This is a genomic window from Streptomyces sp. NPDC020490 (assembly GCF_044335305.1).
In the GTDB taxonomy this organism is placed as follows: domain Bacteria; phylum Actinomycetota; class Actinomycetes; order Streptomycetales; family Streptomycetaceae; genus Streptomyces.
The window spans coordinates 57,672-113,926 of record NZ_JBIRUY010000018.1 but is presented as its reverse complement, the minus strand read 5'-3'; the positions used below and the strand labels follow the sequence as shown (position 1 = coordinate 113,926).

Here is a 56,255-nt window from a genome sequence, read left to right as displayed (position 1 = left end):
CGGCACGGGGGCAGACGGCGACTTCGACGCAGTTGCCGCCGCCGCCGTCGCTGTACGACGACTTGTGCCAGTCGTAGGCGACCTCGACGCAGTTGCCGCCGCCGTCGTCGCTGTAGCTGGACTTGAACCACCGAAGCGTCCCTGTGCCGGTCATCGTTCCTCTCCCGCCAACCGCTCGATGAGGCTCAGTGAGTCGTCCGGACTCAGGGCCTGTGCGCGGATCCTCGCATAGCGGTGGGCGAGCCGGGAGACCTCCGTGGGGTCGCTGACCAGAATGCCCTGGTCCTCGATCTCCAGGTAGACGACGTGTTGGTGGTCTGCCGTCTCCACGAGTTTCATCGGGCCGCGGTCGCCGGCGTACGTTCCGCGCAGTCCGCGATCCAGCGGAAGGATCTGCACACAGACGTTGTCGCGTCGTGCGTCCTCGGCGAGTGACCGCAACTGCCCCCGAAGGACATCCCAGTTGCCGAACGGCCGCCGCAGCACGGCCTCTTCGAGGATCAGCTCGATGAACGGCGCCGGATCCCGGTCGAAGAGCGCTCTGCGGGCCAGTCGAGCCTCGACCAGTTCCTCACGCTTGCCCTCGGAGACCGGCGGGTGACTGCCACCGATCAACGCCGCTGCGTAGTCCTCCGTCTGGAACAGGCCGTCGACGACGAGCGTCTCGTACGAGGAGAGTGTCAGCGCCCCCGCCTCCATCTCCGAGAAGCCCCGGAAGCGCGCCGGGTACTTCTCCAGCAGCATCCACTTGCGTGCCGTCTGGAACACCCCCAACCCGCCCCCGATCGTCTCCTCCAGCTTCGCCAGCATCTGGTCGCTCGCGGGCTGCGCGCACGTCTCCATCGCGCTGACCGCCGATGCCGTGTAGCCGATCATCCGGCCCAACTGCTCCTGCGAAAGATCCTGTTGCTCGCGCAACGCCTTCGCCAGGGCGGCGACGAGATGTGCCGTGCCGCCCGCCTCCGTCTTGTTCTCGGCCCGCGCCATCGCGGTCACCCCCTGACTCAACCGAACCCAACCGGTCATGACTCGCCGCCGTCGATATCCGACCGTGGTTGACCGGCGACTCAGAGTCATGAAGAAACTAGCCGCGCCTGCCGAAACTCTCCCTATGAACACGGAAAGTGCCTGGATCCCGGCGAGGGGCATCCAACTCCGCAAGGCCGGAGTTCAGTTCGACGCGGTACGGGTCGACGGCGACGAAGGCCGCGCCCTGGCGGACCGGCTCGCGCTGATGACCGGCGGTGACCCCGGTCCCGTGGTGGAGGAGGCGAACGGGCGCCGGGCGGTCTACTTCCTCGTGCCGGTCGGCAGTACCTCCCACCGCGCCTGGCCGGACGGCGTCACGCGGCTGACCGCGGGCCCGCACCACGTCTCGTACATCCCGGTCCCCGCGCTGGATGGGGAAACCTGGCCGCTGAGTTGGCGTTATCGGCCCTCCGGGTGCGACCGGCTCGTCCACACCCTGCTCCTGCGGACCGCGCTTCACTCGGCGGAGTGAAAGACGGGAAGTTCCGCCTGGTAAAAGCCCGTTCCGGCTTGCGCTCGTCGCTCTGCGTGCCCATAGAGTCACGGCAGCAAAGAAACGCCCCCGCGGTGCGCCAACACCCGGGGGCTCGACACCAGGAGCAGAACCTCCCGATGCGCATTCATCGTACGACGCCCACGCGCGCCTTTTCCGTCTTCTCCAACGCTCTCCTGCGTGATCGCAGCATCTCCTGGTGCGCGGTCGGCGTACTGACGTACCTATTGAGCCTCCCGAACGAGGCCCGGGTCACCATCCGCACGCTCGCCGAGCAGCGCAAGGAAGGCCGGGCGCGGATCGCCGCCGCGCTGCATGAACTGGAGGAATCCAGGTATCTGCGGCGGGTGGTGCGGAAGAGCCGGGAGAGTGGCCAACTCTTCACCGTCTACGAGGTGTTCGACACCCCGTACGAGGATGAGCCACCCGCGGGTGAAGAGGAAGAAGTCCAAAACCTGGCCTCCGGCGTGGCGGACGGCGAGTCCTCGGGCCCGCTCCCTTCGGGAGAAAAGACCGGGGAACAAGAACCTCCCTCCCCGCCCCCGCCGCCCGCGGCCGAGGCGGCCGAGCAGGGCGAGGTCGGCGAACGCACCGCGCTCGCCGCGAAGTTGCTCGGCTCGCTCGGGCGGGGCGAGCCCCGGCTGACGCTCGGCGCCGCCGATGCGCTGCGGCTCGCGCCGCTGGTGGAGGAGTGGTGGGACGCGGGGGCGAGCAGCGCGCAGGTGCGGGCCGCGCTGACGGACGGTCTGCCGTCCCGGGTGTACTCCGCCGCCGCGATCGTGGAGAACCGGCTGCGCCGCAAGTGCCCGGCCGGGCCGGCCGCGTCGGCGGCGGTGCCGGTCACGGCGGTCGAGGTCGTGGCGGGCGAGGTCCGCAGGCCCGGCCCCTCCGCCTACCGGGAGGCCGCACGGCGCGGCGGCGCACTGGCCCGCGCCCTGCTGCGGGGGCAGCCGGCGCCCGCGTAGGCGCACAAGCTCCCGGCCGGCGTTCCGCCGGTCGGGCCCTTCGGAAGAACCGACAGAAAAGGAGTGCTGATGACCGTCACACTCGTACGCCCGGAGAAGGTATACCGCCGGTATACTGTGCTCATGGCTGACACCACGATCAAGGTCGACCCCGCCGTCCGGGACCGTCTCCAGGAGCTGGCGCGGGAACGCGGAATGAGCATGCGGGACCTGGTGGCGGAGCTGGCCGGGGCGACGCCCACCAAGGAAGAGCTGCGCAGGCGGTACGAGGAGACCAAGGCGTACGTCGAGGAGCACTTCCTCGGCAGGCCCTACACCGAGGAGGACGAGAAGGCCGGCGAGCAGCTGTGGGCCGACCTGGAGGCCGGGCGCATCGGGGAGGTCCAGTGACGGAGCAGGAGCGGTACCCGCTGCCGCGTGCCGTCATCTTCGACGACACGGCCGCCCTGGCACTCGGTGCGGGCAACAGCATGGCCTCCCGGCTCGTCGTCGAGGCTGAGAAGGACCCCGCGCTGCGCGTCTACATCCCGGCGCTGAGCCTGGCCGCCGCCGAGCGCGAGCGGGCAGGCGTCGCGGAGCACCTCGGCGCGCTGCCGTCCGTCAACATCGAGGGTCTCGACTTCGCGCCGGCGACCGCCGTGGGCAAGCGCCTGCGGACGGCGTCCGCCGGGGACGAGGAACAGGCGGGCAAGGACGAGGCGGACTGGAGCGGTGCTCATGTGCTGCACCTGGCCCTGCCCACCGTCGAGTGGCCGCGCGGGCGTCCCGTCCTGACCAGGACACCCACCCGCTACCGCGGCACGGGCATCCGCACCATCCGCATCGTCGAGCAGTACTGAGTCGAGCAGTACTGAGCAGGCCGCCCGGGGAGGGGGCCGACCCGGCACTCTCCCCCGGCGGGCGTCGGCTCAGCTGAAGACGATCATCGAGCCCTGGGCCAGGGATCGGGTCGCCGCCGCGTGCAGGCCCAGCCAGACGTGGCGTTCGCGGGCGAAGGGGCTGGGGTCGTACGGGGCGGGGACGGCGGGTTCCTCCAGGTCCGTGGGGGCCGCCGGGGGCGCCGGGGCGGCCGGCGGGTTGGCCGGGTCGATGCCGATCGCCGGGGCCACGAACTCCAGCTCCCGCAGCAGCGCCTGGGAGGAGCCCAGCGGGCCGCCGTTCGCCAGCAGGTCGTCGTTGGACAGCGGGGCGGGGAAGTCGACGGGGACGTAGGCGCCCGCGTGGTCGTAGTGCCAGACCAGGTGCGACTGCTGCGCCGTCGACTCGAACATCTCCAGCAGTTGCTCGTAGTCACCGCCCAGGGCGTCGACCGGCGTCAGCGGGAGCCCGCACACCTGGAGGAGGTAGACGCGGCGCAGGAAGTGCAGCGCGTCGTAGTCGAAGCCGGCCACCGGGGCGACCTCGCCGGACAGTCCCGGCATGTACTGGTAGACCGGCACCGGCGGCAGCCCGGCCTCGGCGAGCGCCTTGTTGTATTGCGCGAGTTCCTCGGCGAACGGGTTGTCGGGCGTGTGGCACAACACGTCGACGAGCGGTACCAGCCACAGGTCACAGGCCAAAGAGGGCTCCTCAGACAACAAGCTCTGGCAACAAGCTCAGAAACAGGCTCGGGCAACAAGCTCAGACAGCAAGCTCGGACAGCAGCAGGGTGGTCATCGCAGGGTAGTCGGTGCGGCCCGGGGTGAGCCGCTTCGTTCGCGTCAGCTCGCCTCGCGCGGACGCGTCTCGTGCAGGTCCCATACCCACACGCCGTCGACCCACATACCCTCCCGGCCCACGAGTTCGGTGACGGCCTCGCGCAGGGCGTCGTCGTGCGGCTGCGGGGCGACCACCAGCACGCCCGCCTTCCAGAAGGCGAAGTCCCGGCGGGCCTGCGCCCGCCAGTTCTTGCCGATGGCGGGGACCACGCCCGTGTAGCGGACCTCGCGCAGCATGTTGGACGTGTAGCGCGGCACCGCCCCGTAGATGCCGATGCGGTCGTCGCCGTAGGGGCCGTTGAAGTAGCCGCCGGGGAGCCGGAAACCGAGGCCGGCCTCGGTCTGCCAGTGCAGCGCCTCCGCGTTGCCGGGGTCGGGAAGCGGCACGGTGACCAGCGACTCTCCGTCGCCGACGTAACTCTTCCACGCCCCGTCGGTGAAGAAGGCCGGCGTCCCGGCCCGGTCGACCGCCTTGAGCGGGGCCGGGATCAGCGGCAGCAGGGCGAGGCAGACGCCGAGCAGGCCGACGTACTGGGTGCCGGGACTGCGGGTGGCCGCCAGCCTGTCCACCGCGAGCGCGAGCAGCATGCCGAGCACCGGCGCGCAGATCATCGCGACCCGGCCCTCGATGACCGACTCGAAGAGCGGCTTGTGGGTGAGCAGCGCCCAGGGGCCGGGGTAGACCTGGTCCGTCATCGGGATGCGGAACTTCGGCCCCAGGGAGAGCACCGCGGCGGCCACCGCCGTGAACGCCAGCGCCTTGACCAGCGCGCGCTCCCACAGCCGTACGACGATCGCGAAGGCGACGGCGACCAGCGGCCAGCCGTAGAAGGCGTTCTGCTCGGTCGGGTTGAGCGAGAGGGCGTTCGCGCGTACCGCGTCGCCCCAGATCAGGGAGCGTTCCGCGAACGACAGCAGGGCGAGCGGGCTGTTGCCCGCGTTGTCGCCGTGCAGCACGCTCTTGTAGCTCTGCGGGCCGGCGAACTGCCAGGCCAGGGGGAGGGCGACCAGCGGCAGGCAGACCGCCGCGCCGACCGCCAGGCCCTTCAGCAGCGGCCGCCGGGCCGCCCTGGCGACGTCCCGCCGTACGACCCCGTAGGCGCCCGCGAACAGCACCATGCCGATCGACGCGAGCAGCAGCGGCTCCTCGCCGAGGAAGACCTGATAGGCCGCCATCAGCCCGAGCACGATCCCGTCCCGCACGACCCGGGTGCCCGCGCACAGGCGCAGGGCGCGGTCGACGATCAGCGGGATCATGAACAGGATCACGAAGTTGGGGTGCGCGTTGGCGTGGCTGACCATGGGCGGCGCGAACGCGGCGAGGGCCGCGCCGGTGAAGGCCGCGGCGCGGCGCCGTACGAGCCGTTTCACGATCAGCCCGTACCAGGCGGCGGCCGTGGCGGCCAGGCCCAGCGCCATGGCGACGCTCAGCGAGACCGCCGGCCCCGCGAGCAGGGTCAGCGGGGCGAACGGCACGGACAGGCCCAGCATGACGGTGTTGGCCATGAGGTTCACGCCGTCGGGGAAGCCCTGGAGGTCGGTGAAGAGCGGGTTGCGCAGATGGGCGACGTTGTCGGCGGTGACCGCGAAGAACCACTCCCACTGGTTCTGGTCCTGGAGGGAGTCGGGGAGGTAGCGGTGGCCCGGGTCGGACAGCCGGCCCGAGTACAGGGCCGCCGACATCAGCAGGAACAGGGTCACGGCCAGTACGTCGGCCGGGCGCACGGCGCGGGCGCGCAGCAGGGTCAGTTCGGCGAGGACGCGGAGGTAGTCGAGGGAGCGCACCTTCGAGCCGGGCTGGTGGGACCAGCGGACGGGGACCTCGGCGATCTGCCGGCCGGCGCGGTGGAAGTGGCGCAGCACTTCGACGTCGATGCCCCAGCCGTTGAGCCGGGAGGCGGCGAACGCCTCGCGGGCCCGGTCGCCCTCGAACAGCTTGAAGCCGCACTGGGTGTCCCGTATGCCGGGCACGGCTGTCCGGCGTATCAGTACGTTGCCGGCGCGGCCGAGCAGTTCGCGCAGCCGGTGCTGGCGGTCCTCGATGGTCGCGCCGGGCACCGAACGGGAGCCGATCGCCGCCGCGTTGCCCTCGCACAGCGCCTTGTCGAGCTTCTCCAGCTCCTCGATCGGTGCCGCCAGGTCGGCGTCCGTGACCAGCACCCGCCGGCCGCGGGAGGCGGCGACGCCCAGGCGCAGGGCGCTGCCCTTGCCGCGGTTGCGGGGGCCGGCGACCAGCCGGACGCGGGGGTCCTCGCGCTCGGTGACCAGGTCCCCGGTCCCGTCGTTGGAGCCGTCGTCGGCGACGACGACCTCCCAGGCGCCCCAGCGGTCCTCGTTCTCGCCCAGGTAGCGGGTGACGGCGTCGAGCGTCGGCCCGAGCCGCCGCTCCTCGTTGTAGGCGGGGATGACCACGGAGAGGTCGACGACCTCGGCCGGCCCGTTCACCGGGCGGCCAGCCGCTCGATGAGGGCCACCGCGTGGGCGTCGCATGCCTGGACGATGCCGCGGGCGGCCGCGGTGTCGCGCTGCGCCAGGGAGTCGACCAGGTCGGTGTGCCGGCACCACAGCACACCGCGCAGGTCGGCCAGCCGGCGCAGGTGCTGCACCGCGCACACCCAGGACTGCACGCGCAGCCGGTGCAGGAAGTCGGAGAGGTACGGGTTGCCGAAGAGGGCGCCCAGCTCGCGCCAGAAGCGCAGGTCGTAGCCGATCAGTACGGTCAGGTCACCGGCGAGTGCGGCCCGCCGGGCCTCCTCGGCGCGGCGCCGCACGCCCGCGAGGGCGGCCGCGGCACGCGGGGCGTCGGTGCGCCGGAACCGTTCGTGGCCGCGCTCGATCGCGTCGAACATGCCGTCGGTGACCAGGGCGCGGGCCTCGACGATGCCGAGGTAGTCCGTCACGGAGTACTCGTGGACGTGGAATCCGCGGTGCTGGTCGGCGTCGAGGAGTCCCTGCGCGGCCAGGTCGACCAGGGCCTCGCGGACGGGAGTCGCGGAGACCCCGTACTGCTCGGCGATCTCCTTCACCGTGAACTCCTGCCCCGGCTGGAGTCGTCCCGCCAGCACCTCGTCGCGGAGCGCGTCGGCTATCTGCTGCCGCAGGGTGCTCCGGGTGACGGCGCCGCCGCCGCTGCTGGGGGGCATGGGTCGGGCGTCTCCTCGTCGCGGTCGGGTGGCGTGCTCGCGCACGTGCTCGTATACCTTTACGAGCACGCCACCTTACGCGTTCGGATTCCCCGGGTTGCGGCGGACGCCCGGCTGTGGGCGGCCGGCGGCGGGAAAGCCCGGGCAGCGCTTCTAAGCCGTGTACTCGTCCGCCACGGACAGCGCGGCGTCCAGTGCCGCCAGCCCCTCCTTCAGTTCGGCCTCGCCCGTGTTCAGCGGCGGCACGACATGGGTGCGGTTCATGTTCACGAAGGGCCAGATGCCGTGCTTCTTCGCGGCGGCGGCGAAGGCGGCCATCGGGGCGTTCGCCTCGCCGGCCGCGTTGTACGGCACCAGCGGCTCGCGTGTCTCCCGGTTCTTCACCAGCTCGACCGCCCAGAACATGCCGGTGCCGCGGACCTCGCCGACGCTGGGGTGCCGGTCGGCCAGCTCGCGCAGGGCGGGGCCGACGACGGACGCGCCCAGGTCGCGGGCGTTCTCCACGACGCCCTCCTCCGCCATGGCGTTGATCGTCGCGACGGCGGCCGCGCAGGCCAGCGGGTGACCGGAGTAGGTCAGGCCGCCCGGGTAGGCCCGCTTGCCGAAGGTCTCCGCTATCGCGCCGGAGATGGCGACGCCGCCCAGCGGCACGTATCCGCTGTTGACGCCCTTGGCGAAGGTCATCAGGTCCGGTACGACACCGAAGAGGTCGGCCGCGAACCACTCGCCGGTCCGCCCGAAGCCGGCCATGACCTCGTCCAGGACGAACACGATCCCGTACTTGTCGCACAGCTCGCGCACCCCGGCCAGGTAGCCGGGCGGCGGCACCATGATCCCGGCCGTGCCGGGGATGGTCTCGAGGATGATCGCGGCGATGGTGCCGGGCCCCTCGAAGCCGATGGTCGTCTCCAGGTGCTCGAGCGCCCGCGCGCACTCCTGCTCCTCGGTCTCCGCGTAGAAGCGGGAGCGGTACAGGTAGGGCGCCCAGAAGTGCACGACCCCGGCGGTGGCGCTGTCGGAGGCCCAGCGCCGGGGGTCGCCGGTGATGTTGACGGCCTGCTGGGTGCCGCCGTGGTACGAGCGGTACGCCGACAGCACCTTGGCGCGCCCCGTGTGCAGCCGTGCCATGCGCACCGCGTGCTCCACGGCGTCGGCGCCGCCGTTGGTGAAGAAGATCTTGTCCAGGTCCCCCGGCGTCCGCTCGGCGATCAGCCGGGCGGCCTCGGAGCGGGACTCCACGGCGAAGGCGGGCGCGAACGTGGTCATCCGCGCGGCCTGCTCCTGGATCGCGGCGACGACCTTCGGGTGCTGGTAGCCGATGTTCGTGTAGACGAGCCCGCTGGTGAAGTCCAGGTAGCGCTTGCCGTCGTAGTCCCAGAAATACGAGCCCTCGGCGCCGGCGACGGCGAGCGGGTCGATGAGTTCCTGCGCGGACCAGGAGTGGAACACGTGCGCACGGTCCGCGGCCTTCACGGCCGCGCCGGCCTCGGGGTTTGGCTGAGGGGTCATGCCGGGGAGCGTAGGCGCCCGGGAGGGGGAGGCGACATCGGCGTTCTGTCCCCGGGTCGGCGGGACGGCGCGACAGTCTGTCGACGGGGGCCGCGTTCTGATTTTGACAGCATGCTGCGTAAATGACAGTCTGCTGTCAGGATTGGCCGTGTCATCGTGCGCCGTCGTGCGCCGTCGTGCCGCCGTCGTGCCGAGGAGGACCCGTGAACCGTCACCCCGTACAGCTCGCCGTCTACGACACCCTCGCCGACTGGGAGACCGGGTACGCGACCGCTTCACTCGCCCGTGCCGGGTACGAGGTGCGGACGGTCGGCGCCTCGGCGGACACCGTGCGCAGCATCGGGGGGCTGGCCGTCCGCCCCGACCTGGTCCTGGACGACGTACGGCCGTCCGGCAGCTCGCTGCTGATCCTGCCGGGCGCCGACCTGTGGGACGCGGGCGACCGGCTCGCGCCCTTCGCGCGCAAGGCGCGGGAGTTCCTCGACGCCGGGGTGCCCGTCGCCGCGATCTGCGGGGCCACCGCCGGGCTCGCCCGTGAGGGGCTGCTCGACGAGCGCGGGCACACCAGCGCGGTGTCCTTCTACCTCGCCGCCACCGGCTACCGCGGCGGCGGACGGTACGCCGACGCCGACGCCGTCACCGACGGCGGCCTGGTCACCGCCGGGCCCACCGAGCCGGTCGCCTTCGCCCGGGAGATCCTGCGGCTGCTCGGGGTGTACGAGGGCGAGGTCCTGGACGCCTGGTACCGGCTGTACCACGACTCCGACGCGGAGGCGTACGCCGTGCTGCAGCGGGCCGGTGCCCGGTGAGCCGGGAGCGCCAGGAACTGCTCAGCCGCGGCGCCCTCGGGGTGTTCCGGCTCAACGGCCAGTTCCTCGCCGTCGCCGAGGAACTGGCGCGGCCGGCCGGGCTGACCGCCGCCTGGTGGCAGGTGCTCGGCGCGGTCCTCGCCGAGCCGCTGCCCGTCTCCGCGGTCGCCCGCGCGATGGGCATCACCCGGCAGAGCGTCCAGCGCGTCGCCGACCTGCTCGTCGAGCGGGGACTCGCCGAGTACCGGCCCAACCCCGCCCACCGCCGCGCCAAGCTCCTCGCGCCCACCGAGGCGGGGCGGGCCGCGGTCGGGCGGATCGGCCCCGGCCACGCCGCCTTCGCCGACCGGCTGGCGGAGGCCTTCGGGCAGGCCGGCCTCGCCGACGCCGTACGGGCGCTGGAACGGCTGTCCGAGGTGCTCGACCGGCTCGGCACTCCTGTTACGGAACCGTAGAGACGGCCCCGCCCCGCCGCCCGGGACGGCCGCACTATCGTGGGGGCCGTTGCACAGGGGCGGCACGGGGGAGGGCCTGCGATGGAGAAGCTGCAGGCGGGGGATCCGCAGCGGATAGGCGCGTACCGGCTGCTGGCGCGGCTCGGCGCCGGCGGCATGGGGTACGTGTATCTGGCGCGGTCGGACCGCGGGCGTACCGTCGCCGTGAAGCTGGTGCGCGAGGAACTGGCCGCGCAGGAGGAGTTCCGGGCCCGGTTCCGGCAGGAGGTGCAGGCCGCGCGGCAGGTCGGCGGCCACTGGACGGCGCCGGTGCTGGACGCCGACACCGAGGCGCCCGTGCCGTGGGTCGCCACCGGGTACGTCGCCGGGCCGAGCCTCCAGCAGGTCGTCGGGCACGACCACGGGGCGCTGCCCGAGCGGTCGGTGCGCATCCTCGCCGCCGGGCTCGCGCACGCGCTGCGGGACATCCACGCCGCCGGGATCGTGCACCGCGACCTGAAGCCGTCCAACGTGCTGGTGACCATCGACGGGCCCCGGGTCATCGACTTCGGCATCGCGCGGGCCATGGAGACCGTGACCGACGGCGGGCTCACCCGCACCGGCGCGCTCGTCGGCTCGCCCGGCTTCATGGCGCCCGAGCAGGTGCGCGGCGACCGGATCACCCCGGCCTGCGACGTCTTCTGCCTCGGGTCCGTGCTGGCCTACGCCGCCACCGGCCGCCTCCCCTTCGGCGCCGCCAACAGCGGGGTGCACGCCCTGATGTTCCGCATCGCCGAGGAGGAGCCGGACCTTGAGGGCGTGCCCGAGGGGATCGCCGACCTGGTGCGGGACTGCCTGAAGAAGGACCCCGCGGCCCGTCCGACGCTGGACCGGATCCTCAGCCGCACCGGGGCCGACGACACCGTCTCGGACGGGCGGTCGCGGGACCCGTGGCTGCCGGGCGCGCTGGTCGCCCAACTCGGACGGCACGCGGTGCAGTTGCTGGACTCGGAGGACCCGCAGCGGACGGCGGAGATCTCGCTCCGCAAGCCCGGGACCACCGACCCGGACCCCGGGCCCGGGCCCGCTCCCCTCACCGCCGCCGGCGAAGACGCCGCAGCCGCCGCCGCAGCCGCCGCTGCCGCCTCCGTCGGCGCCGACGGCGCCCACGGCGGCCCGGCGCCGGTGCCGCAGCCACAGTCGACGTCGCAGCCACAGTCGACGTCGCAGCCGGGGCCGTTCGCGGTCCCGCCCCCGCCGGGACGGCCGGGCGACGGGGCGCCGCTGAACCACCTCCCGACGATGGCCGCCGGCCGGACGACCCCGTCCGCGCCCGCGCACCCCGCCTACGGCGCTCCCCAGCAGCACCCCCAGTCCCAGGGCTACGGCTACCCCCAGCAGCCCGGCGCCTACGGCCATCCCCAGCAGCAGCCCGGCGCCTACGGCTACCCGCAGCAGTCCCCGGCCGCCTACGGCGCGCTCGGCTCCACCCCGCCGAACGGGCCCACCCCGCCGTACGGGCCCACCCCGCCGTACGGGCCCACCCCGCCGTACGGGCCCACCCCGCCGTACGGCCCGTCGTCGGGCTCCGGCGCGGGCGCCCCGCCGGAGCCCCCGCGCCGGAACGGCCGCTCCACCGCGGCCCTGGTCGCGATCGCCCTGGTGGTCGCGCTCGGCGCCGGCGGCACGGTCTACGCCCTCCTGAACGGCGGCGACGACCAGGCCGACGACAAGCCTTCACCGCCGCCCACCAGCAGCGCGTCCCCCACGCCCGGTCCGACCACGCCCACGCCGACGCCGACGACCGCGTCGCCGTCCCCCTCCGCATCCGACTCCGTCTCGCCGGACGGCACGATCCCGGCCGGCTACCTGGGCACCTGGACCGCCACGATCACCAACGCCGACGGCGAGCACACCCGGCGCCTGACCATCCAGCAGGGCGAGGTGGGCGACACGGTGCTGTCCCTGACCGCCGACGGGCCCACCAGCAGCGGCGACTACCACTGCGTGTTCCAGGCCGCGCTCAGCGAGCAGCCGGCCGACGGCGGACCGCTGGAGATCGGCCCGTCCACCGTGACCTCCGGCGGCGACTCCGGCTCCTGCTCACCCGGCGGCGCCACCGAGATCACGCTGCGGCCGGACGGCACGCTGGACCGCGTGAACACGAGCAACGGCGAGTCGCTGACGTACACCAAGCAGTGACCGGCTCCCCCTGACCGGCTCGCCCTGACTGGCTCCCCCTCGACCAGCCCACCGGCGGCCGGCCCGTCCAGAGCCGGCTCATCCAGAGCCGGCCCACCCGCGGCCGGCCTGCCAGCCCCGTGTCAGCGGGGCTCGGGCGGGCGCTGGCGGGGCATGTTGGGGCGGGCGCTCGCCGCTCCGGGCGGCAGCGGGAAACGCGCCTGGCCGTTCACCGGCTCCGGCCGCCCGCCGGGCGTGGCCGCCGACTGGATGCTCATGGGCGCCGGGCCGGTGCGGAACTCCACCATCCAGCCCGCTGTCTCAATGCGCACCAGCTCCGCCACGTCCTCCGAGAACCGGCGCAGCACCCCCAGGCACCGCTCGGCGGCCTCGCTCGCCGTGCCCTCCGCCGGACCGAGCACCTCCCGCACGTTCTCCGACGCCCAGTCGAACTGGAGCACCTGCAGCCGCCGCTGCACGGCCTGCGCGGTCGCCACGTCCCGCATCCAGCCCGAGGTGAACCCGAAGACCCGGTCCAGGGCCACGCACGCCACCGCCAGCAGCAACGCCGGATACCCCCACACGGCCGCCCCGTCGGCCCACCCGGTCAGGTCCAGCAGCGGCAGCGCGGCCCCGGTGACCGCGCCCGCCGCGGCGCCCGCCCGCAGCGCCCGCGCCGCCCGCCGCTTGCCGACCCGGTCGGCGAGGTACCAGGCCGCCGTCTCCAGCGCGCCGCGCTCCGCCCAGCGGTACAGCTCGTGCAGCCGCTCCGCGGGCTCCCCCCAGTCCCCGACGGGAAAGGGCCGCCCGGTCTGGTCGCCCGGCCGCAGCCCGGCGGGCCCTTCGCCCCGCTCGTCCTGAGACGGACCCTCGGGCTGCATCTCCGGCTGACCCACCCGGCACTCCCTACTGATCCGAACCCGCCGGTCCCGGACCCTGCCGGTCCCGGACCCGCCGGTCCCGAGCGAACGTCGCCTGACACCGTGACGCGTGTTGCTGACGCGCCGGACCCTTCCTACCGCCCAATGGGTGGCGAAGAGGCGTCTTTCTCCTCCTTTCCGCCCGTAAGAGGGTCTTGATCAGGTATAGGACTCGGAATCCACTCACCCGAAAGAGTGCCGGGGCGGTGCGTGCGCGGACCGCGTAGGCTCGGGGCGGACGGCAAGACCCTGTGCGGACAAGGAGCTGATCGTGATCCCCGGTGGTGGCCAGCCGAACATGCAGCAACTGCTGCAGCAGGCCCAGAAGATGCAGCAGGACCTGCAGAGCGCGCAGGAGGAACTGGCGCGGACCGAGGTCGACGGCCAGGCCGGCGGCGGTCTGGTGAAGGCCACGGTCACCGGCGCCGGAGAACTCCGCGCCCTGAAGATCGACCCGAAGGCGGTGGACCCGGAGGACACCGAGACCCTCGCCGACCTGATCGTCGCGGCGGTCCACGCGGCCAACGAGAACGCGCAGACGCTGCAGCAGCAGAAGCTCGGCCCGCTCGCCCAGGGCCTGGGCGGCGGCAGCGGTATCCCCGGGCTGCCCTTCTAACCGGGGCCGCGGCCAACTACCGTACGTACCGTAAGGCACCCCAGGAAGGACGGCAGTCCGTTGTACGAAGGCGTGGTCCAGGACCTCATCGACGAGCTGGGGCGGCTGCCCGGCGTGGGTCCCAAGAGCGCCCAGCGGATCGCCTTCCACATCCTGCAGGCGGAACCGACGGACGTACGGCGGCTGGCGCAGGCCCTCCTGGAGGTCAAGGCGAAGGTCCGCTTCTGCGCGGCCTGCGGCAACGTGGCGCAGGAGGAGCTGTGCAACATCTGCCGTGACGCCCGCCGCGACCCGTCGGTGATCTGCGTGGTCGAGGAGCCCAAGGACGTCGTGGCGATCGAGCGCACCCGCGAGTTCCGCGGCCGGTACCACGTCCTCGGCGGGGCGATCAGCCCCATCGAAGGTGTGGGCCCGGACGACCTGCGGATCCGGGAACTCCTCGCGCGGCTGGCCGACGGGACGGTCACGGAGCTGATCCTGGCCACGGACCCGAACCTGGAGGGCGAGGCGACCGCCACCTACCTCGCCCGCATGATCAAGCCCATGGGCCTGAAGGTCACCCGCCTGGCCAGCGGCCTCCCGGTGGGTGGCGACCTGGAATACGCGGACGAGGTGACCCTCGGACGCGCCTTCGAGGGGAGACGACTCCTAGATGTCTGAGATGACTGACGCCACGCTGTCCGGAGCCACGCTGTCCGAGGCCACGCTGCACTCCACGGCGCACGAACCGGACGACTTCGCGGTCCAGATCGCCGACCAGGTCGAGAGCTTCCTGGTGGCCGTCACCGAGGTGGCGAAGGGCGACGAGCCGGGCTCGGCGGTCCCCTTCCTCCTGCTGGAGGTCTCCCAGCTGCTGCTGGCCGGCGGCCGGCTCGGCGCGCACGAGGACATCGTGCCGGAGGAGCGCTACGAGCCCGACCTCGGCCCGGAACCGGACGTGGACGAGCTCCGCGAGAACCTCGCCCGGCTGCTGGACCCGGTCGACGTCTACTCGGAGGTCTTCGACCCCTACGAGCCCCGCAAGGCCCCGGTGCCGGCCCGCATCTCCGACGACCTGGCCGACGTCATCACCGACCTGCGCCACGGCATGGCCCACTACCGCGCGGGCCGCGTCACCGAGGCGCTGTGGTGGTGGCAGTTCTCCTACTTCTCCAACTGGGGCGCCACGGCCTCCGGGACCCTGCGTGCCCTGCACTCCGTCCTCGCCCACGTCCGCCTGGACCAGCCCCTGGCGGAGCTGGACGGCCTGGACACCGACCAGGGCGTGGGCGACGAGACCCTGGAGTTCGAGGCCGGCCGGGTGATGGCGGAGGAGATCGGCGGTCCCCTGGGCGTGCGCCCGCTGAAGTAGCCCTCCGCGCCCGGCACCGCCTGCGACACGCCTGCCACCGCCCGCGACACGCCTGCCACCGCGCGCGACACGCCCGGCACCACCCGCGACACGCCTGGCGACACGCCCCGGGACGCGTCCTGCGACACCTCTTGTGACGCGTCCCACTTCTCCGCGTGGCTCCCCTCCCTCCTGGGCATGTGCCCGTCCGGGACGGGCGGCCCGATGTCTCACGATGCGATATCGCGGCAGGGAATTTCGGACGCTCGTTAGACTGAGCCGACAGAGGAAGACCTAGCGAGGAGCGCACGTGGGCCTTGTCGTGCAGAAGTACGGAGGCTCCTCCGTAGCCGATGCCGAGGGCATCAAGCGCGTCGCCAAGCGGATCGTGGAAGCGAAGAAGAACGGCCACCAGGTGGTCGTGGTCGTTTCCGCGATGGGCGACACGACGGACGAGCTGATCGATCTCGCGGAGCAGGTGTCGCCGATGCCTGCCGGGCGCGAGTTCGACATGCTGCTGACCGCGGGAGAGCGCATCTCCATGGCACTGCTGGCCATGGCGATCAAAAACCTGGGGCACGAGGCCCAGTCGTTCACCGGCAGCCAGGCGGGCGTCATCACCGACTCGGTCCACAACAAAGCCCGGATCATCGACGTCACGCCCGGCCGCATCCGCACGGCCCTCGACGAGGGCAACATCGCCATCGTCGCCGGCTTCCAGGGCGTGAGCGCGGACAAGAAGGACATCACCACGCTCGGCCGTGGCGGTTCCGACACCACCGCCGTCGCGCTCGCGGCCGCCCTCGACGCCGAGGTGTGCGAGATCTACACCGACGTCGACGGCGTGTTCACCGCCGACCCGCGCGTGGTGAAGAAGGCGAAGAAGATCGACTGGATCTCCTTCGAGGACATGCTGGAGCTCGCCAGCTCCGGGTCCAAGGTGCTGCTCCACCGCTGTGTGGAGTACGCCCGCCGCTACAACATCCCGATCCACGTCCGCTCCTCCTTCAGCGGGCTCCAGGGCACGTGGGTCAGCAGCGAGCCGATCGAGCAAGGGGACAAGAAGGTGGAGCAGGCCATCATCTCCGGTGTCGCGCACGACACCTCCGAGGCCAAGATCACGGTCGTCGGTGTGCCGGACAAGCCGGGCGAGGCCGCCTCGATCTTCCGCGCGATCGCCGACGCCGAGATCAACATCGACATGGTCGTGCAGAACGTGTCCGCCGCCTCCACCGGCCTGACGGACATCTCCTTCACGCTGCCCAAGACCGAGGGCCGCAAGGCCATCGACGCGCTGAAGAAGGCGAAGACCGCGATCGGCTTCGACTCGCTGCGCTACGACGACCAGATCGGCAAGATCTCCCTGGTCGGCGCGGGAATGAAGACCAACCCGGGCGTCACCGCCTCCTTCTTCGAGGCGCTGTCCGACGCGGGCGTGAACATCGAGCTGATCTCGACATCCGAGATCCGTATCTCGGTGGTGACCCGCAAGGACGACGTGCCCGACGCCGTCCGCGCCGTGCACACCGCCTTCGGGCTCGACTCCGACACCGACGAGGCCGTCGTCTACGGAGGCACGGGCCGCTGATGGCGCCGACCGGCAAGCCGACGCTCGCGGTCGTGGGGGCGACCGGGGCCGTCGGCACGGTCATGCTCGAGATCTTGTCCCAGCATGCGGACATCTGGGGCGAGATCCGTCTGATCGCCTCGCCCCGCTCGGCCGGCCGCAAGCTGGCCGTGCGCGGCGAGCAGGTCGAGGTGACCGCGCTCACCGAGGAGGTCTTCGACGGCGTCGACGTCGCCATGTTCGACGTGCCGGACGAGGTCGCCGCGCGGTGGGCGCCGCTCGCCGCCGCCCGGGGCGCGGTGGTGGTCGACAACTCCGGCGCCTTCCGGATGGACGCCGACGTGCCGCTGGTCGTGCCCGAGGTCAATCCGCACGCGGTGCGCAGGCGCCCGCGCGGGATCATCGCCAACCCCAACTGCACGACCCTGTCGATGATCGTCGCCCTGGGGGCGCTGCATGCCGAGTTCGGGCTGCGCGAGCTGGTCGTCTCCTCGTACCAGGCGGTCAGCGGGGCCGGGCGGGCCGGGGTGGAGACGCTGCGCCGGCAGCTCGCGCTGGTCGCCGGCACGGAGCTGGGCACCAGCCCCGGGGACGTGCGGCGGGCCGTCGGCGACGACACCGGGCCCTTCCCGGAGCCGGTCGCGCTGAACGTCGTGCCGTGGGCCGGTTCGGTGCGCGCGGACGGCTGGTCGTCGGAGGAGATGAAGGTGCGGGACGAGACCCGCAAGATCCTCGGCCTGCCCGCCCTGCCGGTGGCGGTGACCTGTGTGCGGGTGCCGGTGATCACCACGCACTCGCTGACGGTGCACGCCCGTTTCGAGGTCGAGGTCACCGTCGACAAGGCGCGGGAGATCCTCGCCACCGCCCCCGGGGTCGTCCTCTGCGACGATCCGGCCGCCGGGGAGTTCCCCACGCCGGCCGACGTCGTGGGCACCGACCCGACCTGGGTGGGCCGGGTCCGCCGGGCCCTCGACGACCCCACCGCGCTCGAACTCTTCGTTTGCGGCGACAATCTCCGCAAGGGGTCGGCGCTCAACACCGCGCAGATCGCGGAACTGGTGGCGGCCGAGCTGACGTGACGTCCGCCGGGCGGCACAACCGCGGTCCGCGCGGGTGCGGACGGGAAAAGTCCTGGCCATTCCGGAATCGGTTTGTAGGATCTGTGAGTTCGATGTGAGCCGGGCAGTGGTCCGGACCACTTGAAGTGGGAGCTCCCGGCGTCCGAAGATTTCCCTCCCCGCCCTTCGCAACCGCGCGAAGGGCGGGGAGCGTCTTTGCGAACGCCCTTCGGGGGTGCGGGATGCGTGGCCGGGCGTGGGGACGCCCGGGCCATTCAGGCTATAGGGGAAGAGCGGGTAGGCATGAGGGCGTTTGACGCACGGTCAGCCGTGCTGCCTGAAAACGGGCGGCCGATGGAGCCGCCCGAAGCGAAAGTGACGCTCGGCACGTACAACCCTCACGGGGGTGAACGTGTCCAACAGGCGTGGCAGAGGTACTCGACATCCCCGCGGCGACGCACACCGCGGCCCTACGGCCGCCGCGGCGCCCCCTGCGGCCCCGGCCGGCCGGTGCGCCCGGCGGCATGCCGGTGATCGCCCGCATGCCCGCAGCGCGGCCCGCCCGCATCCCGAGTCAGCGTGACGGCGCCGACGACACCGTGGCGGCAGGTACCACCGTCGACCACCTCACCGAGACCTACCGGGCGCACTACCGCTCGCTGCTCGGTCTCGCGGCGCTCCTGCTCGACGACACCGCCTCCTGCGAGGACGTCGTGCAGGAGGCCTTCATCCGGGTGCACTCGGCGCGCAAGCGCGTCCGCGACCCGGAGAAGACGCTCGCCTACCTGCGGCAGACGGTCGTCAACCTGTCCCGCTCGGCCCTGCGCCGCCGCATCCTCGGCCTCAAGCTGCTGTCGAAGCCGATGCCGGACATGGCGAGCGCCGAGGAGGGCGCGTACGACCAGCTGGAGCGCGACTCCCTGATCAAGGCGATGAAGGGCCTGCAGCGCCGCCAGCGCGAGGTCCTGGTGCTGCGCTACTTCGCGGACATGACCGAGGCCCAGGTCGCCGAGACGCTCGGGATATCGCTCGGCTCGGTCAAGGCGTACGGCTCCCGTGGCATCGCCGCCCTCCGCATCGCGATGGAGGCGCCGGCATGAACCGCGCAGGCCGGGGAGGCGGCTCCCACGAGCGCCACGAGCCCTACGCATGGCACGAGCCCACGGGGAAGCACCCGCACAACGACACGCAATCGCACGCTGGGAACGGAACTGTGAACGACGGCCCCGACGAACAGAGCCTGGACGGGCTCGACTCGGACGAGCTGGATCTGCGCAGCATGCTGCACCAGGCTGTGCAGTCGGTGGAGCCCCGCGACGGCACACTGGAGCACCTGCGGCGGGCGGTGCCCGCACGCCGGGCACGCAAGCGGCAGGCCGCCGTCGGCATGGCCGCCGCGGCCCTGTTCATCGGCACGGCCGTCCCGGCCCTGGTGCACGTCTCCAACTCCACCGGGTCCGACGTCAACCCGTCCGTCGCCGGCCAGGCCTCGCAGGCACAGGGCGGCGCCGGACAGGGCAAGAACACCGACGACGGACACAGCTCGGCCGGCGACGACTCCGGCAAGACCCCGGACAAGGACAAGAACGGCGACGCGGGCGACGGCAAGACCAAGGGCACCGGCCCCGGCAGCGGCAGCAGCGCCGGCGCCGACCCGGCGGCCACCGGCCTCGCGGACGCCCCGGTGTGCACGTCCGACCAGCTCGGCACCACCACCGACGCGGCCACCGCCCCCGACTCCACGGGCACGGTCTACGGCGGCTTCCGTGTGGCCAACGTCTCCGCCACCGCCTGCACCGTCGACGGCCCCGGCTCGGTGGGCGCGAGCGCGCTGGGCGCCGCCGACCCCGCCCGGATCGGCACCGCCCGGCACGCGGCCGGGGACGCGGCGACGGGCCTGCCCGACCCGTCCACCGAGACCGCCACGCTGGTGCTCCAGCCCGGCGCCGCCTACGCGGTGAAGTTCGCCTGGGTGCCCTCGGAGACCTGCCCCTCCAACGGCTCCACCGACGGCGGCACCGGCGCCCCCTCGCCCGACCCGAGCCCCAGCCAGGACGTCGGCACCACCTCCGGCGCCACGACCACCGGCACGGACAGCGGCGTGACGACCCAGCTGCTCACGGAGGACGGCACGGCGGACGGCAGCGTCGTGGTGACCCACACGGCGCAGGCCGGAGCGCCCTCGGTCTCGGAGACGGTGTCCGGCGCCTGCGCGGGGACGGTGTACTACACGGGGCTGCTGGCAGGCTCGTGACGCGGGACCCCGCGGCGCGGGGATTGGTCTTGATGCCGGTGAGGGAAGCGGGCGTGGGTCACACCGTCACGCCCGCTTCCTCGTCCTCCGGGGCCAGCCCCATCGCCGCGTCCCGCGCGAACTCCAGCTCGCGCCGCAGCAGCCGGAACCACATGAACACCACGAACCCGGCGAAGACGAACCACTCGCCGGTGTAACCGAGGTTCTGGAACGCCTTCAGGTCCAGCCCCGTGCCGGACGGCGCCGTCGCCGGCACGGCCTTCATCCCGGAGTCCGCGGTGCGCAGGGTGACCCAGGCGTCGTACACGCCGTACGGCACCAGGTTCACCAGCGAGGCCGAGCTGATCGCCGCGGTCTGCCCGGCCGGCAGGCCGCCCTGCGCGCTGACCCCGTTGTCGCCGGGCGTCTCGGACGCCTGCAGCGCGCCGGTGACGGTGACCTGGCCCTTCGGCGGGCGGGGCGCCTTGGCGGCGTCCGCGGTGCCGGGCAGCCAGCCCCGCACCACGGGCAGCGCCTTGCCGCCGTCGGTGCGCAGCATGGTCAGTACGTAGAAGCCCTGCCTGCCGTCCAGCTCGCGGCCCGGCACGAGCAGCTGCTCGTCGTACCGCCCGGTCGCGGTGGCCTGCTTGCCGGAGGTCGCCTTGGTCACCGGCAGCAGCTCGGCCAGCGGGCGGGGCGCCTCCCGCTCGGCCCGGGCGGCCTGCGTGGTCGCGTCCCGGTGGTCCTGGACCCGGTCCTCGAACCGGCTCAGCTGCCACGACCCCATGAAGACGCAGAAGGGGATGGCGAGCAGCACGAAGACGTTGATCCCCCACCAGCGGGGCGTCAGCAGAAACCGGTACACGCCTCCAACGGTACGGCTCCGCCGCGCGCGGCCGGACCGCGGGGGTTCGCTGCCGGCCGGTCCGGGTCGGCCGGGACCGGTTCGGGTAAGCGATCGGTGCAAGTTGTCCACAGGCTGAGGATCGGGCCAGCGGATTTCCGGGCCGGGCGGGCAGTATGGGGCCATGACTGAGAGCAACGGGTCGGCCGCGCCGGATCAGCGGGACCAGCAGGACCAGCAGGAACCGATCGAGCAGATGCCGGACTGGGAGAGGCGCTTCCGCGCGCCGCGGGTGTCGCTCCCGCACTGGGCGGAGGACGCGCCCGACCGGTCCCTGTTCGTGTCGAACGCGACGGGGACGTACGAGCTGTACGCCTGGGACCGCTCCACGGGCGAGCAGCGCCAGGTCACCGACCGGCCGAACGGCACGACGGACGGCGTGCTCTCCCCGGACGGCGCCTGGATCTGGTGGTTCGACGACAAGGACGGCGACGAGTTCGGCGTCTGGCGCAGGCAGCCGTTCACCGGCGGCGCCGACGAGCCCGCGACACCGGGCCTGGACGCCTCCTATCCCGCGGGCCTGGCCCTGGGCAGGGACGGCCGCACCGCGGTGGTCGGCCGCTCCACCGACGAGGACGGCACCACGATCCACCTGGCGCGCACGGGCGAGCCGCCGGTGCAGATCTACCGGCACCGCGAGTCGGCGGGCGTCGGCGACCTCTCCCACGACGGCACCCTGATCGCCGTCGAGCACACCGAGCACGGCGACGCGATGCACTCCGCGCTGCGCGTCCTGCGCCCCGACGGCACGCCGGTCGCCGAGCTCGACGACACCAAGGGCGGCACCGAGGAGCTGGGCCTGGAGGTCCTGGGCTTCGCGCCGGTCGCGGGCGACACCCGCCTGCTCGTCGGCCACCAGCGCCGGGGCCGCTGGGAGCCCCTGGTGTGGGACGTGGCCACCGGCGAGGAGACCGACCTGGTCCTGGAGCTGCCCGGTGACGTGAGCGCCGAGTGGTACCCGGACGGCACCGGGCTGCTCGTCGTCCACAGCTTCGAGGCCCGCAGCGAGCTGTTCCGCTACGACCTGGCGAGCCGCGTGCTGGAGAAGGTCCCGACCCCGCCCGGTTCGGTGTCCGGGGCGACGGCCCGCCCCGACGGCAGCGTGGAGTACCTGTGGTCGTCGGCCGCCGAGCCGCCGGCGGTCCGCTCGACGACGGGCCGGGTCGTCCTCGACCCGCCCGGCATGAAGTCGCCGGGCTCGGTGCCGGTGGAGGACGTGTGGGTGGAGGGCCCCGGCGGCCGCATCCACGCCCTGGTGCAGAAGCCGGCCGGCGCGACGGGCCCGCTGCCCACGGTCTTCGACATCCACGGCGGGCCGACCTGGCACGACAGCGACGCCTTCGCGGCCGCCCCGGCGGCCTGGGTCGACCACGGCTACGCGGTGGTCCGCGTCAACTACCGCGGTTCCACGGGCTACGGCCGCGCCTGGACCGACGCCCTGAAGCACCGCGTCGGCCTGATCGAGCTGGAGGACATCGCGGCGGTGCGGGAGTGGGCGGTGGACTCCGGCCTCGCCGACCCCTCCCGGCTGATCCTCACCGGCGGTTCCTGGGGCGGCTACCTCACCCTCCTCGGCCTCGGCGTCCAGCCCGACGCCTGGGCGCTGGGCATCGCGGCGGTGCCGGTCGCCGACTACGTCACGGCGTACCACGACGAGATGGAAGCGCTGAAGGCGATGGACCGCACCCTGCTGGGCGGCACCCCGGAAGAGGTGCCCGAGCGCTTCGAGGCGTCCTCCCCGCTCACCTACGTCGACCGGGTCGAGGCCCCGGTCTACATCTCGGCCGGCGTCAACGACCCGCGCTGCCCGATCCGCCAGATCGAGAACTACGTCAAGCGCCTGGAGGCCCGCGGCGCGGTCCACGAGGTGTACCGCTACGACGCCGGTCACGGCTCACTGGTGGTGGACGAACGCATCAAGCAGGTACGCCTGGAACTGGAGTTTGCGGAACGCCACCTGAAGTGACCCGACCCCGGGGACGCGGGCCGGCACGCCGGCCGGCGCCGACGACCCGCGGTCCGGCAGCCGCCACCCGCCGACAGCGGCGACTGCCGGCCCCCCGGCCGGGGTGAGGCCACGCGTTCGGGCGCTTCGAGGAGCGCCCGAACGCTGTGTTGCCCACGGCCGCACAGGGCGGCCATGGGTGAGATGCGGGCGGGCCGGCCGTCGCCACCCGCCTCCGACGGCCTGCCTCTCGGGCGGGCGAAGCCACGCGTTCGGGTGCTCAGGGGCGGCCCGGAGCGGCGCGGGGCGCCAGGGGAGCGCGGCCGAGTGAGCGACCGGGGGCGCCGGTCCGCGCGCGGCGTCCGTTCGAGGCCGGGGGCGGCGGTGCGTCGGCCGGGGGCGTGACCCGCGCGGGTCGGCCCGTCGCCGGGCGGTGGCGACTGCCGGACCTGCGGGCGGGTGAGGCTGCGTGTGTTCGGGGGCGCGGGCGGGGCCCGGCCGTCGGGCCGCGCAGGGCGGCCGGGGTGCGCAGGGCGGCCGGGGCGCGGGCCGGGGCCGGTGCGGGGGTCCGGTTACGGGCGGGGCCGGGGTGTGGTGGTTGCCGGGGGTGTGCGGTCCGGTGGGCGGCGGCCCAGTAGTTCCGCCAGTCCGCGGCGGGTGGCGGCCAGGACCACCCGGTCCGTGCCGTGCAGGACGTAGGTGTCGGGCAGGTCCCACACCAGCCCCGACACCCCCGGCCCGCGCACGTCCTCGTACGCCTCCTCGGCCGCGGGCTCCTCCCGGCGGCCGCCGGAGACGGCCGTGTCCAGCGCCAGCACCCGCCAGGCCCCGGCCCGGAACGCCTGCGCGACCGTCTTCCCCTCCAACTGCGGGTGCCCGGCCACGTCCACGGCCGCGAACAGCAGCACCCGCCGTTCGACCGGGATGGCCCCGAGGATCTGCCGTCCCATCATCGCGGCGGCGAAAGCGGGCGCCGCCAGGTGGGACACGCTGCGGCTGCGGGTGGACGCCCGCGGATGGGCGGCCCGCAGGGTGCGGTACACGGCGGTCGCGAAGTCGTCGTCGTACAGCCGGAGCACGACGCGCAGGTCGGGCCGCACGGACCGCGCGTACAGCGCGGCCTCCAGGTTCGTCGTGTCGGAACTGGTCACCGAGAGCAGCGCGTGCGCCCGGTGGATCTTGGCGGCCTCCAGGACGCCCTCCTGCGTGACGTCCCCCAGCACCACCGGCACCCGCAGCCGCCGCGCCGTCGCCAGGCCCCGCGCCTCCGGGTCGGCCTCGACGCACACCACCGGGATCTGCAGCTCCCGCAGCCGGGTCAGCACCCGCGTGCCGATCTTCCCCAGCCCGAGCAGCACCACGTGCCCGCTCAGCCCGCGCGGCGGCCTGCGCAGCGCGGACGCGGTCCGGAAGGTGCCCAGCGCCTCGAGCACCGCGGCCAGCAGCACCGGCAGCAGCAGCAACCCGACCAGCCCGGACAGCAGTTGCAGGATCTTCCGCCCGACGGACTGCCCGATCGCCGGGTCGTCGATGGCGAACAGGTCGAGCAGCGTCAGGTAGCCCGCGGTCAGCGGATGCATCCCGGTCACCACCGACAGCGCCACCGCGAGCGCGACCACGCACCCCACGAGTCCCGCCAGCGACCACCGCAGCCGCCGTGAGAACAGCGACGCGAACGGCACCGCGCCGCGCGCGGGCGGCAGCGACGGCCCGGCGTACGCCACCTGTTGCAGCACGACGGTCCCGCGTCCGGTCGCGTTCCGCACCTCCGCCGCGTCGGGCAGCAGCCGCGGCCCCTGCTCCTCCCCGCTCTCGCCGCCTTCCGCGGACAGCAGCGCCAGCGTGGCCAGCCCCGGATCGGCCACCTGCCCGGGCCCCGGCGGCTGCCGTTCCACGGCCCGCAGCAGCAGCCCGTCGGTCTGTACGACCTTGCTGGTGCCGGCGACGGCGGTGGCGACCAGCGCGGGCGCCGCCGTGTCGGCGTCGGACAGCACGGTGGTCGACGCGTCGCCGTGCGCGTCACGGGTGGCCAACGCGGCCGCCTGGTCGAGGAGTTCCTCGATGTGCTGCCCCAACCGCCGGTTGTAGAGCCGCAGTACGAGCCGCAGCCTGGGGTTGAGGCGCCGGGCGGTGAGGGCGGCACGGATGTTGGTCTCGTCGTCGTCGTACACCAGCGCCAGCGCGGCGGCCCGTGCCACGCCCGCCTCGCCCAGCGCGGCCTCGGTCGGCTCGGCGGCCTCCACGACGCGCTCGCCGTCGGCGGGTTCGCCGTTGCCGCCGGCCCGGTTCACGGCCGCGCTCACCCGGTCCAGCAGCGCGGCCGTCGTCGCCCGCGCCCGCCCGACCGCCCGCTGCCGCGCACCGCGTTCGGAGGGCGGCACGACCAGCGTCACCTGCTCGCCGTAGACACCTCTGAGTTCGGCGGCCAGCCGGTGCGCCAGCCCGTCGTCCCCGCACACCACCATGTGCGCGCCGGCGTCCGCGCTCGGTCCACCCTGATTCGGAACGCTCCCCACGAACAGACAGACTGCCTTACCGGCAGGGCAGGTTCCACCGGCGCCGGTCCGGTCCGCTGAACGGCCGCCACCGCCCGGCCGTAAGCGAGGAGAGGGAAACCGCGCCCTTCCGCAGCACCGGAGGTACCCCGCCCATGGCCATCACCAAAGCAGCACCGCCGGACACGGACGCGGACGCGGAGGCGGACGCCGGACGCCCGGAGGGGCGGCGGTCCGAATCGCGGTCGCCGCTGCTGCTGACCATGGTTCTGCTCCTGCTGGTGCTGGGGCAGGGACCCGTCCGCGGGGCGCTGTCGGCGCCGGTGATGCAGAGCTGGATGACGGTGTTCGTCGCCGTGCTGGTGCAGGCGCTGCCCTTCCTGGTGCTCGGCGTGCTGCTGTCGGCGGCGATCGCCGTGTTCGTGCCGCCGTCGTTCTTCGCCCGCGCGCTGCCCGCCCGCCCCGCGCTCGCGGTCCCGGTGGCCGGGCTGGCGGGCGCGGTGCTGCCCGGCTGCGAGTGCGCGTCCGTGCCGGTCGCCGGCGCGCTGGTCCGACGGGGCGTCACCCCGGCCGCCGCGCTGGCCTTCCTGCTGTCCGCCCCGGCGATCAACCCGATCGTGCTGACGGCGACGGCGGTCGCCTTCCCGCGCAACCCCGAAATGGTCCTGGCCCGTTTCGCCGCCGGCCTGCTCGTGGCCTGCGTGATGGGCTGGCTGTGGCAGCGCCTGGGCCGCACGGACTGGCTGCGCCCGCCGGGGCGACCGCACCACGACGGCCAGAGCAGGGGCGAGGCGTTCTGGGGCTCGGTCCGGCACGACGTGATGCACGCGGGCGGCTTCCTGGTCGTCGGCGCGATGGCCGCGGCGACGCTGAAGGCGGTGACCCCGGCGAGCCGGCTGCGCTCGGCGGCGGACAACCCGCTGGTCGCGGTCCTGGCGCTGGCGGTGCTGGCCGTGCTGCTGTCGATCTGCTCGGAGGCGGACGCGTTCGTGGCGGCGTCGCTGACCCAGTTCTCGCTCACCGCCAAACTGGCGTTCCTCGTGGTCGGACCGATGATCGACCTGAAGCTGTTCGCGATGCAGGCGGGCACGTTCGGCCGCGGCTTCGCCCTGCGCTTCGCCCCCGCCACCTTCGCCCTCGCGATCGCCGGAGCGGTCCTGACCGGGGCGGTGCTGCTGTGAACCGGCAGGCGCAGGCGGCGGTCCTGTTCCTCACCGGCGCGGCCCTGCTGCACGCCGGCCTCACCGACCTGTACCTGCGCTACGTCAAGGCGGGCCTGCAACCGCTGCTGCTGCTGTCGGGCGGGGTGCTGATCGCGGCGGCGACGGCGACGGCGTGGTACGAGTGGCGGCGGGGGAGAGGGAACGCGCCCGCGGACGGAGACGGAGACGGAGAGGTCCCCGGCGAGGGCCACGCCCACCGCGAACCCCGGATCTCCTGGCTGCTGGTCCTGCCCCTCTTCGCCCTGATCCTGGTCGCACCCCCGGCCCTGGGCTCGTACAGCGCCATGCGCACCGGCACGGCGCTGCAACAGCCGTACGGCTACGACTCCCTGCCGGCCACCGGCCCCCTCCGCCTCAGCGTCGTCGACTACGCGAGCCGCGCGGTCTACGACCACGGCCGCCTGCTCGACGGCCGCGAGATCAAGGTGACCGGCTTCGTCGCCCTGGACCAGGCCGGCCGCCCCTACCTGGTCCGCATGGCCCTCAACTGCTGCGCAGCCGACGCCCAGCCGGTCAAGATCGGCCTGACCGGCCGCATCCCGCCGGTCCTGCAACCCGACAGGTGGCTGGAGGTCACGGGCACGTACACCGCGGAACGCACCCGCGACCCCGTCAACGGCGGTCCCGTCCCGTTCTTCCGGGTCACCTCGGCCCGGCCGGTGCCGACGCCCGCGGACCCGTACGACGAGACGTGGAACAACTGACGCCGACGCCAGCGCTGACACCTGCGCCGACGCCGACGCTGACACCTGCGCCGACGCCTGCGCCGGCCGCCGTCAGCTCTTGCCGAGCATCTTGTTCATCTCGGCGATCTCGGCCTTCTGGGTGGTGATGATGTCGTCGGCCATGGCGGTGGCGGCGCCGTACCGGCCCTTGTCCTTCTCGGTGGTCGCCATCGTGACCGCGCCTTCGTGGTGCTCGACCATCATGGTCAGGAACATGGTGTCGAAGGACTTGCCGGACATGCCGCGCAGCTTGTCCATGTCGTCGGTGTTCATCATGCCGGGCATGGAACCGTGCGTCATGCCGGGCATCGCGGACATGGAGTGGCCGGAGGCGGGCACCTCCTCGCCCCAGGAATTCAGCCATCCGGTCATGGTGGTGATCTCCGGCCCCTGCGCCTTCTCGATGCGTGCGGCGAGGTCCTTGACCTGGGCGGAGGAGGCCCGGTCGGCGGCGAGTTGCGCCATCTCGATGGCCTGCTGGTGGTGCGGGACCATGCCCTGCGCGAAGGTGACGTCCTGGGCGTTGTGCGCCCCGGCGGTGGCCTGACCGCTGCTCGCGGTGGCGGAGTGCCCGGCGGAGTGACTGGCGGAGTGCCCGGCGGACTGGTCGGAGGCGTTGCTGCTGCCGCATCCGGAGAGGGCGAGCGCGGCGGTGGCGCCGGCCGCGATCAGCGCGATGCGGCGGGCGCGCGTGCGGACGGAGCCGCGGGGGGTTTTGGACATGGGTGAACTCCTGCGGAAGTGGAAGCGGTTGAAGTCGGTTGAGCCGTGCCGGAGCGCCGGGCCGCCGCATGGTGGCGGGGCGGCGCGGGGCGCGCTCTATATCCGCAGGACTTGGAGTTCGGCGTGGGACGGCGGGGCGCGCCCGCCGTCCGGGCCCGTCGCCGCGCGGGGGCGCGGGACGTCGGCGTGCGCGGCGGCCGCGGTGCGGTCGGGCGCGAGCGAGGGCGCCCCCGGCCCCGTACTCACGGCCCCCGACGCGCAGGTCGGGTCCGCGTGCTGCACGTGGCATCCGCCGCACGAGCCGTCCTGGGCGTGCTCGCCGGACATGAGGACGGCGTCCGCCATGCCCATGCCTGCGCCCATGCCCATGCCCATGCCCATGCCTGCGCCCATGCCGCGAGCGTGCGTCTCCACCGCGTGAGCCTGCCGCGGTGTGAGACCGCCGGGCGCCAGGGCGTGCATGCCGAGCAGCCCCGCCAGCACCCCGAGCACGAGCAGCCCCCGCCACCGCCGCGAGGGCGGGCACGTGGACTGCCGAGCGGCACGGGGACTGGTCATCGGCCTCATCGTAGGAGGGAGGTCACGAGCGGCGCGCGTCTCCCTGACCCGTATGGGCGGCACCGGCCCGGAGGAGGCACGCGTCGAAGCCTCTGGTCCGGTCAGGGCCAGGTGCGTTCGATACGGTCATGTCGTACGGCGTAAGCCGCCGGGCCGCCCTTCTCGAGCGCGAGATGGATCGCGTCACGGCGTGCGACGAGCCGTTCGACCATCTCCACACTGCGCAACTGTTGGTTGTCGAGGTAGAACAGCACCGCCTCGCGCTCCAGGACAGGGCGGATCTCCAGGTCCCGCGTCTTGATCCGTCCGTCCTTCGAGAGCGGAACCCATGACCGGTCGAGACCATGAGTGATCCATTCCTCGTCGGGGATGTCCTGTCCGTCGTCCGGGAAGACGTCCCCGATGCGGTGAACGGTCCATCCGCAGGCCCTCAGTCCCTCGGCGACGCGACGACCCAGATTCCGGTCGAGGAAGAATTCAGGCGACAAGGCGTACCACTGCACGGCATAGGGCGTCGACTTGCGCAGGGGTCATGTCGAAGTCGTACGCGATGTCCTCGACGCTTTCCCCGGCCTCCCACAGATCGGTGATCGCATCGACCGGGACGCGATTGGCCGCCACGACGGGTCGACCGTGCCCGAACCTCGGATCGATCACGACGGGGACGGATTCCGGGTACTGCCGCAGCCGCAGGCAGGAAGGGAAGTCGTCGTCGGGTGCCCACGTCAGGTAGCGAAGGTAGTCGGAGACGACTTCCTGGATGGGCGCCTGGCCGTCTCGGGCCCTGCGCAGATCCCCGAGGCCGTGTTCGACGAAGATGTCCACGCCGTCCGTCGCAATCCGTTTGGACACGAGGCCGTATGGGGTGTCGAAGGCGTCCCGTACGGCGGCAGCGGCCTCCCTGATCTCGCTCATGCGGAGCCCAAGGGACCGCAAGGAGCGGAGGACGTGCGCCTCGGCGACCGCGATGAAGGGTACCGAGGGCTGGCCTTTGCGCGTGGGCTCCACTTGATGGACCAGCGGCGCTCCGGCGGCCTTGCCTCTGAGCCACGACGCGAGGGTCGACTGGGGAATCTCAAGGTAGGAGGCCGTCTCCGTGGGGGTCAGGAGTCCGTCCGTGAATCTGTCCACCATGCCCCACCGCCTACTGATATCGGGGTTCGCATCGTCGCACATCTAGCGTTCCATTCGAGTTCCCGTCACACACCCGCCCACCGGCTCAGCCGGCCGCACGGAGCCGGTTCTTGCGTCGGCATTCACGGCACTGTCCCGCTTCCGGGGCGCGGAAGGCCCGTTCACAGCCGTCGCAGGTCTGGAAGGGCAGGACGGCCGGGCGCGGCGCGTGCTCGTCGAGCGGACGAGGAGGGGGCGCGGGCAGCGGCGTCTCACGGAGGCGGAAGGCGAGGATGCGCGCCGGGCGGGTCAGGAAGTGGTCAGGGAGCCGTGCGGTCAGCAGTGCGGTGATCTGGGAGGGGGCGACCCCGGCCGCGAGCCACTCGGCGACGGCCGGCGCGAGCAGCACGGCTTCCCGCTCGGACAGGACCAGACGGGGATCGACGCGGCGGAGGGAGGTCAGAACGGCGACGGCTTTGGGGTCCGCCTCCGACAGGGACGGCATGGTCTCCGCGAGAGGAGGAGCGGCCACAGCTTCGGTGACGGGGCTCGACGGCGGCGCTGCCTTCTCCACTGCCTCCACTGCGCGCGGCTTGCGGGGCCGGGGCGGCTTCGGCGGCTCGGGCGGGCCGTCGGGGTCCGGGTGACCGCCGGGGACGTCGTAGAAGTACGTACGTGTGCGGATCTGCCCGGAGGGTGTCCGTTCGCGGCGGCGTTCGAGGTATCCGGCCGTTTCGAGTTCTTTGAGCGCGCGGGAGATGAGGATCTCGCCCTCGCTGAAGTGCTCGCAGAGGGCGCTGATGGTCACGGAGGAGCCGTCGGGGAGGGAGGAGATGTATGCCGCGACGCCGACGGTGACCGCGCTGCCGCGTCGCTGGGCGAGCGCGTTGGAGATCACCGTGAAGTCGGCGGTGAGGCGGGTGCGGACGTGGATCACGCCGGAGGCCGGAGTTCCGGCGTCGGCGCACGAGGGCGCGTTAGACTGCGGGTCAGCCATCGGGAAGGTGCTTCTTCCTGATCGGTCAGGCCCTCGTTCGGGATGCCACTCCCGGCCGGGGGCCGTCGTCTGTCTGGGGTTGTCGCGGCGAACGTAACCGCCCGCGTCCCGCGCCTGCAAGCCGGTCACCCGGACGGGTGACGTGGGCTTCGCGGCCGGGGAGGGTGGGTGGGCGGGTAGTTCTTTCCCCCGGTTCTTTCAGGAGGTCAGTGACCTGCCGGGCCCTCGTGGACAAGGGCCCGGCGGGCGCGGAATGCGGTCGGTGGCCGGGGCCCGGCTCGCTTCAGGGGCGGTGGCGTCCGGTCTTCAACTCGCTTGTGAACGCGGCCCAGGAGGCGGTGTCGAAGCACAGTGCCGGGCCGTGCGGGACCTTGCTGTCACGGACGGGGCCGACGGCCCCCGGGAGCCCGTCGGCCCCGCCAGCACCCCGAGCACGAGCAGCCCCCGCCACCGCCGCGAGGGCGGGCACGCGGACTGCCGAGCGGCACGGGGACTGGTCATCGGCCTCATCGTAGGAGGGAGGTCACGAGCGGCGCGCGTCTCCCTGACCCGTATGGGCGGCGGCACCGGCCTCGGAGAGGCTCACCGGTGTCGCCGGGGCGTCCTCGCGGTGCAGGAAGGTGGCCAGGAGTTCGCCGACGGGGCGGTCCGCTTCAGTGGGGTGGCGCAGGCCGACGGTGGGGTCGATGGTGTAGCGGTTGCGGCGGCCGACGCGGGTGCGGGTGAGGTATCCGGCCGCTTCGAGGTCGGCGACGATCAGCTGCACGGCGCGTTCGGTGATGCCGATCAGGCCGGCGACGTCCCGCAGGCGGGATTCGGGGTCGCGGGCGAGCGTGATCAGGACGCGGGCGTGGTTGGTCAGGAACGTCCACTGGTCGCCGCGCGGGCTGGAGGGCTGGCTCATGGCTTTCATCATACGAAGCCGACTTCGCATGTCCAACATCATTTCACGAAAAGTAATTGCCGAAAAAAATTTCATGTAAAACCTTGACGCCAATCGGTCGAACGGGTGACGCTGAAAGCACCCCACCCCCCTCCGACCCCGCTGAAAGGGGGTCCCGATGTCCCCCCACATCCACACCCGCACCCGGACCCTGGCCCGCCCCGCGGCCACCGGCGCCCCGGCACTGCCCCTCTCCCTGCCGCACCCGGTGACCGCTGTGATCACCGACCGTCCCGACGATGCCGCCGTGGTGGATGCGGCCGTCCGCCTGGCCGCCGCCCGCAAGGCGCCGGTGCTGCTGGTCGCGGTCCTGCCCGCCCCGCCGGAGATCCCCGCCCGGACCCGTGTGGACGCGCGGACGGACCGGGGAGTCCTGGACCGGGTGCTGCCCCGGCTGCGCCGCGCGGGCATCGGCTACATCCCCGTCGCCCACCGCGTCCCGGCCGACGGCGACGGGCGGATCGGACCGGGGGCCGCGGGCGAGGTGCTGGCCCTTGCGGCGCGGCATCACTCGCCGCTGGTGGTGGCCTCCAGCCGGGGCCCGGCGGGGCTGGACGCGCACAGCCTGATCGAAGCCGCACGCCCGCGCGGCGGCCCGTTCGTCTACGCCGTCGCCCCCGCCCGCTGGACGGCTCCCGTCGCCGGTGCCGGCCTGGGACCGGCCGAGTTGTCACCCGCCGGGGTGCGCACCGTGTGGACGCTCGTCCGGCGCAGCCCGGCCGCCACCCCGGCAGCCCGCATGACCGAGAGGTGAGCGCCCATGTGAATCGAACCGGCGGCCCGGGCCCGGCACGCCCTCCGTGACCCGAACCCGCCAGGGCCCGGCACCCGCCCCCTTTCTTGCCCCTCCCTTTCGACCTCGTCCGAGGAGGCCGATCAACCAATGAATGGTCTGTCGTTCACCGTCCCGCTGTGGGTGTGGGCCGCCGTCACCCTCGTCATCGCCGTCATGCTCGCCGTCGACCTCATCGCCCACCGCGACAACCACGTGATCGGCTTCAAGGAGGCGGCCGTCTGGTCCGCGGTGTGGATCGCCATCGGCCTCGCCTTCGGCCTGGTCCTCCTGCTGTGGCAGGGCGGAGAGGCGTCCTCCACCTACTACGCCGGCTACCTGATCGAGAAGGCGCTGTCCATCGACAACGTCTTCGTCTTCGCGCTGGTCTTCTCCTTCTTCGCCGTTCCGGACGCCTACCAGCACAAGGTCCTGTTCTGGGGCGTCATCGGCGCACTCGCCTTCCGGCTGGTGTTCATCTTCGTCGGGGCCGAACTGCTCCAGCTGTTCTTCTGGACCGCCTACCTGTTCGGCGCGTTCCTGATCTGGACCGGCTACAAGATGGCCGTCTCCAAGGACGCGGAAGTCCACCCCGAGCGCAACCCCGTCGTCCGCCTGGTCAAGAAGATCGTCCCCACCGATACGCGGTACCACGGCGGCCTTTTCTTCACGAAGATCAGCGGACGCCGCGTGGCCACGCTGCTGTTCGTGGCGCTGGTCGCGATCGAGGCCACCGACCTGATCTTCGCCGTCGACTCCGTCGCCGCCGTCCTGGCCATCACGACCAACACCTTCATCGTGTGGACCGCCAACGCCTTCGCCGTCCTCGGCCTGCGCAGCCTGTACTTCTGCCTCGCCGGGCTCCTGCGCCGCTTCACCTACCTGCACTACGGGCTCGCGGTCCTGCTCGCCTTCGCCGGCGTCAAGCTCATCCTGTCCGAGACCCCCGTCGGCAAGCTGCCCATCCCGCTGACCCTCGGCGTCATCGTCGTCACCATCACCGTCTCCATCGGCTGGTCCCTGATCGCCACCCGCGGCCAGGACGGCGACGCCGCGCCTCCCGCCGACAGCCCGGCCCCGGACGGTGCCGAGCCCGCCCCGGCCACCCGCCACCCCGCCAATTGATTGAGCACAACTCAATTGCACGCAACTAAATGGGGTGCTACCTTTCCTGGTGTCGCACCACCCGCACAACGCACCGCACCAGGTCAGGGCCGGCAAGGGCCGCACCACCGCACGCACACCGAAAGGCAGCGACACACCATGGGCTTCATCACCGTCGGCCAGGAGAACTCCACCCCGATCGACCTCTACTACGAGGACCACGGCACCGGCCGGCCGGTCGTGCTGATCCACGGCTACCCGCTCGACGGCCACTCCTGGGAGAAGCAGGCGGCCGCCCTCCTCGACGCCGGCTACCGCGTCATCACCTACGACCGGCGCGGCTTCGGCCGCTCCAGCCAGCCCACCACCGGCTACGACTACGACACCTTCGCCGCCGACCTCCACACCGTCCTGGAGACCCTCGACCTGAACGACGCCGTCCTCGTCGGCTTCTCCATGGGCACCGGTGAGGTCGGCCGCTACCTGGGCACCTACGGCTCCGCCCGGATCGCCAAGGCCGCCTTCCTCGCCTCCCTGGAGCCGTTCCTGCTCAAGACCGACGACAACCCCGAGGGCGTCGACGGCGGCGTGTTCGAGGGCATCAAGCAGGCCGTCACCGCGGACCGCTACGCCTACTTCACGGCGTTCTACCAGGACTTCTACAACCTGGACGAGAACCTCGGCTCCCGGATCAGCGAGGAGGCGGTCCGCAACAGCTGGAACGTCGCCGCCGGCGCCTCCTGGTACGCCTCCCTGGCCTGCGTGTCGACCTGGACCACCGACTTCCGCGCCGACCTCGCCAAGATCGACGTACCGGCCCTGATCCTGCACGGCGACGCCGACCGCATCCTGCCGATCGAGGCGACCGCGGAGCCGTTCCACCGCGCGCTTCCGCAGGCCGACTACACCGTCATCGAGGGCGCCCCGCACGGCCTGCTGTGGACCCACGCCCAGGAGGTCACCGACGCCCTGCTCGCCTTCCTGGCCAAGTGACGAGCCGGCCCCCTCTCACCACCCGGTGAACCACCCGCACCCCGCCACCGCTCCCGCGATGGCGGGGTGCGCGTCGCATGCGCCTCAGTGGCGGTGGCCCCCGGCCTTCAACCCGCCTATGAACGCGGCCCAGGAGACGGCGTCGAAACACAGCGCCGGACCGTGCGGCACCTTGCTGTCACGGACGGGGACGACGGCCTCCCGGAATCCGTCGGCCACCTCCACGCAGTCGCCGCCCGCTTGATTGCTGTAACTGCTCCTGCGCCAGGCGGCGTCGGCCAGATCGGGACGGGAGATTCGCGCCACGGTAGTTCCCCTCCATCGTGGACCGGACCATGTCGAGGGACATGAGGGTCAGGGCTGCCGTCCGGCCTTCAACTTGCCTATGAACGCGGCCCAGGAGGCGGCGTCGAAACACAGCGCCGGACCGTGCGGCACCTTGCTGTCACGGACGGGGACGACGGCCCCCTGGAATCCGTCGGCCACCTCCACGCAGTCGCCCCCCTCCTGATTGCTGTAACTGCTCTTGCGCCAGGCGGCGCCGTTCAGATCGGGACGGGACATTCGCTCCACGGTGGTTGTCCTCCATCACGGATCGGATCACGTCGAGTGACATGAGCGGGGGCAGGGCTGCCGCCCGCAGTCGATCGTAGGCGAGTGCGAAACTCTTCACCTCGTCCGGATCCTCGATGAGTTGGCCGTAGTGCGCGCCCTCGGTGTAGGCGATGTCCGAGCCGTCCGGCATGGTGAGCACGGTGAGCGAACCGCCCATGACCTCGTGCTCACCCTGGTCGAACGGCAGTACCTGCGCGGTGACATGAGGCTCCGCTCCGGCCGTGAGCAGCCGCGCCAGTTGTTCCCGCATGACTGCCCGGCCGCCGACGGGACGCCGGAGCACCGCCTCGTCCAGGACCACCCACAGCTCCGGCCGGTCCGACCTGCCGAGCCGCTCCTGTCGCCCCATGCGAAGGGCGACCCGTTCCTCCAACTGCTCCTCGCTGCCCAGCGTCCGGCCGACTTTCAGCACCGCCCGCGCATAGTCCTCCGTCTGCAACAAGCCGGGCACCACGTGGGCCGCGTACTGCCGGATGGTGACCGCCCGCGGCGAGTACTCCATGAACTTCCGCGACCAGTCCGGGAACGCCTCCCGGTACACGTAGGGCCACAGCTCCACCAGCAGGTTGTCGGCGCCGAGCGCAGCGTCCAGCGCACGCGCCAGCTCCAGCGTGGGCTTCGCGCCGGAGGCCCGCTCGATCTGGGTGATCCGGGTGCTCACGACGTGCGTCTTCGCCCCGAGTTCGGCCTGGGTCAGGCCGGCCGCCGTACGGAGCCGGCGCACCCGCGCGCCGAACAGGGCCGCCATGGAAGCGCTGGGATCAATTCCGTTGGCCAAAGCGTCACTTCCGTTCCTTATGGCCTGAAAGGTAAGCCTGTGTCACCTGTTGAGCGTAGGGCGATCGTACGACCCTTGAGTGCGGAACGTGACGATCCGTGCACGCACGGGACGTATGGCTCGACAGGATCAAGGACGGACAGGCCGTGCTGACTACAACGACCACCCCGGCGGAGGACCCCCGGCGGACGACGGGCTTCGCAGAGCGGTTCGCGTGCTCACCGCGAGGCGCGCGACTTGCCCGACGGCTCACCGTCCGGCGTATGGAGGAGTGGGGGTACCCGCCGGAGTGCGACCTGTCGTGCGCGGTCGCGCTGGTCGTCGGCGAACTCGCCGCGAACGCCGTGCGGCACGGCCGGGTCCCCGGGCACGACTTCGGCCTCCGGGTCGCGCTGGACGAGGCCGCGCGCCTGGTCCGCGTCGAGGTGTCGGACGCGGCCGCCGGCAAGCGGCTTCCGGCGGCCCCGCCCTCGTCGTGCCCCGAGGGTGAGTCGGGCCGGGGACTGCTGCTGGTGGACGTCCTGTCCGTGCGCTGGGGCTCGGCGCCCCGTCGGCCGGTGGGCAAGACGGTGTGGGCGGAGTTGGCCGTCGAGGCCGAATGACACGTCTTACGATGAAAATCTCTTACTGGCGATTTCCCGCCCAATGTCACTCTTTTGCCGCGCATCTGGAGCACAGGCAGCCGCGTTAGCGGGACATGACGAAAGTGAGTCCCCACGGCCTGCCTCACCGCGGCGCGAGGCAGGGAAACGGGGCCGACGCCGGTGCGCGGACCGAGCTTCCGGTCGTCGACTCGCTGCTCAGCGAGTTCCTGACGCTGCTGGAGGCGGCCCAGAAGGAACTCCACGAGCGGTGGAACGTCCAGAAGGACTCAGGTCGGCACACAGACCGCGCGTAAACGGGGCTGGTTTTTCATTCATGGAACACGACTATGCCGATCCCTCCTTCCCACGGCGGGAACGGTATTCCGATGACCATGCGTACGCGGGCACCTATGAGTCGGACACCGCCTGGCCCGGCCGTCCCGGCGACACCCTGCACACGGGGGTGTCGCTGGTGCCCCCGGACTCGGGCTGGGACCCGGTCGAGGAACTCGCGTATCTGCTGCAGGAGGCGGTGCCGGGGGAGCAGCCGGCCGGTGTGCCGCCCCCGCGCAACGAGTCCGCACCGGACGGCGACTTCGCCGACCCGATGCAGAACCTGGCCAAGATCACCGCTCAGTTGCCGCCGCTCCGGCGGACGTCCGCCGGGCACCGCAGGACGCGGGACCGGAAGAGCGGCCGGGCGAGGCTGCTGCAGACCGGCAGCCTGCTGATCGTCGCCTTCGTCGCCGTCATCGTCGCGGTGGTCGACATCCTCGGCGCGGTCGTCTCCTACGGCCCGCTGCAGAGCATCACGGCCGACGCGGACGGCGGGACGGTGTCCTGGTGGCCCCTCCTCGTGTACGGGCCCTGGACGGTGGCCTCGCTCTCCATCCTGCGCACCGCCCTGCACCGGCGCCGGGCGCTGCACTCGTGGCTGATCGTGCTGCTGTTCTCGTCCGTGGCGATGACGCTGTGCGTGGCCCAGGCGGACCGGACCTTCACCGGAGTCGCCGGAGCTGCCCTGCCCGCGGTCGCGTCGCTGGCGTGCTTCCAGCAACTCGTCCGGCAGGTCACGCTGACGCTCCCACCGCGCCAGCGCACGCCCCGCCACCGCCAGTAGTGATCGCGAATGGCGTCGAACCCTTCCGTACGGGACCCCTGTTCGGTCATATCCGGCTGCAAAGCAAGGAAACAGGCCACATTCCGTCGACTTTGTTTTCCGGTACACGACCCGGCGGCAGCATGGTCGGGCATGTGAACGGCGTCTGCCGCGCCGTGGGGGAAAGCGTCGGGGGTACTGGTGAATCACGCGTGGCCGTCGTCCACTTTTCTCGGCCGGTTACAGGCCAGGACACGGGAAGAACTTCTCCGTCAGGGCACCCCGATCACCTACCCGACGCACCGCACCCTGCTGCAACAGGGCGACGAGAGCCGGCACGCCCTGCTGATCACGAGCGGCGTCGTGAAGGTGGTCGCCAGCGCGGAGAGCGGTTACGACATGCTGCTCGCCGTCCGGGTCGCGGGTGACCTGGTCGGCGAGATGGCGGCCTTCGAGGAGCGCCCCAGGTCCGGCACGGTCATCGCGTGCAGCGACGTGACCGCGCGGATCATCCAGGTGCAGGCGCTGGAGGCGTTCCTCAGCCGCCACCCGGACGCCATGCGGGCCATCCTCCACATGCTGTGCGCCCGGCTGCGCTGGGCCAACCGGCGGCGGATCGACTTCCAGGCCTACGACTCGCTGACCCGGCTCGCCCGCGTCCTCGCCGAGCTGTCCCAGGCCTACGCCCAGCCCGTCCCGGACGGCGACGGCACACGGTGCGACCTCGGCGTCACGCTCACCCAGAAGGAACTCGCGTCCCTCGCCGGACTCGCTCTCAACACGGCCGAAAAGAATCTGGCGTTGCTGACGTCCATGGGGCTGGTGGAGCGCAGTTACCGCAGCATAACCATCTGTGACGTTCCAAAACTCCTTGAATTCGCCAAAGTCGTGGCCGACAACCCGTAGTGATACGGGATCACTTCGCGCGGGCTCTCCTAGCCTCTCGGACAGCACTTCGTGGGCAGTGCCTGCCCTTTGCACGCCTGCCCAGAGAGGAATGATCGGGTGGTTGAGTGGCCCGGGTTTCACCCCTGCACCTGTATAGCCGTGGACGCGCAGGCCTACGGCGGCAACAACGACCGTAGGCAGTCCGAGATCCAGCACGACCTGCCGCGGTTGCTGGACCGCGCGGCCAGGAGCGCCGGCCTGGACCGCGCGCAGTGGCAGATCCAGCGCAAGGGCGACCAACAGCTCGCCGTCCGCCCCCTGGACGGCGCGGAACCGCGACTGGTCGACGACTACGTCCGCCATCTCGCCGCCGAACTGCGCGAGTACAACGCCCAGCGGGTCCCCGAGGCCCGGATGCGGCTGCGGGTCGTCATCCACCAGGGGCTCGTGGAGCTCGCCGACAACGGCTTCGCCGGATCGGCCGTGGTGGCGGCCGCCCGCCTGCTGAACGCCCCCGCGCTCTACGACGCCCTGGCCGCGCACCCCGCTGCCGACCTGGTGCTGCTGCTGTCCGACGACGTCTTCCGCTCGGTGGTGGAGGGCGGTCACACCAGCCTGCGCGTCGAGGACTTCACCCGTGTCACCGTCCAGGTGAAGGAGTACCGGGCGGAGGCGTGGCTGCGCGTGCCCGGCATCGTGCCCGTGACCGTACCCGGGCACGTACCCGTGCCCGGCGCACGCACCACCGACTCTCACGAGCCCGGGGCCGCGGAGAGGGGGAAGCCCGCGGCCCCGGCACCGGGGGAGCCCGCGGCGGACCGGTCGGGGCCGGCCGCCGCGGGCGCCGCGGGCATCAGCAACGAATACCGGGCCGACAACATCAACGTCACCAACGTCGCCGGCGACGTGGACGCCCGCGGCGCCGTCTTCGGCTTCGGAGGCGGCGGTGGCTGACACCTGGGACCGTGACACCCGGGACCGTGACACCCGGGACCGTGACACCCGGGACCCGGACGCCGAACCGGCCGTTCCGCCCGTACCGCCGGTCCCGGCCCCCGACGACGACACCGCGCCGCCCGCCCCGGACGACGCCGGTGACGCCGGCTCGCAGGCCGGGGAGGAGTCCCACGGCCCGGACGGCGGCACGAACGGCGGCCCGGACGCGCGCCACGACCACCGTCAGCAGCCGGACGAGCGGGCGGAGGACGACCGCGGCTACGACGATCTGCGCCGCTTCCACCAACTCGTCAACAACAACTTCTACGGCACCGTCGACGCCTCCGGAGCGGCGTTCGGGTTCGGCGCAGCGGCGTCGCCCGGTCTCGCCCCCGGCGTCATCGAACCGGCCGAGACGGACCGGGCCCTGCGGGTCTACGTCCCGCCGCGGCCCTGCTTCGACGAGGCGTTCGACAAGCTGCGCCGGAACGCTCTCGTGGTGCTGACCGCGCAGGAGGGCAGCGGCCGCGGCGCGGGCGCCCTCGCCCTGCTCAGGAAGGTCCTGGGCAGCCAGGCCGAACTGCGCAGCCTGTCGCCCGCCAACGCCCTCGCCGAGCTGGCCGCCTCGCCGAACCTCAAGCCGAAACAGGGCTACGTCATCCTCGACTACGTCGGCGAACTGCACGTCGAGGCCGTGCAGACGTACGAGATGGGACGGCTCAGCGAGGAACTCCGCCGCCGGGGCTCGTACCTGGTGATCACGGCGGGCGACCCGGCCCGCCGGCGGCTGGCGCTGCGGGACCACTGCGTGCCGTGGCGGGCGCCGGACCCCGTGGCGCTGTTCGAGCACTGCACCCGGCAGCTGCCGCCCGCCGTCGTCGAACCGGACACCGAGCGGGAACTGCTGCGGCGGGTCGGCGAGCAGCAGCGTCCGGCGGACGTAGTCGCCGCGGCCGTGGCCCTGTCGCGCGAGGGCGCGGAGGCGGCGCTGGACATGCTGCGGGACCGGCACCAGGACCGGGTCCGGGAGTGGTTCAGCAGACAGCCGCCGGCGGACGACCTGCTCCCGCTCGCCGCCCTGGCCTTCCTCGAGGGCATCCCGGAGCGGACGTTCGAGGAGCAGTGCGCCGCGCTCGCCGCCCAGGTGCGCAACTGGCGGCAGAGCGGTGAGACGCCGGTCGCGGAGCCCGACGGCTCGCCCGAGGACCTGCTGACCGGCGCGGTGGCCGACCAGTCCCGGGCCCGCTGGCGGGACCGGGCGGTGGGCATCGTCACCACCGAACACCGCCCCGGCCCCGGCCGGGACGGCATGCGCAGCGAGCGGCGCCTGGTCTTCACCTCCCCGCGCGTCCGCGAACTCGTCATCGCCGAACTGCACGACCTGTACGGCTACGCGCTCTGGTACCCGCTGCGCAAGTGGCTCGGCGAACTCGCCCTGCTGGGCGACCTGGACACCCGGACGGAGGTGGCCCGGGGCGTCGCCCTGCTGGCCCGGTACGCGCTCGCCGACGTGGACGAGAACCTGCTGAAGGTGTGGTCCGAGGGCGTCATCAGCCAGCGGGTGACCGCCGCGCTGACGCTCCAGTTCATGTGCGAGGCCGAGCATCTGGCCCCGCAGGCGCTGAACATCGTCGTCGGCTGGGTGGACAACAACGGTCCCCGGCGAGCCGTCACGGCGGCCATGGCGCTGACCGGCCGCCTGGGCACCCTCTACCGCCTGGAGGCGCTCAACTGGCTGTGGTTCCTGACGCAGCGGGGCGAGCGGATCGCGTTCTCGGCCCGCCGCTCCCTGGTCCTGCTGCTGCAGACCGCCGAACAGGACCCGCAGCGTGCCCTGTTCACCGTCCGGTACGTCCGGACGGTGATCGGGAAGACCGCGCCGGGCTCCCGCGAACGGTCGATCGCGCTGCGCACCGCCGTCCAACTCCTGGAAGCCACGCGGCTGGAGGCCCCCGAGCCGGTCACCGCGGCACTGCTGCGCGGCGTCCCGGACAGCGCCCGCCACCTCGGGGCGCTGTGGGCGGACGTCCTGCACAGCGGCAACCGGAGCCGCGCGGTCAGCGCGCTGTGCCGCACGCTCGTCGACCTGCGCGACGACCCGTCCGTCACCGGCGCCGTGGGGCGACTCGGCGAGGCCATGCGCAACGCCATGAACCAGCGCCAGTGGGCGGCCCTGTGCCACCACCTGTCCATCGCCCTGCGCCACCCCGACTACGCGATCCCCGGCGCCCGCCGGCTCGCGCAGGTGCTCCTCGGATCACTGCGCGGCCGGCCGCCGGCCGACCCCCGGCGCTCCGCCGGGTCCCTCATATCCACCACTCCCTTTCCTTCCTCCCGAGGAGGCCGAAGCAAGTGAACTACCCGGTCATCGCCGAGCACGTCCTGGCCACCGTCCAGGGCAACTGGTGGTCTCGGCGTCGCCACCGCGAGGACGTGCCGCCGCTGCCGCCCGGCGCGGTCTACGTCTTCCGGGTCGGCGGGAACTACCGCACCTTCCCCGAGGGGATGGTGTTCGACCCGTCCCACCCCGACGTGCTCGAGGCGTCGTCGGTCAGCCTGGTCGACACCCGGGCGCGCCTGGTCGAGGTGGAGCGACAGCTCCCGTCGGTGAGCGAGGCGGACACCTTCACGATGCGGGCGTCGTTCACCTGCCAGGTGACCGACCCGACCGTCATCGCCCGGCAGGGCATCATCGACGTGACCGTCCCGCTGCGCGCCTACCTGATGGGCGACAGCGACCTGCCGAGGGTGAGCGCCGGGCACCGCGTGGAGGAGGTCAACGCGGTGCGGACCGAGGTCACCCACCGGATGACCGCCTACAGCGCGATCGTGCCGCCGCGGGTCGCGGGAACGAGCGTCGAGTTCGTCAGCGCCGAGGTGCACGCCTCGGACGACCTGCGGGACTGGGAGCAGAAGCTGCGCGACGCGCGGCGCGACTGGGAACTGCGGCGCGGCAAGCGTGCCTTCGAGACGCAGGACGCGCTGCAGATCGCGGAACTGCTCGCCCAGGGGTCCGACCACGTGGACGCCTTCGGCATCGTCCGGGAGGAGATCGACGTCACCGAGGCGGCGGCCCGCATCCACCGGATCGCCGACGAGGAGTCGGCCCGCCGCGACAAGGCCGACACGGCGGACCGGGCGCACGCGCACGCGCGGGAGACGGCGGAGGCGCAGATGCGCCGCGACATGGTGCTGACGCTGCTGCGGCAGATGAGCGGCAGCGAGTACGTCGACTATCACCAGGTCCTGGAACAGGTGCTGCGGGAGACCGGCGGGCAGGCCGGTCAGGCCGCGCCCGGCCTGACCGGCATCGGCATCGGCGACGGCGCCGACGGCCGCATGGTCGAGTCGGGACGGCCCCGCCCCGACCGCACGACGCCGGGCCGGGGCGGCTCGCACGACCCGCGGGGCGGCTTCGTCACGGACGAGGACGATCTCGTTGACTGACTTCCTGACGAACCCGGTCACGTCTTCCGGCACGGCTTCCGACGTGGCTTCCGGCGCGGCCTTCGGTGCGGCTGCTGGCGTGGCTTCCGGCGCGGCCTTCGGCACGGTGGACGACCGGGCGACGATCGACGGGGCCGCCGCCGCCCGTACCGCCCGCCCCCGGACCACCGCCGGCCCGCCGCCCACCGCCGGCCTGCCGCCCACCGCCGGCCCGCCGCCCACCGCCGGCCCGCCGCCCACCGGGGGTCCGGACGACGGCCCCTCCGCCCGCGCCGCCCGCCGCTCCCGTCGCTCCGCCCGCGCCTCTCGTCGCTCCGCCGGTGTCGACCTCGACGCCGCGCGACGGCTGCGCGCCCTGACCGGCGTCGACGAGGAACTGCTCGGCAGGATCAGGTACGAGCGGAGCAAGTACACGGCACTCGGCGGGGTGGTGCTCGGGACCTCCGTCATCGCGGCGTTCTCCATGTGGAACTTCGCGACCGAGGCGATCGGCAGGGTCTCCTTCGCGGCCGTCGTACCGACGGTCATCTGGATGCTGTTCGTGCTCAACCTCGACCGCTGGCTGGTCACTCCGCAGCCGAACGCGCGGCGACGGCTCGGCCCGCTCCTCATGCGCCTGCTGATCGCCCTGATGCTCGGCGCGGTGATCGCCGAGCCGCTCGTGCTGCGCATCTTCCAGACCGCGGTGGAGGAGCGCATCGCCGACGAACGCACCGGCGTCATCGACGAGTTGCGCACCAACCTGGTCCGCTGCAACCCCGTGCCGTCCACCATGACGGTGGTGACGCCGGAGGGCTGCGACAAGGGATACGTCCTCTCCTTCGGCGCGACGCCCGGCGAACGGGCCGAGGAACTGGCGTCCCTGCGCTCGGACGCCGCGTCCCTGCAGAAGCGGGTGGACAAGGACACCACCAGGCTGGAGGCCATCGACTCCGAGGTGCGGGACGAGTGCCGCCGGCTGATCCGCATCGCCGCCACCGGCCTCTACCAGCGGACGTCCGAATGCGAGCGGCTGCGGGACAAGGCACGGGACTACCGGACCACCCACCGCACCAGCGAGAACGAGCAGCGGCTGGCCGGCATGAACAGCCGCATCTCGAAGATCGAGTCCCAACTGACCTCCTCCCGCGGCGCGTTCCTCAGGGCCCGGGCCGACGGCATCCAGCAGCGGCTGGACCAGGAACGCGCCGAACAGAAGGAGATCGGCGTCCTGGAGAGAATCCGCGCGCTTGACGAACTGGCGAGCGGGAACCCGGTTCTCTTCATGGGCATCTGGCTCGTCCGCCTGCTGTTCGTCCTCCTCGACGCACTGCCGGTCCTGGTGAAGTACCTGAGCGGCGAGACGGCGTACGACCGGATGCTCACCAGCGAGAGCAACAGCGCCGTCAAGATCCACAGCGAGGAGGTCCGGCTCGCCGAACGCCGGGTCATGGCGGATCTCGAGATCGCCCAGGACGCCATCGAGCAGAAGGTCCGGCGCCACCGCGCCGAGTCGGAGGCGGCGTTCCGCGAGCACACGGCGGAGATGAACATCCGGGTCCGGCAGGCGGTGAACGCGCTGGAGGACGAGATCCGCCGCTCGTCGACGGTCTGACGCACCCGCCGCACCAAGAACGGCACGTACCACGAGGAGCACACACCAGGAACAGCAGTGAGCACGGCGGCCGCCCCGCACGTACGCCGGGGCGGCCACCTGCCATCGACGGAAAGGACGGGGAAGGCATGACCACACGGCAAGGCGGCGACACCGGAACGGCCCCGGCCCCGGCCCCGGTTCCGGCCCCGGCCCCGGTTCCGGCCCCGGCCCCGGTTCCGGCCCCGGCCCCGGTTCCGGCCCCGGCTCCGGCCTCGACACCGCCCCCGGACGCCCGCACCGCGTCCGACGGGGGCGCGGCACTCGCCAGGGTCCTGCTGTCCGAGGCGCGCGAGGAACTCGTCAAGGCCGACAACAAGGCCGGCCTGCTGCTGGCCTCCCTGGGCGCCGCCCTGACCGCCCTGCTCGGCGCGATCGGCAGCGGCGTCATCGCCCCGCGGCAGTACGCGGTCGTCCCGCAGCTCCTCCTCTGGGTCGGCTGCGCCGCCTGCGCCCCGGCGCTCGTGCTGCTCGGCCTGGCCGTGACCCCGCGGCTCGGGGACCCCCGCTCCTCCCGCAGCCACTACTTCGGCGACACGAGGCCGGCGATGTCGGCCGCGCACCTCGAACGGACGGTCCGCGTTACCGACCCCGTGTCGCGGGACCTGAGCCAACTGGCGGCGCTGTCGGAGACCGCCTGGACCAAGTACCGCTGCATTCGTCAGGCGCTGGTGTGGGGCGCGGTCTTCTTCGCGCTCACCCTGCTGGGCATCGTCATGGGAGTGTCGACCTGACCGGGACGCCGCCCGAGGTCTCCTCCCGCTTCCTCGACTCCTTGACGACGTCGACGAGGTCGCGGACGAGACCGAAGAGTTCACGGCCGAGCGAGCGCCCGGCGGCGGCGAACAGTTCGGGGTAGAGGCCGGGAAAGGTGTTCTCGTCCACGATGACCGGCCGCCCGTCGCTCACGATCAGGTCGAAGCCGACCAGCGGCAGGCCCAGAGCCTGCTGGGCACGCTGCGCGAGCCGGGCGTACGCCGGGGGAACCTCGCAGCCGTCCACCTCGCCGCCGGCCCCCTCGGCGTCGTACACCTTCACCGCGTCCGCGGACAGCCGGGCGAAACGGTGCCCGCGCTTGCGATAGCCGTACATCAGCGTGCCGTTGACGAAGGTGGTGCCGGTCCAGTCCGCGGGGTCGTTGGGGTAGAAGCGCTCCAGGAGGAAGGCGCTCTCCGTGGTCGCCGCGAGGGTGCTGTCCAGGTAGTCCGCGAGGTCGCGCAGGGTGGCGAAGTCCTCGATCAGCAGGACCCCCTGCCCGAAGGATCCGCGCCTGGGCTTCAGCAGGGCACGGCCCCACTCCGCGACGACGGGTGCGGCGGCGGCCGTGTCGTGCCGGTCGAGCAGGATCGTGTCGGGCACGGGGAGGCCGGCCCGGGACAGCCGCAGGTGCGCCCGGTACTTGTCGAGGCCGGTCGAGAAGCGCGCCGGATCGGGGACCACCGGGATGTCGAGGCTGAGGGTGCGCAGCGCCTCCATGGCGTAGCTGCCGGGGTCCCGGGACAGCCAGGCGTGCCAGAGGTACAGGTCGAGGTCGTTGAGGCAGACGTCGCCGCAGTGGACCTTGCCGTTGCGGATCCAGGACCGGCTGATGTCCAGACCGTGGCGGAACTCGACGTCCGTGAGATCCGCCAGCAGTTCCATGAGCAGCGCGTGGTCGTCGGCCGGGATCCTGTCGGCCTCCGGGTGCGCGGGCGCCGCCCCCGGCCCGCCGCGGCCGGCGGGCGTCAGGAAGGTTCCCACTCTCAGCACGGGCGAAGCCCTTCCGGGAAGCGGCTGCGGGTTCGTCTCGGGTCCCCGTGTCCGGCACCTGTCACCTCACCTCACCTCACCTCACCTCAGCACACGCCGCCGAACGCCGCACCTCGGCCCAGTGCGACGCCGACGCCTACGCCGACGCCTACGCTGGCGCGTCCCGCGGGAACGAACGGCGCACGACGTGCACCCTGGACTACCGGAGCGAGACGCCGCCCCCCATGCTCGGACGACAGAAGGGCACCGTGAAACGGCGAAGGAGAGCGAGGCGGACCGGCGCAGACGCAGACGCCGACGCGGGAGCCGCACAGGATGTCAGGACGCTGCTCGTCCTGCTCTGCGTCGAGAGCTTCCTGATCAACTACACCTCGACCGCCATGAACGTGGCGCTGTCGGCGATCGTCAGGGACCTGCACACCTCGCTGACCGGCGTGCAGTCGGCGATGTCCCTGTACGCGCTGGTGGTCGCCGCGTGCCTGATCACCGGCAGCAAGCTCGGCGCACGCCACGGCTACGCGCGGGCCTTCGTCGTCGGCGGACAGATCTTCGCCCTGGGCGCACTGATCACCGCCCTCGGCCCGAGGCTGCGGTTCATGCTGTTCGGCTGGTCCCTCCTGCAGGGGATCGGCGTGGCGCTGATGCTCCCGGCGCTGGTGTCGATGCTGACCGAGGCCTTCACCGGAGCCGCCCGGACGAAAGTCCTGGCGACCCTGGGCATCATCGCGGGCGTCGCGTCGGGGGCCGGTCCCGTGGTGGGCGGCCTGATCACCAACTACGTCGACTGGCGGCTGTCGTTCCTCCTGGAGACGGCCATCACGCTGGTCGTACTGGTGCTCATGCGGTGGAGGGTGAGCCCCGGGCGCTTCCCGGCGCGCCCCGGACAGCGCTTCGACGTCCTGGGAGCGGTGCTGTCCGCAGTCGGCTTCGGGCTGCTGGTCGTCGCGACCCTGCTGGGGAGCCGATACGGCCTGATCGAGGCCCGGGAGGACTTCGAGGTCTTCGGCACCACCGTGCTCCACCGCGGCCAGGTGTCCCCCGTGCCCCTGTTCGCCGGCGCCGGGCTGGTGGTCCTGGTCGTGTTCGCCGTATGGGAGCGGCACCTGATCAAGCACGGCAGGGACCCGCTGGTACGGCTGTCGGTGCTGCGCAACCGCACGATCCGGGCCGGGACCCTGACCATGGTCATGCAGATCCTGGTGCCCACCGGCATGTACTTCCTGGTGCCGGTCTTCCTGCAGACGACGGCCGGGTTCGACGCGCTGGGCAGCGGAGTCACGCTGATCGCGGTGCCGGTGGGCCTGATGGCGGCGGCCCCGGTGGGCGCCGCACTCGTCGGGAACGGCCGGATGACCCACCGTACGGCCCAGATCTGGGCGTTCGTCTCCATGGCCGGCGGCTGCGTCGCCGTCGCCGTCATGTTCGACCCGCATCTGCGGGAGGTGCCGGCCATCGGCCTGGCGCTGGCCCCGGGTCTCCTCCTCGTCGGCATCGGCCGGGGCCTGGCCACGACGGCGACCGACCTCGTCCAGTCGGCCTCCCCGCCGGAGCAGGTGAGCGACGTGACGGGCCTCAGCCGCACCGCCGGCTACCTCGGCAGCTCCTTCGGAGTCGCGCTCGCCGGCGCGTTGATGACCACCTCGCTGCTGTTCGCCTTCGAGGTGGGCACGAACGCCAGCACGGTCCTGTCCTCCGGCCAGAAGCAGTACGTCCAGCAGACCCTCGAACACCAGGTCCAGATCACCGCCGCCTCCGACGACGAGGTACGCGCGAAGGCCGAGTCCCGGGGCGTCACGGGCGCGGAGGCCGACGAACTCGTACGCATCAACACCCGGGCCAGAGGCCAGGCCCTGACCGCCGCCTCCCTCGCCATGGCCACCCTGGCCCTCATCGGCCTCCTACTGGCGCTGAGGCTGCCCCGCGCGAGAACCCACGGCACCCGCACCGGCCGTCCGGCCCCCTGACTCGCGGACGGACACCGGCGCGGTCTGACCACGACCGTGTCCTCCTCCCGGAGCAGCGACAAGAACCGGTCAGGTGCCCGGCCCGCGGAAGCGGGTCGGGCACCTGACCGGTGTCACTCTGTCGGGGCGGCGGATGCCAACCCGCGACCGGGTTTGCGTCAGCCCACGCAGTTCGGGACGGGGATGTCGCTGCCGGCGCAGTTGGTGGGCTGGTTGCCCCTGACCCGGCTGGAGTTCAGTACGACGGTTCCGCCCGTGTTCAGCACACCGCCCGGCGCGGCCACGGTGGCCGTGTTGTTGTTGACGTTGGTGTCGGTGATGGTGGTGCTGCCACCGCCGACATTGGCGACGCCTCCGGCGCGGCGGGCCCGGTTCTCGTTGACGTTGCTCCGCACGATCTGCAGCGTGCCGTCGTTGGCCGCGCCTCCGCCGACGCCGGTGACGGCGGTGTTGCCGATGACACGGCTGCCGACGATGGTCATGTCGCCGTCGTTGGCGACGCCGCCGCCGTTGATGTTGGCGGTGTTGCCGGTGATGGAGGTGCTCTCGATCCGCGTCGTCGTCCCCGGCACCCCGCCGATGCCGCCCGAGTAGTTGGCGTGGTTGTCGCGGATGATGCTGCGGATGACGGTCAGTCGACCGTAGTTGGCGATACCGCCGCCGAAATCGGGCGCGTCCCCGTTCGTGAGGGCCACGTCATGAACGGTGAGATTGCCGCCCGCGCCCACCCTGAGGATTCCGAAGCGGGTAGCGGACGAACGGGTGATGGTGCTGTGGTTGCCGTCGATGACGAGATTGCCGGTGATCGTCGGCAGCGGTGCGGTCAGGGTATAGACGCAGCCCGGACTGAGGAGGAGGGTGTCGTCGCCGGTGGAGTTGGCATTGTCGATCGCGGTGGACAGAGCGGTCTCGCTGCAGTCGACGGTCGTCTGCGCCGAGGCCGGCGTGGCGGTGGCCAGCACTGTCGCGAGAGCTGCGGTGCACAGGGCCTGCGCGGCGAGCGCAGAAGATCTGCGGGTGAACATGGGTGACTCCCCTGGGTCCCGGAAGGCGGCTGCTCCCGGTGGCAAACGTCTTCGGAGCCGACGTCATGGGAGCGCTGGATATGGTTACCGCGGTGCCGGTGAAAGCGACCCTTCGCCGGTTACGGCATCCCCCGGATGCCGTAACCGTTTCCGCCTACCGGCCCACATCGCGGTGGCCGGGGTCCGGCCAAGCCGAGGTCCGCCAGGACTTGGTGAGCCAGTTCGAAGGGCCGGTTGCGGGGGCCGTGGGGCACGGAGGGGGCGGATTCGAAGCTGCGCTGTGCTGCGAGAGCTCTGGGCCCGACCAGGCCGGTGAGCCGGTGGTGCCGCCAGAGGGGAGTGGGCCGCCGGGCATCGACCACGATGAGGTCGGGCCGACGCCAGACGACCAGAGCCCAGGCTCCCCCGCCGGAGTCCGAGCCCGAGTCGGCCCAGGCCCCGACCAGGGGCGCGTCTTCGGCAGCGCCGACTGCTTCGAGTGCCACCAGCGCGGGGTTGCTGAAGCGGCCGGTGATGTGGAGCAGAAGCTGTCCGTGGCGGTGTACGTCGCGTCCCTTCTCGGTGAGGGACCATACGGCGTCGGCGAGGGGATCGTCCTGGACGACATCCGACGCGACATCTAGCACAGCGGCCTGGTCGACGGCAGGGCCGAAGGCCGTGTCGAGCAGCGCCGTGTATTCCGTGACGTACGCGGAGTCCACTGCGGGAAGCAGGTGGCCGACTGCCTGGGAAGCTTCGTTGAAGGCGATCGTCTCAGGGGTGATCTCGTAGCGTGGGGCATGGCTCCGGAGCACGGCGAGGGCGACCGCGGCGAGGCTTCCGACCTGGGGCTCGACGCGCCCGAGCACACGTTCGCCAAGGGCCCGGACCGCGCGGGAGAGCAGGGGAATCCAGCCGGTATGGGTCGGAGGCCAGGCGCCTGCCGCGACGTACCACAGGGTCAGCCGGACGACGAGCAGGCATTCCACAGGGCCCCGCTCGGGAGCGGAGGCGAAGGCCACCAGGCGTTCCACCAAGCGCTGGTATCTGCGCCGGACTTCCTGGTCGACCTGCCGGAGGTCGGGCAGCGTGGCGGTGGCCGTTTCGGCACCGGCTGCGGCGGGGTCGTGCTCCGCTGCCAGGGTCTCGGCGTCGTCCTCGTCGAGGGCGGCTTCGATGTCGTCAGTGAACCGCTCGTCCCAGGAGACTGGCAGCAGGTCCTGAAAGGGCGTGCCGGCGACCGTGGGCAGGGGGAGCCCGAGCGCGAAGCACGTGAGCGGGTGCCCGATGCGCCCGGCGCATTCGTCCAGGTAACGCTCCCAGCCGTCCTCGTCGCCGTCCAGCCGGGCCGTCGCGGTCTTACTGTCACTGCCCCGGCTGGCGGAGGCGCCCGTCGGCACGGGGATCAGTTCCGTTCGGAGGGTTTCCAGATCGCCCAGGATCCGTTCGGCGAGCTTGGGGTCCGTGAACAGCTCCGCAGGCTGTGTCGTGGGGGCCTGGTATGGGGCCGGGGTCATGCGGCGCAGCGCGCGGTCAGGGTCGACGACGAACATGATGTTGCCGAAACTCGGCACGCCGTCGCCGCCGACGACGACAAGGCGCACACGGCTGCCGGCATCCGCCGGGGCCGTCACAGTCTGAGTGGCCTGGCCGGCAGGGACGTCGGCGATGCGCTCCCATGCCTCCGGCGGTGCTGCCGCCTGGGACAACTCCAGATGAGCGGTGTCGGAGAGGGGCCGGGCCATGCTGATCTCCAGGCCGTCCGATGCGCGTATGGCGCCGAGCAACAGCGGTCCACTGCCGGCGGTGGGACGGGGGAGGGGCGCGGCCGTGCGCAGCCGGGCAGCGGGCTCCTCGGTGCCGCCGGGCAGGAGGGTGGAGGTGATGGGGGTGATGACGCCGAGTTCGCAGTTGCCGCCCTCGCCCTGGGAAAGCAGCAGGGCTGCGGCGGAAAGGTTCGGGCTGCCGGTGAGGGCCCACCGCTGCCCCCCGGAGGACCACTCGACGAGTTTCCCGTGGTGGTACCGCTGGTCGTTGTCGCTGACGACGCGTCCGTCGTACTCCTTCACGAGTGCGGCGGCCGACGGGCCGTCGAGATCGCTGAGTCCGGGCTGGTAGGCGAGGGTGAACCGGCTCGGACGGAAGCGTTCGAGCAGCTTCCGCAGTGCCATGGAGCGCTGGTCGTAGAAGGGCGCGAACACGGCCAGTTCGTCGACGGGCCCGTGCGGCAGCTGATCGATGATGGGCGAATGCAGGCTGCTGACCACACGGACCTGCGGCGCCGTGGGGAGCCTGTCGCGGTGAAGCCGGTCCAGTAGCGCTGCGACCCGACCCAGCGCCTGTGGCACACCGGCGGAGAATCTCACCTTCTCCGGCAGGTCGCGCAGCCAAGCCGACAGTTCCGGAATCGCTGCGGGACTCTGCTCGCCGCGCACCCGAAGTACCGTCCACAGCTCGGCGTTGGCCTGCCAGCCTGCCAGGGTGGTGTTGCCGGAGCCGAGGACGATCGTGGCGTGCTCCGGTCCGGCCAGAACCATCAGCTTGGGGTGGAACGCGGCACCGTGGGCGTACGCCAGACCGGCGAGGTAACTGCGACCGGCCCGCCGGACGGACCGAGGATCGTTCCGGGCCATGGAGACATCTCCCGCCACGGTGACGCGTGCGCCGGTGGCCTGGGTGACGCCGAGGGCGACCTCCTCGAAGAAGCCGAGATCGGCGGTGAAGCTGAGGAAGAGCGCTTCTTCCAGGCCGTGTCCGCTGGTGCGCTCCTCGTCGAGGATGAGGGTAAGCGGCGAGGCGAACGCGGTCGGTGGCTCCACTCCAGGTGCCGGTGCGGTCTCATTCAACGAGAGCCCTCCCGATACTGGTCACCGACCAGTGTTGATCGTGGTAGCGCAGTACGCCGCAGGTGGCCAGGACGGTCCCGAGCTGGTCCAGCCGCAGGCCGACGTCACCGCGCCCTTCCTGGCTGGTCCGGTACAGAAGCCCGCCGCGTTCATGCAGCCGGGTCGGCAGCCACAGCGAGCCGTCGGCGCGTCGGCGGGCCTTGGCCAGCGCGATGCGCTGCGACCGCGCCACCAGGTCGTAGGTGAGTCGGCGGGCGACGTCGCGCAGTTTCATGGGCCGGGCTTCGTCAAGCCGCCGCTGGACCCATTCCGGGCCGAGTTCGACACCACGCCGGCCGAGGAACGCGTCCCTGACCCGACCGGTGAGTTCGTCCACCCGACGGGCACCGGTGGCGAGCACCCGCAGTTCGGTGAGGGGCAAGGGATCACCCGCCCACCGCAGGTCGTGCTCGGCCGGCAACGGTGCTCCGGTCGTGCTCTGCGTCGCGGGAAGCGAGGACAGGAACGCGTCGACCGTCATGTCGGGCAGCTCCGCGGCGAAGCGGTCGGCCACTTCCTCGATCGGCAGCAGTCCGTCTACCTGCTCCACGAGCCAGGACCACAGGCGGCGCCACGCTCCGACGGAATAGTTCCGCAGCACCACTCCGCGCCAGGCACCGGCCGCTTCGATGCCGCTGGTCACGGCATCGGTGGTCAGGAAGTCACCGAACGCGAGCACATGGCCGATGTCGCGGGTGAAGCGGCGGACGGGATGTGCAGCGACCACACGAGCCAGAAGCCGAATCGTCTGTCGACGCGTCACCGAGCGGGAACCGGCCTCACCCGTCGCATCGGGCTCGCACATCAGGTTCGCCAGCCACGCCCCGTCGGGATGCTCGCCGCCCATGCACACGCACAGTCGGTCGCCGTACGAGGCGAGATCATCCACGTTCAGCGTTTCCTCGGCGGCAAGTTCGAGCAGCCCGGCCAGACCCGCGCGGAGTGCCGTCGTGTCGAGCCGCGGTCCCGGCACCGGCATGGGACCTGCGCCGAGAATGCCGAGTGCGATCTCAGATCCGGCGTACGGTCCCCAGAATCCCCACGAGTTGCGTACGTACCCGTTCCTGCCCGGGACCTCGGCCTCGGACATGGTGACCGTCCCAGCGTGCAGCCGCCGGGCCAGGGCATCGACCCCATGAGCGCGCGGCAGCCATTCCAGAGCCTGCGGATGGTGCGCGAATGACACGGCGGCCAGCGCCACTTCGGCGCGGCGCAGCAGAGTCTGCGCGGCCGGGACCGTCAGGTCTTCCGCATCGCATTGCGCCGCGATCCGTCCATGCAGCGCGTAGTAGCGCGCGTGCGGAGTCACCGCGGTCACGCCGGGCACCAGGTGATCGACCATGCGCATCACATGCCGCTCCACCGAGAGCGGATAACGGCCCGCGGCGACGTCCAGTCCAGGGCGGCTCCAGCCTGGTCCTTCTACGAGTTCTGGCAGGTCGTCCTCCCGGCTCACCGCAACCATCCGCCCGCCCCCAATGCTGCCCGGCCAGGAAACTCGTCGGTCATTCTGACGCATCTTTTCGGCCTCCCCGCGCGCCTCGGAATCGACCGGCCGGGCTACCGAACCGGTCTCGGTGGACCACTCACTACCGATGGCGCCAGATCTGCCGCAGTCGCAGTACTTCGGTCGCCCAGTGCGCCTCAAGCTCCGAAGCCGGGATCCGCTCGCGGCCGAGGCTGAAGCGGACGTGGCGGTACAGCCAGTGCAGTGAAGTGTCGGCACTGCTGATCAGGGTGGACAGCAGGGGTTCGTCGGCCGGTGTTTCCCTGTCTATGGCCACGAGCAACTCGCCTTGGTCATCAGGGGACAGGTGAGGCAGTCCGCCACCCATCCGCACACGGAGATCTCCCCACGTCAGGAGCATCCCGCCGCTACGTGCGGCGTCCGCGAGGATTTCGCGGGCCATGGTGGCGAGTTTGTCGATGGTCTCGATCGGGAGGCGATCAGCATGCCGGGGGCCGGCCGTACCGTCCGCCTGCCGGGCGGAGGCGATCTGCAGGGCGGTTGTCGCCGTAGGCGCGGAGCGCTCGCGCCTGGCGGGCTTCTGATCCTGCAGTCGGCGCCGCCAGCGCTTCACCTCCCTGTCCTCAGCAGCGGGCAGCGGTTGGCTCAGCAGGCGTCGGAACTTCCCGATCTCGTCGAGCGTGTCGGCGAGTTCGTCTGCGGATCGGGTCTCACGGGTGCGGCCCAGCTCGGCGAGCAGCTGTCGAATCTTCCGAAGGGACGGGTCTGCTTGCTTCTCCGGATCCCGCTCACGGCACCACGCCTTCACCTCACGCATGAAGGGCGTGTATTCCTTCCGGTCGGTCGGTGACAGTCGCCGTGCGTAGACCGGACCTGCGAGGCGGCGGGCCGTCTCTACCACCGCCAGATCGCCGGCTTCCTGGGCGGCGCGGATCTCCTCGGCAAGCCACTCGAATTCGACCCGTGCCTCGGCGAAGGCGGTGAGCGGTGGCTCTTCCGCCGGTTGGCCGGCACCCTCTGCGTCATGAGCCTGCCCGGATCCGCGGGCCTCGATCCACTCCCTCATGTCTGCCCGCAGCCGGTGAAGACGCTCCCGTACCTCCGCTGCGAGCTCGTGGTCGCTGATGTTCTCCGCCTCTTGCCGGAGCCTTGTCGCCTCTGCCTGATCGCTGGTGATCTTTGCAGCCACGAAGAGCTCTGAGATTCGGGCGACACTCCGAGCTGCCTCGATCTGCCGGTCGTGCGCTCCCTTCTCCAGACCCGTGGCGTTCTTCGATCCTGCGTCACGGGTATGGGACGGCTGGTGTGCCGAATTTCCCCCGTGGGTCGGCCGGATGGCGGGCTCCGGGGAGGTGACCTTTCGGCCGACCAGACGGTCGAGTTCATCCAGAACGGAGTCGCTGGCCTTCAGCCAGGCACGGAGCGAGTGGCGCTGGCGGCGGGCAGCGTAGTACTGCTGGGCGTGTGCCTCGCCCCGTTCGATGGTCTGCGACAGACGGGTGGCACCGGGGCTGCTCGCTCGAGGGAGCACGGCCGCCGCTTCTCGCAGCTTCGCCCGTATGCTCACCAATTTCCGGGACGCCGTGAGCAGGTCGGTGCGTGGGGGTGTCTGCTCGTCGGTGACGGGCTCTTGCCGGGAAGTAGTGGAAGCCGTCGATGCGGACGTCTCCCTCTGTCCGTACACCTCGTGCGCTTTCTTGATCGCGGTATCGCTCCACCGGCGCAGAGCGGCCTCCGACGCCGGAGCGGCTGCTCCGAGCAACCGCAGAACGGTCCCCAGGTAAGGAAGAGGGCGCCTGGAGTCGGCAAGGACCAGGACGCACAGCAGCGGCCTCTCCGGGCTCAACGGTCTGTCCACCTCGACCAGCAAGTCCCGGCGCTTGGGATCCGGCAGATGGGCGAGATCGAGGCCGACCCGGCGAGCGAGCTCGTGCCACGTGGTCGTGGTGCCTTCTCGCGCCACGCGTTCCAGTGCCTGACGGAGTACGGTCGCGGCCCCGCTGCGTTCAGGCTCTGCGAGCGCAGTGTCGGTGCGGGTACGTGATGTACGAGGTGCTGTGCCGAGTCGCTCGTCGACGGCGACGCTGGGGCGCCACAGGCCGGTGCGTTCCGCGTCCAGGCCGTTGAGCTGCACAAGGCTGTCGGCATGGAGCGCCCAAGCTGAGCCCTGTCCTTCGGCAGGGTCCGTGATCAGCAGCCGTACTGCGCCCGACAGCCGATAGACGTACTGCTCCGTGGGAACAGGGATCTCCTCGGGCAGAGACAGATGAGCCCGGATGATGCGGCTGCCCGCAGGCTTGACGAACCCGGACACCAGGTGCCGACCGGCTGCTGCGAACGGCGACTCGGCCGGGGGCGCGGTTTCACGGTCCACCGCGAAAACGATCTCGGCACCGCGCAGCGGCAGGCTGCCCGGGAGCGGATCGTTTCGCATCCCGCCCTCGCGGATGATCCCCTCGGCGCGCAGTTCCTCAAGGGCCGGCGTCACCAAGCCGCTGGCGGCCATCCGGCACTGCTCAAGGGGCGCCCAGCTGACGGTGCGGTTCTCGGTCGAAGTGCCGATGAGAACGCGACGGTCGTTCCCCTGGGTCTCGCATCGCACACGTAGCGCGTAGCCCTGGCGGGCCACCATGTCGCGCGTGATCGCGCCGTCGCGGCCGAAGACCCACTCGATGTGACCTTCCTTGGCCCCGAGGCTGTCCGCGGCCTTGCGCCAGCTCCGATAG

General features: G+C 72.1%; 54 protein-coding genes (2 of these 54 cut by a window edge). 30 read left to right on the top strand and 24 right to left on the bottom strand.

Annotated features, from left to right (window positions below):
- Nucleotides 1–154, bottom strand: partial view of a DUF397 domain-containing protein gene (locus ACH4ZX_RS20285; protein ID WP_398274249.1) — the 5' portion only. It extends 98 nt beyond the left edge of the window; only the first 154 of its 252 coding nucleotides appear in the window; the start codon lies at nt 152–154; its stop codon lies off the left edge, out of view.
- A complete protein-coding gene (locus tag ACH4ZX_RS20280) occupies nt 151–987 on the bottom strand; it encodes a Scr1 family TA system antitoxin-like transcriptional regulator (RefSeq protein WP_398274412.1) in 837 nt (278 codons plus the stop codon). Before ACH4ZX_RS20280 ends, ACH4ZX_RS20285 begins: the two co-directional genes overlap by 4 nt.
- Before the next feature lie 124 nt (nt 988–1,111).
- Between ACH4ZX_RS20280 and ACH4ZX_RS20275 the strand changes: the two genes are divergently transcribed.
- The 4 genes from ACH4ZX_RS20275 (at nt 1,112) to ACH4ZX_RS20260 (ending at nt 3,326) form a co-directional block, all read left to right on the top strand.
- A complete protein-coding gene (locus ACH4ZX_RS20275) occupies nt 1,112–1,501 on the top strand; it encodes a hypothetical protein (protein WP_398274247.1) in 390 nt (129 codons plus the stop codon).
- Between the two features lie 140 nt (nt 1,502–1,641).
- On the top strand, nt 1,642–2,487 hold the full coding sequence (locus ACH4ZX_RS20270) for a hypothetical protein (protein WP_398274244.1): 846 nt from the start codon (nt 1,642–1,644) through the stop codon (nt 2,485–2,487).
- A 123-nt stretch (nt 2,488–2,610) separates the two neighbouring features.
- Complete coding sequence (locus tag ACH4ZX_RS20265; protein WP_398274241.1) at nt 2,611–2,877, top strand: hypothetical protein; 267 nt, start codon at nt 2,611–2,613, stop codon at nt 2,875–2,877.
- Nucleotides 2,874–3,326, top strand: coding sequence for a hypothetical protein (locus ACH4ZX_RS20260; RefSeq protein WP_398274238.1), 453 nt, complete (start codon nt 2,874–2,876; stop codon nt 3,324–3,326). The genes ACH4ZX_RS20265 and ACH4ZX_RS20260 overlap by 4 nt, the downstream gene beginning before the upstream one ends.
- Before the next feature lie 69 nt (nt 3,327–3,395).
- On the opposite strand, the gene ACH4ZX_RS20255 is transcribed toward ACH4ZX_RS20260, so the two are convergent.
- The 4 genes from ACH4ZX_RS20255 to ACH4ZX_RS20240 all read right to left on the bottom strand — a co-directional run bounded on the left by ACH4ZX_RS20255 (nt 3,396) and on the right by ACH4ZX_RS20240 (nt 8,836).
- A complete protein-coding gene (locus ACH4ZX_RS20255) occupies nt 3,396–4,046 on the bottom strand; it encodes a hypothetical protein (RefSeq protein WP_360745589.1) in 651 nt (216 codons plus the stop codon).
- Between the two features lie 141 nt (nt 4,047–4,187).
- Nucleotides 4,188–6,674, bottom strand: coding sequence for a glycosyltransferase (locus tag ACH4ZX_RS20250; protein WP_398274235.1), 2,487 nt, complete (start codon nt 6,672–6,674; stop codon nt 4,188–4,190).
- Complete coding sequence (locus ACH4ZX_RS20245; RefSeq protein ID WP_398274233.1) at nt 6,626–7,327, bottom strand: GntR family transcriptional regulator; 702 nt, start codon at nt 7,325–7,327, stop codon at nt 6,626–6,628. Before ACH4ZX_RS20245 ends, ACH4ZX_RS20250 begins: the two co-directional genes overlap by 49 nt.
- Before the next feature lie 153 nt (nt 7,328–7,480).
- Nucleotides 7,481–8,836 carry an aspartate aminotransferase family protein gene (locus ACH4ZX_RS20240; RefSeq protein ID WP_398274230.1) on the bottom strand — a complete coding sequence of 452 codons (1,356 nt, stop codon included), beginning with the start codon at nt 8,834–8,836 and terminating at the stop codon, nt 7,481–7,483.
- Nucleotides 8,837–9,039: 203 nt separating this feature from the next.
- Here ACH4ZX_RS20240 and ACH4ZX_RS20235 point away from each other — a divergent pair, with 203 nt between their 5' ends.
- The 3 genes from ACH4ZX_RS20235 (at nt 9,040) to ACH4ZX_RS20225 (ending at nt 12,281) form a co-directional block, all read left to right on the top strand.
- Nucleotides 9,040–9,645, top strand: coding sequence for a DJ-1/PfpI family protein (locus ACH4ZX_RS20235; protein WP_398274227.1), 606 nt, complete (start codon nt 9,040–9,042; stop codon nt 9,643–9,645).
- Nucleotides 9,642–10,100 carry a MarR family winged helix-turn-helix transcriptional regulator gene (locus ACH4ZX_RS20230; protein ID WP_398274225.1) on the top strand — a complete coding sequence of 153 codons (459 nt, stop codon included), beginning with the start codon at nt 9,642–9,644 and terminating at the stop codon, nt 10,098–10,100. Before ACH4ZX_RS20235 ends, ACH4ZX_RS20230 begins: the two co-directional genes overlap by 4 nt.
- Before the next feature lie 81 nt (nt 10,101–10,181).
- The gene (locus ACH4ZX_RS20225; protein WP_398274222.1) at nt 10,182–12,281 is read left to right on the top strand and encodes a protein kinase; all 2,100 of its coding nucleotides are present in this window, start codon (nt 10,182–10,184) and stop codon (nt 12,279–12,281) included.
- Between the two features lie 122 nt (nt 12,282–12,403).
- Here ACH4ZX_RS20225 and ACH4ZX_RS20220 read toward each other — a convergent pair whose 3' ends face one another.
- Nucleotides 12,404–13,156, bottom strand: coding sequence for an SLATT domain-containing protein (locus tag ACH4ZX_RS20220; RefSeq protein ID WP_398274219.1), 753 nt, complete (start codon nt 13,154–13,156; stop codon nt 12,404–12,406).
- Between the two features lie 295 nt (nt 13,157–13,451).
- Between ACH4ZX_RS20220 and ACH4ZX_RS20215 the strand changes: the two genes are divergently transcribed.
- The 7 genes from ACH4ZX_RS20215 to ACH4ZX_RS20185 all read left to right on the top strand — a co-directional run bounded on the left by ACH4ZX_RS20215 (nt 13,452) and on the right by ACH4ZX_RS20185 (nt 20,005).
- Nucleotides 13,452–13,796 carry a YbaB/EbfC family nucleoid-associated protein gene (locus ACH4ZX_RS20215; RefSeq protein WP_398274216.1) on the top strand — a complete coding sequence of 115 codons (345 nt, stop codon included), beginning with the start codon at nt 13,452–13,454 and terminating at the stop codon, nt 13,794–13,796.
- A gap of 60 nt (nt 13,797–13,856) precedes the next feature.
- Entirely contained in the window at nt 13,857–14,456 is a 600-nt protein-coding gene (gene recR / locus ACH4ZX_RS20210; RefSeq protein WP_398274213.1) for a recombination mediator RecR, read from the top strand.
- A 31-nt stretch (nt 14,457–14,487) separates the two neighbouring features.
- A complete protein-coding gene (locus ACH4ZX_RS20205) occupies nt 14,488–15,147 on the top strand; it encodes a DUF5063 domain-containing protein (protein WP_398274409.1) in 660 nt (219 codons plus the stop codon).
- A 289-nt stretch (nt 15,148–15,436) separates the two neighbouring features.
- On the top strand, nt 15,437–16,714 hold the full coding sequence (locus tag ACH4ZX_RS20200; protein WP_351899594.1) for an aspartate kinase: 1,278 nt from the start codon (nt 15,437–15,439) through the stop codon (nt 16,712–16,714).
- Nucleotides 16,714–17,772 (top strand): aspartate-semialdehyde dehydrogenase, encoded by a 1,059-nt coding sequence (locus ACH4ZX_RS20195; protein ID WP_351899597.1) that lies wholly within the window; start codon nt 16,714–16,716, stop codon nt 17,770–17,772. Before ACH4ZX_RS20200 ends, ACH4ZX_RS20195 begins: the two co-directional genes overlap by 1 nt.
- A 503-nt stretch (nt 17,773–18,275) precedes the next feature.
- Nucleotides 18,276–18,851 (top strand): SigE family RNA polymerase sigma factor, encoded by a 576-nt coding sequence (locus tag ACH4ZX_RS20190; RefSeq protein WP_360745752.1) that lies wholly within the window; start codon nt 18,276–18,278, stop codon nt 18,849–18,851.
- 113 nt (nt 18,852–18,964) lie between these two features.
- On the top strand, nt 18,965–20,005 hold the full coding sequence (locus tag ACH4ZX_RS20185) for a hypothetical protein (RefSeq protein WP_398274208.1): 1,041 nt from the start codon (nt 18,965–18,967) through the stop codon (nt 20,003–20,005).
- A gap of 58 nt (nt 20,006–20,063) precedes the next feature.
- Here the strand turns inward: ACH4ZX_RS20185 and ACH4ZX_RS20180 are convergent, their stop codons facing one another.
- On the bottom strand, nt 20,064–20,849 hold the full coding sequence (locus ACH4ZX_RS20180) for an SURF1 family protein (protein ID WP_398274205.1): 786 nt from the start codon (nt 20,847–20,849) through the stop codon (nt 20,064–20,066).
- 163 nt (nt 20,850–21,012) lie between these two features.
- Here ACH4ZX_RS20180 and ACH4ZX_RS20175 point away from each other — a divergent pair, with 163 nt between their 5' ends.
- On the top strand, nt 21,013–22,854 hold the full coding sequence (locus tag ACH4ZX_RS20175) for a prolyl oligopeptidase family serine peptidase (protein ID WP_398274202.1): 1,842 nt from the start codon (nt 21,013–21,015) through the stop codon (nt 22,852–22,854).
- A 551-nt stretch (nt 22,855–23,405) separates the two neighbouring features.
- Here the strand turns inward: ACH4ZX_RS20175 and ACH4ZX_RS20170 are convergent.
- Nucleotides 23,406–25,298 (bottom strand): NAD-binding protein, encoded by a 1,893-nt coding sequence (locus ACH4ZX_RS20170; protein ID WP_398274406.1) that lies wholly within the window; start codon nt 25,296–25,298, stop codon nt 23,406–23,408.
- 185 nt (nt 25,299–25,483) lie between these two features.
- Here ACH4ZX_RS20170 and ACH4ZX_RS20165 point away from each other — a divergent pair, with 185 nt between their 5' ends.
- A complete protein-coding gene (locus tag ACH4ZX_RS20165) occupies nt 25,484–26,509 on the top strand; it encodes a permease (protein ID WP_398274199.1) in 1,026 nt (341 codons plus the stop codon).
- Nucleotides 26,506–27,255 carry a TIGR03943 family putative permease subunit gene (locus ACH4ZX_RS20160; RefSeq protein ID WP_398274197.1) on the top strand — a complete coding sequence of 250 codons (750 nt, stop codon included), beginning with the start codon at nt 26,506–26,508 and terminating at the stop codon, nt 27,253–27,255. Before ACH4ZX_RS20165 ends, ACH4ZX_RS20160 begins: the two co-directional genes overlap by 4 nt.
- 72 nt (nt 27,256–27,327) lie before the next feature.
- Here the strand turns inward: ACH4ZX_RS20160 and ACH4ZX_RS20155 are convergent, their stop codons facing one another.
- From ACH4ZX_RS20155 to ACH4ZX_RS20125, 7 genes are all read right to left on the bottom strand, one after another.
- Nucleotides 27,328–27,999, bottom strand: coding sequence for a DUF305 domain-containing protein (locus ACH4ZX_RS20155; RefSeq protein ID WP_398274195.1), 672 nt, complete (start codon nt 27,997–27,999; stop codon nt 27,328–27,330).
- Nucleotides 28,000–28,095: 96 nt separating this feature from the next.
- On the bottom strand, nt 28,096–28,557 hold the full coding sequence (locus ACH4ZX_RS20150) for a DUF6153 family protein (protein WP_398274193.1): 462 nt from the start codon (nt 28,555–28,557) through the stop codon (nt 28,096–28,098).
- Nucleotides 28,558–28,658: 101 nt separating this feature from the next.
- Nucleotides 28,659–29,060 carry a toxin-antitoxin system, toxin component, PIN family protein gene (locus tag ACH4ZX_RS20145; RefSeq protein WP_398274191.1) on the bottom strand — a complete coding sequence of 134 codons (402 nt, stop codon included), beginning with the start codon at nt 29,058–29,060 and terminating at the stop codon, nt 28,659–28,661.
- On the bottom strand, nt 29,035–29,691 hold the full coding sequence (locus tag ACH4ZX_RS20140; RefSeq protein WP_398274403.1) for a DUF433 domain-containing protein: 657 nt from the start codon (nt 29,689–29,691) through the stop codon (nt 29,035–29,037). The genes ACH4ZX_RS20145 and ACH4ZX_RS20140 overlap by 26 nt, the downstream gene beginning before the upstream one ends.
- 85 nt (nt 29,692–29,776) lie before the next feature.
- Nucleotides 29,777–30,667 carry a hypothetical protein gene (locus ACH4ZX_RS20135; protein WP_398274188.1) on the bottom strand — a complete coding sequence of 297 codons (891 nt, stop codon included), beginning with the start codon at nt 30,665–30,667 and terminating at the stop codon, nt 29,777–29,779.
- Nucleotides 30,668–30,950: 283 nt separating this feature from the next.
- Nucleotides 30,951–31,118 (bottom strand): DUF397 domain-containing protein, encoded by a 168-nt coding sequence (locus ACH4ZX_RS20130; protein WP_398274400.1) that lies wholly within the window; start codon nt 31,116–31,118, stop codon nt 30,951–30,953.
- Nucleotides 31,119–31,190: 72 nt separating this feature from the next.
- Nucleotides 31,191–31,571 (bottom strand): helix-turn-helix transcriptional regulator, encoded by a 381-nt coding sequence (locus ACH4ZX_RS20125; protein WP_398274185.1) that lies wholly within the window; start codon nt 31,569–31,571, stop codon nt 31,191–31,193.
- A gap of 157 nt (nt 31,572–31,728) precedes the next feature.
- Here ACH4ZX_RS20125 and ACH4ZX_RS20120 point away from each other — a divergent pair, with 157 nt between their 5' ends.
- The 3 genes from ACH4ZX_RS20120 (at nt 31,729) to ACH4ZX_RS20110 (ending at nt 34,479) form a co-directional block, all read left to right on the top strand.
- The gene (locus ACH4ZX_RS20120) at nt 31,729–32,364 is read left to right on the top strand and encodes a universal stress protein (RefSeq protein WP_398274182.1); all 636 of its coding nucleotides are present in this window, start codon (nt 31,729–31,731) and stop codon (nt 32,362–32,364) included.
- A 129-nt stretch (nt 32,365–32,493) separates the two neighbouring features.
- Entirely contained in the window at nt 32,494–33,507 is a 1,014-nt protein-coding gene (locus ACH4ZX_RS20115) for a TerC family protein (RefSeq protein ID WP_398274179.1), read from the top strand.
- Between the two features lie 138 nt (nt 33,508–33,645).
- A complete protein-coding gene (locus ACH4ZX_RS20110) occupies nt 33,646–34,479 on the top strand; it encodes an alpha/beta fold hydrolase (RefSeq protein WP_398274176.1) in 834 nt (277 codons plus the stop codon).
- An 84-nt stretch (nt 34,480–34,563) separates the two neighbouring features.
- On the opposite strand, the gene ACH4ZX_RS20105 is transcribed toward ACH4ZX_RS20110, so the two are convergent.
- From ACH4ZX_RS20105 to ACH4ZX_RS20095, 3 genes are read right to left on the bottom strand one after another with little or no spacing between them, the layout of a single operon-like run.
- On the bottom strand, nt 34,564–34,785 hold the full coding sequence (locus tag ACH4ZX_RS20105; protein WP_398274173.1) for a DUF397 domain-containing protein: 222 nt from the start codon (nt 34,783–34,785) through the stop codon (nt 34,564–34,566).
- 48 nt (nt 34,786–34,833) lie between these two features.
- A complete protein-coding gene (locus ACH4ZX_RS20100) occupies nt 34,834–34,965 on the bottom strand; it encodes a DUF397 domain-containing protein (protein ID WP_398274397.1) in 132 nt (43 codons plus the stop codon).
- The gene (locus tag ACH4ZX_RS20095; protein ID WP_398274394.1) at nt 34,925–35,842 is read right to left on the bottom strand and encodes a Scr1 family TA system antitoxin-like transcriptional regulator; all 918 of its coding nucleotides are present in this window, start codon (nt 35,840–35,842) and stop codon (nt 34,925–34,927) included. The genes ACH4ZX_RS20100 and ACH4ZX_RS20095 overlap by 41 nt, the downstream gene beginning before the upstream one ends.
- Nucleotides 35,843–36,018: 176 nt before the next feature.
- Between ACH4ZX_RS20095 and ACH4ZX_RS20090 the strand changes: the two genes are divergently transcribed.
- From ACH4ZX_RS20090 to ACH4ZX_RS20050, 9 genes are all read left to right on the top strand, one after another.
- Nucleotides 36,019–36,474, top strand: coding sequence for an ATP-binding protein (locus tag ACH4ZX_RS20090; protein ID WP_398274170.1), 456 nt, complete (start codon nt 36,019–36,021; stop codon nt 36,472–36,474).
- A 104-nt stretch (nt 36,475–36,578) separates the two neighbouring features.
- A complete protein-coding gene (locus ACH4ZX_RS20085; RefSeq protein WP_398274167.1) occupies nt 36,579–36,770 on the top strand; it encodes a hypothetical protein in 192 nt (63 codons plus the stop codon).
- A 20-nt stretch (nt 36,771–36,790) separates the two neighbouring features.
- Nucleotides 36,791–37,576: a DUF2637 domain-containing protein gene (locus ACH4ZX_RS20080; RefSeq protein WP_398274164.1), complete on the top strand. Its 786-nt coding sequence runs from the start codon at nt 36,791–36,793 to the stop codon at nt 37,574–37,576.
- Nucleotides 37,577–37,756: 180 nt separating this feature from the next.
- The gene (locus ACH4ZX_RS20075; protein WP_398274161.1) at nt 37,757–38,461 is read left to right on the top strand and encodes a Crp/Fnr family transcriptional regulator; all 705 of its coding nucleotides are present in this window, start codon (nt 37,757–37,759) and stop codon (nt 38,459–38,461) included.
- 141 nt (nt 38,462–38,602) lie between these two features.
- Complete coding sequence (locus ACH4ZX_RS20070; protein ID WP_398274159.1) at nt 38,603–39,397, top strand: hypothetical protein; 795 nt, start codon at nt 38,603–38,605, stop codon at nt 39,395–39,397.
- On the top strand, nt 39,390–41,735 hold the full coding sequence (locus ACH4ZX_RS20065) for a hypothetical protein (RefSeq protein ID WP_398274156.1): 2,346 nt from the start codon (nt 39,390–39,392) through the stop codon (nt 41,733–41,735). The genes ACH4ZX_RS20070 and ACH4ZX_RS20065 overlap by 8 nt, the downstream gene beginning before the upstream one ends.
- Nucleotides 41,732–42,826 carry a hypothetical protein gene (locus tag ACH4ZX_RS20060; protein WP_398274153.1) on the top strand — a complete coding sequence of 365 codons (1,095 nt, stop codon included), beginning with the start codon at nt 41,732–41,734 and terminating at the stop codon, nt 42,824–42,826. The genes ACH4ZX_RS20065 and ACH4ZX_RS20060 overlap by 4 nt, the downstream gene beginning before the upstream one ends.
- Nucleotides 42,819–44,420 (top strand): DUF4407 domain-containing protein, encoded by a 1,602-nt coding sequence (locus ACH4ZX_RS20055; protein WP_398274151.1) that lies wholly within the window; start codon nt 42,819–42,821, stop codon nt 44,418–44,420. The genes ACH4ZX_RS20060 and ACH4ZX_RS20055 overlap by 8 nt, the downstream gene beginning before the upstream one ends.
- 128 nt (nt 44,421–44,548) lie before the next feature.
- Nucleotides 44,549–45,193, top strand: coding sequence for a Pycsar system effector family protein (locus ACH4ZX_RS20050; RefSeq protein WP_398274148.1), 645 nt, complete (start codon nt 44,549–44,551; stop codon nt 45,191–45,193).
- Here the strand turns inward: ACH4ZX_RS20050 and ACH4ZX_RS20045 are convergent.
- Nucleotides 45,174–46,208, bottom strand: coding sequence for a RimK family alpha-L-glutamate ligase (locus ACH4ZX_RS20045; RefSeq protein WP_398274144.1), 1,035 nt, complete (start codon nt 46,206–46,208; stop codon nt 45,174–45,176). The genes ACH4ZX_RS20050 and ACH4ZX_RS20045 overlap by 20 nt on opposite strands.
- A 47-nt stretch (nt 46,209–46,255) precedes the next feature.
- Between ACH4ZX_RS20045 and ACH4ZX_RS20040 the strand changes: the two genes are divergently transcribed.
- Nucleotides 46,256–48,172 carry an MFS transporter gene (locus tag ACH4ZX_RS20040; RefSeq protein ID WP_398274141.1) on the top strand — a complete coding sequence of 639 codons (1,917 nt, stop codon included), beginning with the start codon at nt 46,256–46,258 and terminating at the stop codon, nt 48,170–48,172.
- A gap of 158 nt (nt 48,173–48,330) precedes the next feature.
- Here the strand turns inward: ACH4ZX_RS20040 and ACH4ZX_RS20035 are convergent, their stop codons facing one another.
- From ACH4ZX_RS20035 to ACH4ZX_RS20020, 4 genes are all read right to left on the bottom strand, one after another.
- Entirely contained in the window at nt 48,331–49,197 is an 867-nt protein-coding gene (locus tag ACH4ZX_RS20035) for a hypothetical protein (RefSeq protein WP_398274138.1), read from the bottom strand.
- A 119-nt stretch (nt 49,198–49,316) separates the two neighbouring features.
- A complete protein-coding gene (locus ACH4ZX_RS20030; protein ID WP_398274135.1) occupies nt 49,317–52,022 on the bottom strand; it encodes a hypothetical protein in 2,706 nt (901 codons plus the stop codon).
- Entirely contained in the window at nt 52,015–53,409 is a 1,395-nt protein-coding gene (locus tag ACH4ZX_RS20025; RefSeq protein ID WP_398274133.1) for a hypothetical protein, read from the bottom strand. Before ACH4ZX_RS20025 ends, ACH4ZX_RS20030 begins: the two co-directional genes overlap by 8 nt.
- A 241-nt stretch (nt 53,410–53,650) precedes the next feature.
- Nucleotides 53,651–56,255, bottom strand: the 3' portion of a protein-coding gene (locus tag ACH4ZX_RS20020; protein ID WP_398274130.1) for a hypothetical protein. It continues 437 nt past the right edge of the window; only the last 2,605 of its 3,042 coding nucleotides appear in the window; its start codon lies beyond the right edge, outside the window; its stop codon occupies nt 53,651–53,653.

What these genes read in the sequence shown, in the direction of transcription:
- ACH4ZX_RS20280 (WP_398274412.1), bottom strand. Translation starts at nt 987, where the DNA reads ATGGCGCGGGCCGAGAACAAGACGGAGGCGGGCGGCACGGCACATCTC.
- ACH4ZX_RS20275 (WP_398274247.1), top strand. Translation starts at nt 1,112, where the DNA reads ATGAACACGGAAAGTGCCTGGATCCCGGCGAGGGGCATCCAACTCCGC.
- ACH4ZX_RS20270 (WP_398274244.1), top strand. Translation starts at nt 1,642, where the DNA reads ATGCGCATTCATCGTACGACGCCCACGCGCGCCTTTTCCGTCTTCTCC.
- ACH4ZX_RS20265 (WP_398274241.1), top strand. Translation starts at nt 2,611, where the DNA reads ATGGCTGACACCACGATCAAGGTCGACCCCGCCGTCCGGGACCGTCTC.
- ACH4ZX_RS20250 (WP_398274235.1), bottom strand. Translation starts at nt 6,674, where the DNA reads ATGCGACGCCCACGCGGTGGCCCTCATCGAGCGGCTGGCCGCCCGGTG.
- ACH4ZX_RS20245 (WP_398274233.1), bottom strand. Translation starts at nt 7,327, where the DNA reads ATGCCCCCCAGCAGCGGCGGCGGCGCCGTCACCCGGAGCACCCTGCGG.
- ACH4ZX_RS20240 (WP_398274230.1), bottom strand. Translation starts at nt 8,836, where the DNA reads ATGACCCCTCAGCCAAACCCCGAGGCCGGCGCGGCCGTGAAGGCCGCG.
- ACH4ZX_RS20225 (WP_398274222.1), top strand. Translation starts at nt 10,182, where the DNA reads ATGGAGAAGCTGCAGGCGGGGGATCCGCAGCGGATAGGCGCGTACCGG.
- ACH4ZX_RS20195 (WP_351899597.1), top strand. Translation starts at nt 16,714, where the DNA reads ATGGCGCCGACCGGCAAGCCGACGCTCGCGGTCGTGGGGGCGACCGGG.
- ACH4ZX_RS20190 (WP_360745752.1), top strand. Translation starts at nt 18,276, where the DNA reads ATGCCGGTGATCGCCCGCATGCCCGCAGCGCGGCCCGCCCGCATCCCG.
- ACH4ZX_RS20175 (WP_398274202.1), top strand. Translation starts at nt 21,013, where the DNA reads ATGACTGAGAGCAACGGGTCGGCCGCGCCGGATCAGCGGGACCAGCAG.
- ACH4ZX_RS20170 (WP_398274406.1), bottom strand. Translation starts at nt 25,298, where the DNA reads ATGGTGGTGTGCGGGGACGACGGGCTGGCGCACCGGCTGGCCGCCGAA.
- ACH4ZX_RS20165 (WP_398274199.1), top strand. Translation starts at nt 25,484, where the DNA reads ATGGCCATCACCAAAGCAGCACCGCCGGACACGGACGCGGACGCGGAG.
- ACH4ZX_RS20155 (WP_398274195.1), bottom strand. Translation starts at nt 27,999, where the DNA reads ATGTCCAAAACCCCCCGCGGCTCCGTCCGCACGCGCGCCCGCCGCATC.
- ACH4ZX_RS20150 (WP_398274193.1), bottom strand. Translation starts at nt 28,557, where the DNA reads ATGACCAGTCCCCGTGCCGCTCGGCAGTCCACGTGCCCGCCCTCGCGG.
- ACH4ZX_RS20140 (WP_398274403.1), bottom strand. Translation starts at nt 29,691, where the DNA reads ATGGTGGACAGATTCACGGACGGACTCCTGACCCCCACGGAGACGGCC.
- ACH4ZX_RS20135 (WP_398274188.1), bottom strand. Translation starts at nt 30,667, where the DNA reads ATGGCTGACCCGCAGTCTAACGCGCCCTCGTGCGCCGACGCCGGAACT.
- ACH4ZX_RS20125 (WP_398274185.1), bottom strand. Translation starts at nt 31,571, where the DNA reads ATGAGCCAGCCCTCCAGCCCGCGCGGCGACCAGTGGACGTTCCTGACC.
- ACH4ZX_RS20120 (WP_398274182.1), top strand. Translation starts at nt 31,729, where the DNA reads ATGTCCCCCCACATCCACACCCGCACCCGGACCCTGGCCCGCCCCGCG.
- ACH4ZX_RS20115 (WP_398274179.1), top strand. Translation starts at nt 32,494, where the DNA reads ATGAATGGTCTGTCGTTCACCGTCCCGCTGTGGGTGTGGGCCGCCGTC.
- ACH4ZX_RS20110 (WP_398274176.1), top strand. Translation starts at nt 33,646, where the DNA reads ATGGGCTTCATCACCGTCGGCCAGGAGAACTCCACCCCGATCGACCTC.
- ACH4ZX_RS20095 (WP_398274394.1), bottom strand. Translation starts at nt 35,842, where the DNA reads ATGGCGGCCCTGTTCGGCGCGCGGGTGCGCCGGCTCCGTACGGCGGCC.
- ACH4ZX_RS20080 (WP_398274164.1), top strand. Translation starts at nt 36,791, where the DNA reads ATGGAACACGACTATGCCGATCCCTCCTTCCCACGGCGGGAACGGTAT.
- ACH4ZX_RS20050 (WP_398274148.1), top strand. Translation starts at nt 44,549, where the DNA reads ATGACCACACGGCAAGGCGGCGACACCGGAACGGCCCCGGCCCCGGCC.
- ACH4ZX_RS20035 (WP_398274138.1), bottom strand. Translation starts at nt 49,197, where the DNA reads ATGTTCACCCGCAGATCTTCTGCGCTCGCCGCGCAGGCCCTGTGCACC.
- ACH4ZX_RS20025 (WP_398274133.1), bottom strand. Translation starts at nt 53,409, where the DNA reads ATGCGCATGGTCGATCACCTGGTGCCCGGCGTGACCGCGGTGACTCCG.